Raw genomic sequence first — 55,855 nt, 5'->3', positions numbered from 1 at the left:
AGTGGCGCGGCCTCTACCGTGACAGGCGCATCCAAGGCGGCAACAACGGGGTTAACCTCTGGTTCGACTGGAGATTGCTCCTCCACGACCTCTTCGCGCCGCAACACGACGACGTTCAGTGAGGTCGGCGCCCCCGCCAGTATGTTCAACTCTTCCGCTGCATCGGATGAGACCTGCAGCAACGGGCCCGGATTTTCACGCTCACGCCGGAACAAGGCGCCAACAACCGAACGGCCATTTTCAGTGTTGCGGATAATTACACGCTCTGGGTCCTGCACGTCAGGATGCGCAACCCAGATACCGCCAAGCGATGGGCGTCCATCCCACAGACCGCGATCAGTCACCTCGAAAATGTCTGGCCGTTCAACATCGCGCCCTTCCGTATTGGTCCGGATTGACCGCGTTGGCCGTTCTGCACTCGCAGCCTCTGCCCCGCCGCCAGGGAATGCAAACTCGCCATTCTCATCACATGCCGCAAGCGAAAGCGTCGCTGCCATGGCGACACTGCCCCACAAGATACGTCGCTTCGAAATCACGTTGCCCATCATGTTTCGCCCCTCTTTTCTCCTTCTGTGCAAGACAGAAGGCCCCGCTGTTATCCAGCCTGTTTGTTGCGCGTCCCGCAGATGTGGGGATCCTGATATGCCAAAACAGCCGCCCCCCGCACAAATTTGCCAAACGATAGCGTCCGATACCACCATTTGAAAGTGTTTGCACCGGTTTGTCGGCGGATTTTCACAGAGCAGGAAGCTGCTTTTCGAATCGGAAACGACCCGCTAACAGGGGCCGGTCGGAGGAGTGGCAGAGTGGTTGAATGCACCGGTCTTGAAAACCGACGTAGGTGAAAGTCTACCGTGGGTTCGAATCCCACCTCCTCCGCCAATTATAACTTATTGTTTTTGAACGACTTTGATACGTTCCTTCCTTTCGACGATTCAAACCTAGTTTGATGCAGCTACAGCACGGAAGACCGTAGCAGCTGCGATATCCGCGCCCTTTCGCTCATCCGTCTCACTTGCACGACACACTAGGTCCGTTTTCTGACGGCGGGCAGAACGGCATTAACAGATGTTTGAGGGCCGGTTTACAGCGCATTGAACAGGGCGCTTTGCGCATCCCAATCGGCGGGAAAATCAAGGCTATTCAGCCATTCGGATGTGAAGCCAAAAGGCTGATGGCCCGGTGATTAGGGCGAACGGATCAGGTGCCAGGAAGGCCAGGCTGAGATTTCTGCTGAGCCCGCCGGGACAGCCTCCATCACGCGCTGTCAGTTGAGCGATGATGTTGCCTGCGATGATCTCGCTGACCAGACACTACCGCTTCCTGTTCAGCACAAGTCCAGTCAAAAAATGCACCGCGCAGGGCAACCGTCGTTCGCTCCGCAAAAGTCAGCGATGCGCAGAAAGCGGACACTGCCGAATTACATAGTTTCGCCGTGATCGAGGTAGAGCCCGCCCAAAGCTGCCTCCGGACAAATCCGCGGCTTTGAGTTGGCCCTTTGAACGTCAAGGTGATACCAGAACTGCGTTGCCCGCCTGCTGTCCTGACCGTAAGCGCTATGGACACAGCCACTACGAGGCCATTGTGCCGTAACAACGCCCATCACCGCCAGTGCTTTATGATTTGCGTCGTTTACGAAACGTCGCGTTGAACGCGACCGTGACACGCTCGGTATCCATTTCGTTGGGATAGACCCAATGCGTCAGGTAGGAAGGAAAAAGTACGATCTCGCCGGCTTGTGGCCTGATCTTGCGCTTGGGTCGGAACGGTTTGGCGCGGAGTATGCGCCAGTTTGGCAGGTCAGAGCGCGGGTCGAGGAATTCGATCATCCCGGAGTTGCCTGTCTCCACTTCCGGCTGGTTAACGTAGTAGACGCCTGACCAATGTGCGCCGGGATGGGTGTGTGGTGCATTGAAGCCGCCACGCGGATTGGCATTCATCCAGCCGGAGATTTTCATGTCGAGGTCGTCCGGGTCGACCCGGCTGGTCACACACCTCGTGGCGTCTTTGACTGACTGGATGGCAAGCGCACGCAGGCGCTGGATGCAGGGCGCATCAAGGTCCAGAAAACCCAGATCGGAATGCCATCCGCCGCGGTTGGATTTTTGCACGCCGTCGCTTGCACCGCGCAGACGCTCTCCTTCTGCCAGGAGTTCCGCGTTCAGCGTCTCATGATCCTGCACTTTGAAGCGCGTCAGTGGCGTTGCGAACAACATGTCGGTTTCTGCACTGGCAAACTCAGACATCCTACAGATCCTTATGAAAGTCGGCGACCAGCGATGCAACCACAGCCGCCATTGCCTCTTGTTTGGTGGCGCCGCTGGCCAAGGCGGCATCGCGCACCTGGCGTTGATGATCGGCGCTGGTGCCGTCTGTAACGATCTGGCGGGCGGCCTCAACGGCATCGACACAATCAAGCGCTGCCGCATCCTCGGCGATCAGCGCCAAAATCTCGTCAACGGCCTGTGTGAACGGGATCATCGCCTGGCGTCCAAAATCGATCTGACCCTCGGCAATCCCGTAGCGTTGTGCACGCCAACGATTTTCGCCCACCATAAAGTTTTCGACGATGGGCCACGGCTCGCTGGCGCGGGTCCGGCGCCACAACAGCCGTGTGAGGCATTGGGTCAGCGCGGCTAGGGTCAGCGTCACCTCCATCCGGGGGGCAACATCGCAAATGCGCGATTCAATCGTCGGAAACTTGGACGATGGCCGCAAATCCCACCAAATCTTTGATGCATCTTCGATCAGACCCAGCGAAACCAGCGTCTGAACGGTCGACGAAAACTCGTCCCAGTTCTCCATGCGCGGCGGCAGCCCGGTGCGCGGCAGATTGTCAAAAACCGTCAGGCGATAGCTTTTCATGCCGGTGTCATCGCCCTGCCAGAACGGCGACGACGTCGAAAGCGCATGCAGGTGCGGCAGAAAGTATTTCAACTGGTTGACCAGCTGGATGCGCATCTCTGGATCGGGAATACCCACATGGACATGCATGCCGCAGATCAGCATACGGCGCGCAACGCCTGCCAGTTCCTGTTGCAGTGTATTGTAGCGGTCTTTGTTCGTGTGCGTTTGATCTTTCCAGTCGCTGAATGGATGGCACGAGGCCGCAATCGGCGCGAGTCCGAATTCGGCCGCATGTCGCGCGACCGACCTGCGCAAATTGCCGAGATCAGCCCGCGCTTCAGCGATGGTCTTGCAGATACCTGTGCCGATTTCGATCTGGCATTGCAGAAATTCCGGGCTGACTTTTCCGGCGAGTTCGGCAGTGCAAGCAGTTATCAGCGCATCTGGCGCTTGCGCGAGACGCCCCGTCTCTTGATCGACTAGCAGATACTCTTCCTCGATCCCGATCGTGAATTCAGGCTCAGCCCCTGCCATCAAATGCTCCGCATGCTGCCCCAACGGCAAGCAAATCAGGTCTAAATGCAGCAGGCAAGCCCTGCGCCAATATTACTCAACGCAAGGTGCGTATCCATTATTGCCCCTTTAAGCACAACACTTTAGAACCGCCACCAAGACGAGTTTGTCCCTGAATCGGGACAGGCCCGATGTAGCCAATACGAGGAGAGCCATAATGGCAGACGCAGCCATCCACGGCGACACACATGAAGACGAGCGCGGGTTCTTCACGCGCTGGTTTATGTCGACAAATCATAAGGATATCGGGATCCTATACCTGTTCACCGCAGGTGTTTTAGGCTTCATATCCGTCGCCTTTACGGTCTACATGCGGCTCGAACTGATGAACCCCGGCGTCCAGTACATGTGCCTTGAGGGCGCACGTCTGTTCGCGGATTCTTCATCACCCTGCACACCAAACGGGCACCTTTGGAACGTGCTGATCACCTATCACGGCATCCTGATGATGTTCTTTGTGGTGATCCCCGCGCTGTTCGGTGGTTTTGGCAACTATTTCATGCCATTGCAGATCGGCGCGCCTGATATGGCGTTTCCGCGTTTGAATAACCTGTCCTACTGGATGTTTGTTGCAGGTGCGTCGCTTGGTGTAGCATCAATGCTGGCGCCAGGGGGCAACGGACAGGCCGGATCTGGCGTCGGCTGGGTGATGTACGCGCCGCTTTCGACAAGTGAGGCGGGCATGTCGATGGATTTGGCGATCTTCGCCGTTCACTTGTCTGGTGCTTCATCGATCCTCGGCGCGATCAACATGATTACGACCTTCCTCAACATGCGCGCACCAGGCATGACATTGCATAAGGTGCCTCTGTTCGCATGGTCGATCTTTGTGACTGCATGGCTGATCCTCTTGGCGCTGCCAGTTCTAGCCGGCGCTATCACCATGCTCCTGATGGACCGGAACTTTGGCTTTGGCTTCTTCCAGCCGGAACAGGGCGGCGACCCGGTGCTTTACCAGCACATCCTTTGGTTCTTCGGCCATCCAGAAGTGTACATCATTATCATTCCCGGCTTTGGCATCATCAGCCACGTGATCGCAACATTCAGCCGTAAACCGATCTTTGGCTACCTGCCCATGGTATACGCGATGGTGGCGATTGGTGTTCTGGGCTTCGTTGTCTGGGCGCACCACATGTACACCGTGGGCATGTCCTTGACGCAGCAGAGCTACTTTATGTTGGCGACCATGGTCATCGCGGTGCCGACAGGCGTGAAGATCTTCAGCTGGATCGCGACGATGTGGGGCGGTTCGGTTGAGTTCAAGACACCGATGCTGTGGGCCTTCGGCTTCCTGTTCCTTTTCACTGTCGGTGGCGTGACAGGCATCGTGCTCAGCCAGGCAGGCGTCGACCGGGTGTATCACGACACATACTATGTGGTCGCGCATTTCCATTATGTGATGTCTCTGGGTGCCGTCTTTGCGATCTTTGCTGGGATCTATTTCTACCTGCCCAAGATGGCGGGGAGGATGTATCCTGAATGGGCGGGCAAGCTGCACTTCTGGACGATGTTCATCGGTGCAAACCTGACGTTCTTCCCACAGCATTTCCTGGGCCGTCAGGGCATGCCGCGTCGCTACATCGACTACCCAGAGGCCTATGCGTTCTGGAATTACGTCTCAAGCTGGGGTGCATTCCTGTCCTTTGCGTCGTTCCTCTTTTTCATCGGAGTGATGGTCTGGACCCTGACCCGCGGCAAGGTTGTCACCGAGAACAACCCTTGGAACGAATATGCGGACACGCTGGAATGGACCCTGCCCTCTCCACCGCCTGAGCATACGTTTGAGACGCTGCCAAAGCGGGAAGACTGGGACAAACAGCACGCGCATTAGACGCAAGGCACATGAGGGCCCCGCTAAACGCGGGGCCTTCGTTCTTGTGTCACAACGCTTTCGCAGGGTTTTCGCGGACGGTACAGCAAACAACCCGGCAGCAGCGTCGTCTCGCGACAGTGTTGCGCATATGACTGCCTCAAGCCGCGCGCTATAACCATCCCCATGCCCTACGAATGGACGCCAGAGCCGCCACATCACAAACCGCATTGGGAGCTGAGCCTTTGGCCCTATCGGTCGCTTCTACGCCGCGATTTTGTGATCTTCATCGGTGCCACCGCACTGCTTGTGGCGCTCCCGCTGGTCACGGTGGTCGGCACTCCGGTGTTGTGGGGGCTGTTGCCATTTTTCCTGTTGATGATCGGCGGACTCTGGGCAGCTTTGCATGTCAGCTACCGCCGTGGCGAAGTGTTAGAGGAGTTGGTGGTTGACGAGAACACCGCCCATCTGACCCGCCACAACCCGAAAGGTCCGGCCCAGGAATGGCAGGCGAACCGCTATTGGGTGACTGTCCACCTGCACCCAAAGGGCGGCCCGGTGGACAACTACATCACGCTCCGCGGTGGCGACCGCGAGGTTGAGATAGGCGCGTTTCTGGATGCGGCAGAACGGTTGGCGCTTTATGACGATCTCAAGCGAGCGCTGCGCAGCTAACGACGGCGGGCCGCGAAGAACTTCTACCCAAGCCGGTCCTTGACCATGGGCCCCGCTTTACCGAAATCCATCTGTCCGGTGTATTTACCCTTGAGCACGGCCATCACCTTGCCCATGTCGCGGATGCTCTCGGCACTGACATCCGCTATCGCCGCATCGATGGCAGCTGTGGTTTCGTCTTCGCTGAGTTGCTTAGGCAGGAATTCTTCGATCACCTTGATCTCGGCCCGTTCCTTTTCCGCAAGCTCAAGCCTACCGCCCTCTTCGTAAGCGCGCGCACTTTCCTGGCGCTGCTTGACCATACGGCCCATGATCGCCAGCACATCCGCGTCGCCAACGCCGCTGTCCTCGTCGACCGCGCCGCGCAGCGCAATATCCTTGTCCTTGATCGCGGCATTGATCAATCGCAGGGTTGACAGGCGATCAGCCTCTTTTGATCGCATCGCATCCTTCAGGGCCGCATTGACCCGGTCGCGCATGTTCATGTGGTGATTTTCCGTCTTTGTCCCGTCAAACGAGGGGAGATCATATGCGCAAGGCCCTTTTTTGACAAGCGTCAGTGGCGCAACGTCAAGATCGACGTACGTTTCCGTACCATCCCTTGACCACCCGGCTTGCCCCAAATACACACCAAACAATTTGGCACATCGGAGGATCATGAAATGGCAGAGACACCTACGGCTTGTCTGGCGCTTGCAGATGGCACGATCTTCTATGGGATGGGCTTTGGCGCCACTGGTGAGACTGTCGCAGAGCTTTGTTTCAACACCGCAATGACCGGCTATCAGGAAATCATGACCGACCCTTCCTATGCCGGGCAGGTTGTCACCTTCACTTTTCCGCATATCGGCAATACCGGGGTGAATCCCGATGATGACGAGACTGCCGATCCGGTCGCGGACGGCATGGTTGTGAAATGGGACCCGACCACCCCGTCGAATTGGCGCGCCACCGAGGAGCTGACGGCCTGGCTCGCCAAACGTGATCGGATCGGCATGGGCGGCGTCGATACGCGGCGGCTGACCCGCGCGATCCGCCAGCAAGGTGCGCCGCATGTCGCACTCGCCCACAATCCCGACGGTGTCTTCGATATCGAAGCGCTGGTGAAGAAGGCGCGCGCTTTTGCGGGGCTCGAAGGGCTCGATCTGGCCAAGGATGTCACCTGCGCGCAGTCTTATCATTGGGATGAGATGCGGTGGGCCTGGCCAGATGGCTTTCCACGGCAGACCGACCCAAAGCATAAGGTTGTCGCCGTCGATTTTGGGGCCAAACGCAATATCTTGCGCTGTCTGGCCAGCGCTGGTTGCGATGTGACTGTATTGCCTGCCACGGCGACCGCCGAAGATGTGCTGGCCCTGCAGCCCGATGGTGTTTTCCTTTCCAACGGCCCCGGCGATCCGGCGGCCACCGGGCGTTATGCAGTGCCGATGATCAAAGGGGTTCTGGCCACAGAGATCCCGGTTTTCGGCATCTGCCTCGGCCACCAGATGCTGGCCCTCGCCCTGGGTGCCGAGACCATCAAGATGAACCACGGCCACCACGGCGCGAACCATCCGGTCAAGGATATGGAAACCGGCAAGGTCGAGATTACGTCGATGAATCACGGTTTCACGGTGGACAGCCAGACACTGCCCGCTGGCGTGATCGAAACCCATGTCTCGCTTTTCGACGGCAGCAATTGCGGGATCCGCGTGGCCGACAAGCCGGTCTTCAGCGTGCAATATCACCCGGAGGCTAGCCCCGGCCCACAGGACAGCTATTACCTTTTTGAACGTTTCGCCGAGGCAATGGCCCAAAACAAGCGCATGCCAGTTTCGGATGATGCTTAACGACTGATTAACCAAGTTCCCCCATGTTCGTCCCGGTTCGGGGAAGGACATGCTGCATTTTGACCAAACCAAAGGGCGAGCCGATGCGCGCCGTGTGCCACATGGCTGCAACCGTTGCCTGTCAGACGAAGTTGCCGCGCGCGGGCTGATCAGCATCGCCGACGCGCAAGCCGCCCAGCGTATGGCTGTTCAGCAAGGGGTTCATGTTGCGGATGTGTTGGGCCGCGATTATCGCATATCTGATTACACAATCGCCGCCATTCTCGCCGATGCGGCGCAAAGCCAGCTGATCAACCCGCTTGAGCAACCGCCGGACGAAAACCTGATCGCCGCATATGGCCCCGCGAATTGCCTCAAGGACGGCCTTTTGCCCTGGCGCCGCATGGGTGGGGCCTGCATCGTCCTCACCGCACGGCCCGACCATTTCACCCGTCACCGTACCCGCCTCAGCGATTGCTTTGGTCATGTTCGGATGGCCGTCACAACCGAAGAGCAGCTCCACCGCGCGGTCCAAAAGCATTGCGACCGTGATCTCGTCAAACGCGCCGAGAGCAAAGTTGCCGATCACGAAAGCTGCCGTCATTGGGATGCCGGATTTGCCCTTTGGATCGCGCTTTGTGTGGCGCTCGTCGGGATTGCGAGCCTCATCCTTGCCCCGACAACAGTATTCGCCATCTTCACGGCCTGGGCCATCCTGACACTGTGCCTGAACGCCATGCTCAAGGGGGCGGCGGCCTATCTGGGTTGGCGTGAGGCACCGCAAGAAGCCGCGCTTGTGACACCAGCGCGACTTCCAGTGATCACCGTTCTGGTCCCGCTTTACAACGAAACGGCCATTGCCGAGCATCTTTTGACGCGGCTCAAGGCGCTCGATTATCCGCGCGCCCTCCTTGATATCTGTCTTGTGCTGGAGGCGGATGACCAGACCACTCGTGACACGCTGGGCCGGACGACACTGCCAACCTGGATGCGCGCCATTGTCGTTCCGAAAGGCACGATCAAGACCAAGCCCCGCGCGTTGAATTACGCACTGGATTTTGCCCGTGGCAGCATCATCGGGATCTGGGACGCAGAAGACGGCCCCGCCCCCGATCAGCTGCATGTGGTCGCCCACAGCTTTGCCAATGCCGCACCTGATGTGGCCTGTCTGCAAGGCACGCTTGATTACTACAATGCGGGGTCAAACTGGCTCACCCGCTGCTTTACCATCGAATATGCCAGCTGGTTCCGGGTGATCCTGCCGGGCCTCGCCAAGCTGGGTCTGGTTGTGCCGCTTGGAGGGACGACACTGTTTTTCCGGCGCGAAATCCTCGAAGAACTGGGTGGCTGGGACGCTCACAATGTCACAGAAGATGCTGATCTGGGCGTGCGTCTGGCCCGGCATGGCTACCGCACGGCGCTGATTGACACCGTGACCGAGGAAGAGGCGAATGGCCGCGCGTGGCCTTGGGTCAAACAACGCTCTCGCTGGCTGAAGGGCTACGCGATCACCTATGGCGTCCACATACGTAGCCCAAGCAAGCTGTGGCGTGACCTGGGTGCGTGGCGTTTCTTTGGCTTTCAGGTGTTGTTTCTTGGCACACTCTCTCAATTCGTGCTCGCCCCGATCTTGTGGAGCTTTTGGCTGATCCCGCTGGGCCTTGACCACCCGCTGCGCCCGGTCCTGGCACCTTGGGCTTTTTGGACGCTTGCCGGTCTGTTCCTGATGTCCGAAGTGATTGGTTTTGTCGCTGCCACAATAGGGTTGCGCAAGGCGCGCAAACCATGGCTGATCAAATGGGCGCTAACCTTGCAGGCCTATTTTCCGCTTGGGGCTCTCGCCGCCTATAAGGGCCTTTGGGAATTGGCGCGCAAACCGTTTTATTGGGACAAGACGGCGCATGGCGTTCTGTTACCGAAGGGCTGGAAGGCAGGCGCTATTCAGCCGCCTCCACCGCCGCTGCATCCAGTTTCAGGCGAGTGACAAACGCCTCTGAGATATGATCGCGCAGCGCCTTGTAAGCCGCGTCCCCATCACCTTTTTCAATCGCAGCCACGATTGTGGCATGTTCCTCTAGCGTTTCCTTCGTGCGCCCTTCTGCAGCAATCGACGTGGTCGCCAACAGCGCCATTGACCGATGCACCAAGTCAAGCTGCTGCACCAGAAACCGGTTATGCGAGGCGAGATGGATCTGTTTGTGAAACCGCCGGTTCGCCCGGCTAAGCGCGTTGGGATCACCGATCAGCTTGTGATCTTCCTCCAGCATGTCGCGCAGGACCTTGACCTCTTCCGGCGTTGCATGGCGTGCAGCCAGGCGCGCGGCCAACCCCTCAAGTTCTCCTCTGACCACGTAAAGCTCGGACAATTGCGAATGATCCAGCGAGGCGACGATCAACGACCGACCGTCCCGCGTGAGCAGAGACTGTGTCTCAAGCCGCTGCAGCGCTTCGCGGATTGGGGTGCGCGAGACGCCAAAACGTTCAGCCAATTCGCTTTCGACCAGACGATCACCGGGTTTATACGTATGATTGTCGATCGCTTCGAGAATTAGAGCGTAAGCATCCTTTTGCGATGCGCGCGGGTCTTGCATATCTGTGAAACCTCCGATGATCATGAGATCATACTCCCGCCATCACCCCAAAGCAATTGCACGCACCCCGGCACGGTCTTAGATTGCAACCATGGTCGCGCAGCAGTTTTCACATGTGGATACGTGGGTCTTTGACCTCGACAACACGCTTTATCCCCCCTCGGCTGATCTTTTTGGGCTCATGGATGCCCGGTTTTCCGCATATGTGACGCGTTTGACGGGTGTCGAAAAAGAACGCGCGCTGAAACTCTGCGCAGAGTATTGGCACGATTACGGATCAACGCTTGCCGGTCTGATCGAACATCATGACGTGGACCCGTATGATTTTCTGGCGGATGTGCATGACATCGACATCTCGCATCTTGAACCGTGCGAGGCGCTGATTGCCGCCGTACGCGCTCTGCCTGGTCGTAAGGTCGTTTACACCAACGGCTCGCACAATCATGCCAAACGTGTCTTGGCTGCGCGGGGGCTTAGCCGTCAGTTTGATGCCGTCTATGGCGTGGAGCATGCCGATTTCACGCCGAAGCCCCACCACGATGCTTTTGCGAGAATTTTCGCCAAGGACGGGATCGCAGCACCATCAAGCGCGATGTTTGAGGATGAAGAGCGGAACCTGAAAGTGCCCCATGCGATGGGCATGAAGACCGTGCATGTTCATCCTGACCGGCATGAGGCCGATCACATTCAACACCACACTGATGATCTCGCGGATTTCTTGTCGCAGCTGTCGCGCTGACCCTTTCCGCCTTGCCGCGATCGGCATATGTCACCTGTCATGACGCGTGAAGAGACGGACATCCTGATTGCGGGCGGCGGTGTTGCCGGGCTGACGGCGGCTGCGGCTTTTGGCACAGCCGGGTTTCGCGTTACCCTCGTTGACCCCACTCCGCCGGTTACGCGGGCCGAGGATGATGGCGCGGACCTGCGCACAACCGCTTTCCTGCAGCCCGCGCAACAATTCCTTGAGGCCGCAGGACTTTGGACAGCACTTGCGCCACATGCTGCACCGCTGCAAATCATGCGGATTGTCGATGCGGCGGTCGAGCCGCATGTGACGCGGGATTTCAATGCCAGCGACATCTCAGACAAGCCGTTCGGATGGAACCTGCCCAACTGGCTGTTGCGGCGCGAGATGGTGGCGCGACTTGAGGACCTGCCCAATGTCGATTTTCGCCCCGGCGTGGGGTTTGCCCGGATGGTTGCCCGCACGCAAAATGCAATCGTGACGTTGAGCGACGACCGACAAATCGCCGCCCGTCTGGTGATCGGAGCGGATGGTCGGCATTCGGCAGTGCGACAGGCGCATGGCATTGGTGTGCAAACCCTGCGCTACGGCCAGAAGGCCGTGACGTTTGCGGTCACACACGCCGCACCTCACAACAATATCTCAACCGAAATCCATCGGGCGGGCGGACCGTTCACGTTTGTTCCGCTGCCCGATCATGAAGGCAAACCCTGTTCTGCCGTCGTCTGGATGGATCACGGGGCAGAGGTGCAACGGCTCGCGAACCTCACGCAGGACGCCTTCGAAAACGCAGCGAATGAAAGGTCTGCCTGGACCTATGGCCCACTGAACCTTGTCAGCAAACGCATGGTCTGGCCCATCATCAGTCAGGTGGCCGACCACCTGACGGCACCGCGCACGGCCCTTGTGGCCGAGGCTGCCCACGTTATGCCCCCCATCGGGGCGCAGGGGCTGAACATGTCGCTGCGTGATCTGGCCTGCCTTCTAGAACTGGCGCAGGCTCAACCCGGGGACTTGGGCAGTCCGGCCATGCTTGCGAATTATGCGCGTAAGCGTCATCCTGACATCAAGTTACGGGTCGCAGGCATTGACGCGCTCAACCGTGCGTCAATTGCGGGCAACCCGATGGTGCAAAACATGCGCGCGCGCGGGATTGAGGCCCTTTACGGCATCACCCCCATCCGCCGTAGCCTGATGAAGCTTGGTCTTGGTGCAAGCTAAAGAACGCGGTCCAGAACGGGTAGCAACCGGGACAAGGTCGCGTCCACATCGTAGAGCTTATCAAGGCCGAAAAGACCCAGTCTGAAAGTCCTGAAATCCGCTGGCTCGTCACATTGCAGCGGCACGCCTGCAGCGATCTGCATGCCAGCGGCAGCAAATTTTGCGCCACTCTGAATCTCCGGGTCATCGGTGTAGCTGACAACGACACCCGGCGCGCCAAAACCTTCTGCCGCGACCGACCGCACGCCCTTGTCCGCCAACGCCTGCCGCACCGCATTGCCAAGCGCCCATTGCGCCTCTTTCACCCGTTCGAAACCAAAAGCGCGGGTTTCCAGCATCGTATCGCGAAAGGCGCGCAAGCCGTCCGTTGGCATCGTCGCATGATAGGCATGGCCCCCGTTTTCATAGGCCTGCATGATACTGTGCCATTTCTTCAGGTCCATCGCAAAGGAGTTCGATTGGGTGGCATCCATCCGTTTCGCCGCGCGATCCGACATCATCACAAGTCCAGCACAGGGCGTCGACGACCACCCCTTCTGCGGGGCCGAAATCAGCACATCGACACCGGTTTCCTTCATATCGACCCACGCGCAGCCAGAAGCGATGCAATCAAGAACCAGCAACGCACCAACCTCATGGGCCACCTTCGCGAGCGCTTTGATGTAATCATCCGGCAGAATAATCCCCGCGCTCGTCTCAACATGCGGGGCAAAGACGACATCGGGCTTTGCGGTGCGGATCGCATCGGTGACATCCGTAATTGGGGCTGGTGCAAATGGCGCCTGATGGTTGTTGCCCGTAATGCGCGCCTTCATCACGGTCGTGTCGGCGGCGATGCCGCTGGCCTCAAAAATCTGGCTCCACCGATAAGAGAACCAGCCGTTGCGCACGATAAGCGCGTTGGCATCGGCGCCGAATTGCCGCGCCACAGCCTCCATCGCGAAGGTCCCACCGCCCGGAACTAACGCGACCTGATCCGCGCTGTAGACCTCTTTCAGCACGGCCGAGATATCCGTCATCACGCCTTGAAACGCCTTGCTCATGTGGTTGAGCGAGCGATCGGTGAAAACCACCGAGAACTCCATCAAACCATCAGGGTCAATTTGCGGATTTGCGCCGTCCATCGTGATCTCCCATTTGTCATCGCATTCGCTAATGCCGGGAAGAGAGAAAGGCAAAGTCTATTTCGGTATACTGACAACCGATCAGGCAGCGCTGACCGACGCGGTTTCATCAATGGCCGAGGCAAAGACGGTTTGATTGCGCCCCGCGCTCTTGGCCCGATAGAGGGCTTCATCCGCTTGCTGGATCGCGCGGGTGATGTCCGCCACCTGCTCTTTCAACGATCCACCGATTGAGACGGTCACCGAAAGGGCTTTATCGTCGAAATTCACGACCTCATCGGCGATAGCCTTCCGCATACGTTCAGCAATGTGAAAGGCCGCCTGCGGCCCCTCTTCATGCAGAAAGACGATAAACTCCTCTCCACCAAAACGGCAAACAATGTCCTTTTCCCGGGTATTCTGACGCAAGATCATCGCCACGCGACTGATGACCGCGTCCCCCGCGAGATGGCCATGGGTGTCATTGACCGACTTGAAGTGATCAATGTCGATCATCAGTGAAATGCCATAAGCCTTTGGTTCGGCGCGCATGCGCGCGAAAAAGAAATCACGGGTCGCAACGTCCGTCAGCCGGTCGCGATCAACAAGGCGCTGCAATTCTGTATTCAGATGCACGTTCTTGCGCACTTGCGCCCAGACAAACATACAGAACGGGAAGGCCGTGATGATGGTGACCAAGGGCCCAACACGCAATGCGGCCCTCAGGTCCTGCCCCGTATACAGAAGATAAACGAGGGCCTCCGACACGGCGACAGCCGCCATTGTCGTCAGGACGGCGGCAATTGTGACGCCCCACCATGTCTCTAACCCAAATCGCATCATCTCACTCATCGGTCGGTAGCTCTTGAGCATTGCGCAAGAAGATGAGGAATCCGTAAACTCTGGCCTCTAAATCGGTCCCGGCCTGCGTTCTTCACTCAAAAGCACATTTGCCTCCACGTCCCCGACACCCGGCAAAGTCATAATTCGGCGTCGCAGGACCCGTTCAAAATCAGCCAGATCGCGGGCAATGACGCGCAGCCGATAATCGTAGAGGCCGAGCACGTGATCAACGCTTTGCACTTCGGGGATCGCGCCAATGGCCCGCTCGAAATCCTCGAGGCTGACCCTGCCCTTCGCTGCGAGCTTCACGCCCAGAAAGACTGTCACGCCAAAGCCAACACGCGCCGCGTCAAGCACCAGTCGCCTACCGGCCAGCACGCCCGCGTCCTGCAGTCGTTTGATCCGCCGCCACGTAGCTGGTTGGCTTAGCCCCAGCTTACCAGCGAGCCGCGTCGTCGGTTGTGCTGCGTCCTTCTGCAATGCCGACAGGATCGTCCAATCCAGATCGTCGAGCGTCATAGCGGAATACTCCGATCCGACTTCACATTGGCGACATCCATCAATGCCTCAATATCCGCGATATGGGGCAGCGTCAGAATGCGGTCCCGATAAAGACGCTGATAATCGGCCAGATCCTTCGCGATGAGTGATAGGCGTACATCGACCCGACCCAGAAACGTCTGTATTTCGAGAACCTCCGGCACGGCTCGCGCAGCGGCAAGAAAATCGTCAAAGGCCCGTGTGACCGTCTTATCAAGCGTGATCCGGAGCGACACATGCACCGCGTAACCCAGCGCCCGCCAATCAATGATCGCCTCTTGCCCGAGGATAACACCATCGGTGCTCAACCGCTCCACCCTGCGGGTCACGCGAACGGGCGTGCTGTTTACCCTTTCGGCCAGTTCCGGCATCGAAAGTGTGGGGTCGGTCTGAAGCTGGCGCAAAATCGCGCGATCCGTATGATCAAGCATAAAAATCCGAATAATGCTATGCTTCGCGCATAGCAATTATCATCTCGCCAGAAATACTCAAAAACCCAACCTCGCCGACAATGCGTCGCCGAGGTAACAAGCCCCAAATCAACCGAAAGGACAAACCATGCGCGTTTACTATGATCGCGATTGCGATGTGAACCTGATCAAGGACAAGAAAGTCGCCATCCTCGGCTATGGCAGCCAAGGGCATGCCCATGCGCTGAACCTGCGCGATAGCGGCGCCAAGAACCTCGTCGTCGCCTTGCGTGAGGGCTCGCCCTCTGCGGCGAAGGCCGAGGGAGAAGGCCTGCAGGTCATGGGAATCGCCGAGGCGGCGGCCTGGTGTGATCTGATCATGTTCACCATGCCCGATGAGTTGCAGGCCGACACCTACAAGAAATACGTGCACGATAACCTCAAAGAAGGCTCTGCCATCGCCTTCGCCCACGGCCTGAACGTGCATTTCGGCCTGATCGAACCCAAGCCCGGCGTTGACGTGATCATGATGGCGCCCAAGGGCCCCGGCCACACCGTGCGCGGCGAATACACTAAGGGCGGCGGCGTGCCCTGCCTTGTGGCCGTCCACAACGACGCATCTGGCAAGGCGATGGAAATCGGGCTGTCCTACTGCTCCGCCATCGGCGGTGGTCGCTCCGGCATCATCGAAACCAACTTCCGTCAGGAATGCGAAACCGACCTCTTCGGCGAACAGGCGGTGCTTTGCGGTGGTCTGGTCGAACTGATCCGCATGGGGTTCGAGACCTTGGTCGAGGCCGGATACGAGCCCGAAATGGCCTATTTTGAATGCCTGCACGAGGTGAAGCTGATCGTCGACCTGATCTACGAAGGCGGCATCGCGAACATGAACTACTCGATCTCGAACACCGCCGAATACGGCGAATACGTCAGTGGGCCGCGCATCCTGCCCTATGACGAAACCAAGAAGCGGATGAAGGACGTGCTGACCGACATCCAGACCGGCAAATTCGTGCGCGACTTCATGCAGGAAAACGCCGTGGGTCAGCCCTTCTTCAAGGCCACGCGCCGGATCAATGACGAGCACCAAATCGAACAAGTCGGTGAAAAGCTGCGCGCCATGATGCCGTGGATTTCCGACGGCAAGATGGTGGATAAGGCGAAGAACTGAGCCACACCGCAAGATGGGTTGTCGCCCATCCTGCCAACAAAAGGCTCGGCGTCATGCCGGGCCTTTTCTGTTAGGGTTGCCATGACTCATCAAAAGAGGATGACCACCATGACCTTCACCCGCACAACGCTGCCCGCTCAACACTACCTCTATGTGGACCGCGAATGCGCTTACGGGCCTGAGATCGCCAAAGCAATGGAATCAGGTTTTGGTGCCGTTTTTGGACATGTCGGTGCCCATGGGATTGCCCCGCAATCCATGCCTATGTCGATCTATCTGAGCATGGACCCGAATATCCTGCGGTTTCGCGCGGCCGTCATGGTCAGCGCCGAGGATGCGGCGAAAACGAACGGCGAAATCAAGGCGGACGTGCTGCCTTCCGGGGAGGCGATGATGACCACGCATGTGGGCAGCTATGAAAAGATGAGCGAAACACATCAGTCGTTGTGGCAACACATGGAGGCAGAGGGCATGCGCGCCGCCATGCCGGTTTGGGAAATCTATGTCGATGATCCCGGCAACACACCTGCGGACGCAGTGCGCACCGAAATCTACCGAATGATCGACGGAAACGCCTGATCAAACTGGCTTTGCCCGGAAGCGCTGAAATGGATCGCCCGGCTTGTCGTATCCCGTCGCAGCCAACCGGTGTCTTCCATCCGCGCAAGCATCGCGCGTCCCAGTGACCCGGCCAAATGGGTGCGCCGTTCGCTCCAATCAAGGCAGGATCGGCAAAGCGGTGCGCGCGCGTCCTCAAGTCGTCCAAGATCCACACCGAAGCCTGTCACGAAATCCTCGCCCGCGCCCGTCAGGCCAAGCGCCTCGCCCTCTTCCCAGATCAGATCACGATCCAGCATGCTGGTAAACATCTGCACACCCATGCGCCCGGCGAGGTGATTGTAGCACACACGGGCCTGACGCATTGCAGCATCCTTCGGACCAGTGCGCGTGCGTAACGTGCCCTGCCCCGCCGCGAGCCCCATCAGCGCTTCAAGCGTTGCGGCCACGTCCGCATGGGCCAGCGCGAAATACTTGTGCCGCCCCTGTTTGCGCGCTTGCACCAGTTGCCCGTCCAGCAGTTTCGACAAATGCCCACTGGCAGTCTGCAGGGTGACGCCCGCCTCACCGGCCAGTTCCGTCGCCGTCAGGGCTTTACCGCTCATCAACGCGGTCAGCATATGCGCGCGGGCAGGATCGCCGATCAGCGCAGCGATACGGGCAATGTCAGGACCTTCGCGCATAGTTCGACCTTAGCCGAAGCATTGACGTTTACCAAGGTGCTAGACGCTCCTCAGAAGAAGGAGACACCCATGCTGACCTGTATCATCCGCTACCAAATCGACCCGACCAAAAGGGAGGCGTTCGAAACCTATGCTCGCAACTGGGGCCAGGCCATTCCCCGCAACGGGGCCGACCTGATCGGTTATTTCGCCCCGCATGAAGGTTCAACGACCCTCGCCTATGGCATCTACAACATCCCGTCACTTGCCGCCTATGAGAGCTATCGCGCGAAACTGGCAGCCGATCCGCTGGGGCAAGAGAATTACGCATTCGCGCAACGCGAGAAATTCATCCTGCGCGAGGATCGAACCTTTCTCCGTCTTGCCTCCGCACCACATGGCAGAGCGACATGATCGCCGTGATCTTTGAGGCGACGCCGACCGAGGGCCAGATGGACACATATCTGGAGCATGCTAGACGCCTGCGCCCCTTGCTGGACGCGCATCCTGGCTTTCTTTCGGTCGAACGGTTTCGCAGCCTGACGGACCAGAACAAATTGCTGTCGCTGTCGTTCTTCACCGACGAAGCGGCGATTGCCCGCTGGCGTAAGGCCCACGAACACCGCAATACACAATCCGCTGGACGATCGGGCATCTTCGCCGATTATCGCCTTCGGATTGCTGATGTTTCACGCGACTACGGCTTGCATGATCGCGCCCAAGCGCCCAAAGACAGCAGGCTGCATCACGGTTAAGCAACGGATAACATGCCCGCTCCACCAACGCTGACAAACTGGCTTTCCATCGCGCTGCTTGGCCTGATCTGGGGCGCGACCTTCATGGTTGTCGCAATCGCGTTGAAGGGGTACGGGCCTTTCACCGTTGCCTGCGCGCGAACGACTTTGGGGGCGGTTGCCTTGCTGGCATTAATGCGGCTTTTGCGCCGCCCCCTGCCCGTCTTCACCGCCCAGATGTCCCGTTACCTGATCGCCATTGGCCTATTGAACACCGCCGTGCCCTTTGCCTTGCTCAGTTGGGGCCAGCAATTTGTGCCATCGGCCTTTGCGGGCATCTCGATGGCGGCACTCCCGCTGTTCATTCTGCCATTGGCGCATATCTTTACGGATGAGAAGTTGAGCCTAAGCAACAGCTTAGGCGTCATTCTTGGATTCATCGGCGCCATCGTCCTGATCGGTCCGGGCGTATTGCGCATTGGCACAGGGATGGAACCACTGGGGCAGCTTGCTTGCATCGGCGCGGCCATTTCCTATGCGATCTCCAGCATCATGACCCGCCGCTGCCCGCCGATTGACCCGATCACGATGGCCGCTTTGTTGCTGACGGTTGGTTCGCTGGCCCTGATCCCTGCCATGCTGCTGATTGAAGGGGTGCCGACGCTTGAAGCGCCTCGCCCCACCATCGCGATCATCGCGCTTGGCCTAATCCCGACTGCTCTCGCGGCGTGGATCAGGGTCGCCACGATCCGCACGGCGGGGTCCGTCTTCATGACGCTGGTGAACTATCAGGTCCCGCTCTGGTCGATGCTCTTTGGCGCGTGGATCCTGAACGAAGTATTGCCGTTTCGGTTTTTCGCAGCACTCGCCCTGATCCTGGTGGGTCTTGCGATCAGCCAATGGGCAACGCTCAGGCGGCTTCTGATCCGTTAGACCGCCGCTTCAACCTCGGCCACAATCCCGTCAACAACCTGAGTCAACAGGCCGTCATCCTCGCATTCGGCCATCACGCGGATCAGCGGTTCGGTCCCGGACTTCCGGATCAGCAAACGGCCCTTGCCCTGCAGCATCGCCTCGGCATCGGCGATGATCTTACGCACGGGATCAGTGCTGAGCGGGTCCTGACCCGCCGCGAAACGCACATTCTTCAGAAGTTGCGGAACGGTTTCAAACGTCTTGGTCAGTGCGCTCGCCTTCTGCCCAGTCTCAATCATAGCGGCGAGGAATTGCAGGCCGGCAAGCAGCCCGTCACCGGTCGTGGCAAAATCGGTCATGACGATATGGCCCGATTGCTCACCGCCGAGGTTCCAACCACCCGCGCGCATCGCCTCAACCACATAGCGGTCACCAACGGCGGTGCGTTCCAGGTGCAGACCGCGCCCATCAAGAAAGCGTTCGAGCCCAAGGTTCGACATGACCGTCGCAACCAGGGTGCCGCCCTTCAGGCGATCCTGATCGGCCCAGCGCCCAGCCATCAGCGCCATGATCTGATCGCCATCGGCGACCTGACCTTTTTCATCGAGGATCATCACGCGGTCCGCATCACCATCCAGACAAATACCCACATCAGCGCCATGAGAAATGATCGTCTCAGCAGCGGCGGTCAGGCTCGTTGAGCCACAGCCTTCGTTGATATTGGTGCCATTCGGAGCGACACCAACCGGGATGACGGTGGCACCCAATTCCCACAAGACCTCGGGCGCGACACGGTAGGCCGCACCGTTGGCACAATCGATCACGACCTTCAGCCCATCAAGACGCATGCCCGCGGGGAAGGTGGATTTCACCCGCTCCGCATAGCGGAAGCGACCGTCGTCAATCCGTCTGGCACGCCCAATATTCTGCGACTGCGCCGGGGCGATGTCACCCGCGATCAGCGTCTCAATCTCAGCTTCTGCCGCGTCCGAGAGTTTAAAGCCATCAGGGCCAAAAAACTTGATCCCATTATCATGATGCGGGTTGTGGCTGGCGGAGATCATGATGCCGAGATCTGCGCGCATCGAAGTGGTCAGAAGCCCGACTGCGGGCGTCGGAACTGGCCCGAGAAGCAAGACGTTCATGCCAGTGCTGGTCAGCCCCGCCGTCAGCGCGCTTTCGAACATATAGCCCGACAGCCGCGTATCCTTGCCAATAACAACGCGATGACCGTTTGAGCCATCATTGCGAAAATACCGCCCCGCCGCCGCACCGATCTTCAGCGCCATGTCGGCGGTCATCGGATAAGTATTGGCGGTGCCACGCACACCGTCGGTGCCGAAGAGTTTTCGAGTCATCTTTTCGCTGCCCCGTTGATTGCCCATTCCAAGTCTAACGCCTGTTTTGTGGCAAAGATATCGTGCACACGCAGGAATTGCACCCCCTGACGGGCCGCATGGAGCGCCACGGCAATTGAGCCGTTGACGCGATCCGTGGCGGCCTCACCCCCGCCGATCACACCGATGAAGCGCTTTCGCGAGGCACCCAGCAGGATTGGGCACCCCAAGGAATGAAAGAGCGCGATGCCTCTGAGCAGCGCGAGGTTATGCTCCACCGTTTTGCCAAAGCCGATGCCGGGATCGACGATAATCTGGTCGCGGGGAATGCCTGCGGCCTCTGCCGCAGCAACACGTGCAGCCAGGAAATCATACACATCCAACAGCACATCATGGTAGCGCGGATCATCCTGCATCGTCTGGGGGTCACCTTGCGCATGCATGAGGCAAACGGGCAGACCCGCATCAGCCGTCACCCGCGCCAGATCGGGATCAAAAGTGAAGGCCGCAACGTCATTGATCAGCCCTGCCCCCGCTTCAATCGCCGCCTGCGCGACCGACGCCTTGCGGGTGTCGATGGAGATCGGCACGTCGCTTTGCGCCCGGATCGCACTGATCACGGGGGCGGTGCGGGCGATTTCCTCGTCGACGGGCACTTCAGATGCGCCGGGCCGCGTGCTTTCGCCGCCCACATCGATGATATTGGCGCCATCCGCCCGCATCTTTTGGGCCTGTGCGATGGCGGCGTCGCGGTCATTGAACCGCCCGCCATCGGAAAAACTGTCAGGTGTGACGTTCAAAATGCCCATCAGGCGGGGCCGGTCCAAGCTGAGGCCAGCGATATCGGCCCGCCTTGCGGTGAGACGATCAAGGACGTCGGGCGGCGCAGAGACGGCTGGAATGACATCCTCAACTGCGTCGCGGCGATGAACACGTATCTCCCTAAACCAGAACGGACCACCTGCAAGCGGCAGGGCGACTTCGGGTTTCGGACCCGCGCCGACGATGGGGCAGTAGTAGACGTTCATGCAATCTGTGCGGTAGCCAGATCGTGGATACGGACGGGCACGTCCGTTACAGGTGCGGCGGCGTCAATCAGCAACAGTTCCTTGGCCTCGATCTCTGCCGCGAACCAAGCGACCAACGCGACCGCATCGCGCGGACTGGCCGAAGGGCCATCGACCGCATCGAGCACAATCTTCGACGGCGCCCATATACAGATCTGGCCATTCTTCATGGCCCAATCGAGTTCGGTTCGAGTGCCGACAACAATGCAGCGCCGATCGCGGGCGGCCAGTGTCCAGGCGTTTTGCTCTATCGCCAAAAGATCGATCCGCCGTTGCGCGAGGGCATGACCCGCCTGCGGCGCGGCCACATCTGAGGGACCGACACAGATGATCAACGGCGCATCCATCGCCGCCAATTGATCGATCCAGCCAGACAAAGCCGGTGCATCAATAGCTGCGTTTGAGAGATACGTGACACGAGGATGCGGCACCTCGACATGGTCCTGTCCTGCCAGATCCATGCCATCCCGTGACCGGACAATCTCAACCCCCAAGGCGAACGGTCCGCGATCCAGCTTTTCGATCCGCACAAAGACGCGCTCGGGTTGCGGTTCCAGCAGAATCCGCTCGGCGACACGTGCCGCGAGGGTCTCCAACAGGTTCAGACGCTCCGCCTCAAGCTCGATCCCAATCGCCTCCGTCACCTTGTCATAAGACAGGATGCGGTCCACATCGTCGTCAATCGGGCCGGTCATCGGCAGGACCTCGACCACCACGTTGAAACGCACACGCTGAAGCTTGCCCCGTTCCTGCTGGAACGCGCCAATCTCCACTTCGACCACGTAGTCGCGCAGTGAGATCCGGTCACAAGGCGTGGTACTGCTCGCCTCGGCCCGTTCGCTGGGATGCGCAAAAGCGAGGCGAATATCGTCAGTCATGCCGCTCTCCGATCAAAGAGATATCCTGTGACGCAAGGCAATACGCGGCCCTGACCCGCAGAACAAGCACGGGCCGCGACAACGGGCGCGTCACATGCGACTTACTTTGAGGCAGTCCGGATCGGCTGGCGATAAAAGTAGTGCGAGCCGATAGCCGCCGTGCGCGGGAAGCGCTGTGCCCAAGACGGGTTCACCGCCTTGGTGTGGTAGTGCGTTGCACCGCCCGTCAATGCACGGGGCGTGCCTTCCATCAAGAGCTGCGCAACCTTGCCGACACGTTCCCATGAGCGGGGCTCACCAATCGTTTCGGCCAGACCGTCACAGGTATAGGTGAACTGGCATGCATATTTGCGGCCCGTGCCCTGATTGATCACAGCGCAGAGCGTGTTTGGATAGGCGCTGCTATCCACACGGTTCAGGATCACCTCACCAACCGCGAACATGCCGCGCACTGTCTCACCGCGCGCCTCAAAGTAAAGCGCCTCGGCCAAACAGGCCCACTCATCATCTCCGTCAGCAACAGGCAGCGATGCGAGATAGGCGCGGTCATAAACCACGCCCGACTGAGTCGCGACACCGCGTTCGCTGGCAGGCGGCAGCGATGTCAGCATGGTCATCCGTGTATCTGGCACAACGGCCAGCGCCTGCCGTTCCTGGCCCAGAATGGCCCCCAGACGGCTGGCCAAAAGATCATCAGCAAAGGTGGCAGAGCCACTCAAAGTCAGTGTTGCCGCAGCAATTGCGGCGCAAAACGCCTTAAAAATCGTCATAATATTCCCACCCAGGAATCCACGCGAACTTGCCCCGCGCTAGCGACGGCGGAGATAAGACATCGCGCGCTTTACGTCTAGTCCCCGGGATAGACTGTCGCAGTTAGCGAAACATCAACTCGCGCACCACCGCCACTATTTCGCAATATCACGGGATTTGCGGCATTTTCGCCACAATATCTGGATCTTGCTCAGGCGTTCATCCGCTCTTGCAACGCCAATTGGGCGGCAGTGAGTCGCGCAACCGGCACCCGGAAGGGCGAGCAGGAGACGTAATCGAACTTGTGTTCGCGGCAAAAGGCGATTGCCGAGCGGCTGCCGCCGTGCTCGCCACAGATTGCCAGAACAACATCCGGACGCCCGGCCCGGCCCCGTTCCGCGCCAAGCGATACAAGTTCACCGACCCCTTCGATATCGAGCGTATGGAACGGATCTTCGGCATAAACACCCTGCTGAACATAGGCCGACATGAAACGCCCCGCATCGTCACGGGACAGGCCGTATGTCATCTGCGTCAGGTCATTTGTGCCGAAGGACAGGAACTCCGCATGCTCGACAATGTCTTGCGCGCGCAGAGCACCGCGGGGTGTTTCGACCATGACACCAAGCCGATAACTAAAGACCGCCCGGTTCTTGGCGCGCACCGCATTGGCCACCCCGTCAATGCGGGCGCGCATCAACTCAACCTCGCGCATCGCACTGACAAGCGGGATCATGATTTCCACGTCAATCGTGACACCCTGGGACTGGACGGCAGCCAGGGCCTCAAAAATCGCGCGCGCCTGCATGTCGTAGATCTCGGGGATCGCGATGCCCAGCCGCACACCGCGCATGCCCAGCATCGGGTTGTACTCGCGCAAGGCATTCACCCGCTCTGTCACGGCGGCAAGCGGCAGCGCCATCTGCTCAGCCAAGTCCCGCAGCCCCGCTTTGTCGGCAGGCAGAAACTCATGCAGGGGCGGGTCAAACAGACGGACGCAGACATTCTTGCCCGCCATGATCGCAAACAGCGCCTGAAAATCAGCGCGCTGCATCGGCAGCAAACGGTCGAGTACTGCCCGACGATCATCGCTGCTTTCCGCAAAGATCATCTCGCGCATGACACCGAGTCGTTCATCATCAAAGAACATATGCTCGGTCCGACAAAGGCCGATGCCCTCAGCGGCAAAGTTCTGGGCCGTGTGTGCGTCAGCAGGCGTATCGGCATTGGCGCGCACACCGATATCCCGGAAATCGTCAGCCCAGGTGAGCAGGGTCTGAAAGGCGCCATCAAGAGCAGCCTCCAGCATAGGCGGTGAGCCAGCCAGCACTTGCCCGGTCGTGCCATCAACGGTGATCAGGTCTCCCGCAGCGAAACGGCGGCCGTCCCTGCCAATGATCCCGCCACGCTTGCGGTCAATCACAAGGTCCGACGCGCCCACGATACACGGTACACCAAGACCACGCCCGATCACGGCGGCATGGCTTGTCACCCCGCCGCGCATCGTTAGAACCGCCTGGGCGGCATGCATACCGCGAATATCTTCGGGAGTCGTCTCACGCCGGACGAGCACGCATGGCTCGCCGCGCGCCGCACTCGCCTGCGCCTCATTCGCGGTCAGCACGATCCGACCGGTCGCCGCACCGGGACTCGCGGGAATGCCGGAGACGATCATATCACGGGTCGCGCTCGGATCGATCTGGCGGTGTAGAAGTTCAGACAACGCCGATGGTTCAACACGCAAAACGGCCTCTTCGCGCGGGATGATGCTGTCTTCGGCCAAAGCCACCGCTATCGCGACCGAGGCGCGGGACGAGCGTTGGACGCGCACCGCATCCAGCACATGCAATGTGCCATCATCGATGGTGAATTCCACCTGCATCTCTTCCCGCAATTTGCGACGGCAGAGATCGCCGTATTCCTTGAGCTGCGCAAAAGGTTCCGGGCAGCGTTCCTCCAGCGACGGCCCGCGTGGGTCCTTCGTCAGGTAAAGCGCACTGTCGGTATCGCCTAGCGCCTCGCGCCCCTGGCTTTGGCCCAGATAACGCCCGGTGATCTGCGGCTGGCCGGTGGCGCTGTCCACATACTGGATCACGCCTGACCCGCATTCGCCCTGCCCCACGCCCAGCGCCATTTTCTGCACGACAAGGCCCAGCCCCGCATCCACCGGCGCGCCTTTGGCCTGCCGCAACAGCCGGGCGGTGGTGCCATCCCAGGCCCGCGCCATAGACCGCAGCACCTCACCCAGTTGCGTCGCCGGGTCCTGCGGGAATGGCTCATCGGTTTCCAGCTCATATGTGTCCAGCATCGCGCGCAGGCTGACCGCATCGGGCACATCGGGCAGATAGAATTCTTCCGGGTCGAGCCGCGCCACATGAATGGCATAGGATTGCACAAAGCGCAGATAGACCGCAGTGGCCGCCCATTCCCCGATCACCGGGATCATCTCGGCCAGACGCGCATCGTTCATCCCGATATTCAGGATCGCGCCAGGCCCACCCCAATCCGGATCCTGACTTGACGGACGGACAGACACGAGCGGGTTTTCCCCAAAGGGCGCCAGCAGCGCCTCCATATCCGGCAGATGTCCTTGCGCGATCCGGTGCACAACATCAAACGACAGCGCCATCGTGCGCGGCACGGGCATGCCCATGCGGATCAGCCGCTGCAGGCATTTCGCACGGCCACCATGCACCTCTGCCGACATTTTGGCGGTTGGTGTGATCAGCGTCAGGGCCTGATATGTCGTCTGTTGCTGCAATGCGGCAAAACCTCATGTTCACCTGCAGCATAAGTCATAAATCGGTTACGTGTAGGAAAATCTTTATGGACTTTTGTCTAGCCTTCGATTTTGGTCAGATCAGCGACGCTGAGGCATATTTTCCTGATCCGTGACAAGAGGTTAAGCCGGTTGCGGCGCAATACCGCACTTTCGGCGTTCACTTGCACATCGGTGAAAAATTGGTCAATCGGCCCGCGAAGTGCCGCCATAGCAGTCATCGCGGTGCTGAAATCCTCGGCTTCCATGGCCGGTGCGATCTTCGCATCTGCAGCATCGAGAGCAGCAAAAAGCGCCTTCTCGGCGGGGTCTTCGGCGAATTTCGGATCGGCCCCATAGGAGTATTCGACCCCATCCGCCTCTTCCGCTTGGGTGAGGATATTGTTGGCGCGCTTGAACCCCTGGATCAGGTTTTCGCCGTCATCGGTGGCGAGGGTTGCGGCCAGCGCCTGAGCCCGTTTGACGAGCAAGGTCAAATCATCATTCCCCGGCATCGCGATGCAAGCATCGATGATGTCATGGCGGATACCTTTGTCTTTCAGGAAGACTTTGAGGCGATCGTGGAAGAAGGAGAGGAGGTCGCGTGAGACCTCAAACCTGTTTCGACTGATCTCATTCATCTGATCGCGCGCACTTGAGGCAGCCAAAGTCTGCTCAAGATGATCAGCATGCCAGTTCTCTACGTCTTTCTGCTCTTCCGGCGTTTCGCGGCCAAGCAACTCTGATTGCCTCTCAGCAAGCTTTCGACGTTGGCGTGTCTCAGCAACATCGCTGACAAATACTGGTGCGTTCCCGGTGATGGCATTCATGGAAATTCGTACTTCATTCTCCAATACCAACCGAATAACCCCAAGCGCCGCCCTTCGCAGTGCAAACGGGTCCTTACTGCCGGTCGGTTTCTCATCAATCGCCCAGAACCCGGTCAGCGTGTCGATCTTGTCGGCCAGTGCCACGGCGACCGATACCGGCGCGGTTGGCACGTCATCCGACGGCCCTAACGGCGAATAGTGTTCCTCGCAGGCTTCTGGCACGCCATCATCGTGGCCCGCAGCTTCTGCGTAGTAGCGGCCCATCAACCCCTGCAGTTCAGGGAACTCATAGACCATTTCGGATGCCAGGTCGGATTTGCAAATCCGTGCGGCTTCTGCCGCCAGATCGGGTTTGACCCCGACGCTTGGCGCAATCTCGCGCGCCAGCGCCTCGATCCGTTTGATCCGGTCGGCCTGTGAGCCCAGCTTGTTGTGGAAGGTGACATCCGCCAAAGGCGCGCCCATGCCTTCCAGCCCCTTGGTCTTGACCGTGCGCAGATCATTCTCCCAAAAGAACTTCGCATCCGCCAGCCGCGCCGACAGCACCTTTTGGTTGCCCGCGAGGATCGTCGCGCCGTTATCCGCCGTTTCCATATTGGCAACGGTAACAAAGCGTTCGATCCGGCCCGTTTTGGGGTTCTTGACGGAAAAGAACTTCTGATGCTCTTTCATTGAAGTCTGCAGCACCTCTGGCGGCAGGTCCAGAAAGGCGTCGTCGATTTTGCCCAGCAGCACGACGGGCCATTCGACCAGCCCCGCAACCTCGGCCAAAAGCCCGCGATCTTCGACCACTTCGAGGCCCAGCGCGAAGGCCTGATTTGTGGCCTCGGCCCAGATCGCCTCGGCCCGTTCATCGGCGCGAAGAATAACATGCGCGCGCTTGAGCTTCGCCTCGTAATCATCGAAAGACGAAACAGAAATCGCGCTTTTTGACATGAACCGGTGCCCTTGCGTCGTATTGCCCGACGCGATGCCATCCACCTTTAGCGGGACGACTTCAGCGCCAGCCTCATCGACCAGAATGGAAAGAATGGAATGCAGCGGGCGCACCCATTTCAGCGGACCTGCACCCCAGCGCATGGATTTGGGCCAGGGGAAGTTGCGGATGGTGGTCTCAAGCACTTCGGCGATGATCTCCGCCGCCTTGCGCCCCGGCTTTTCGATCACCGCGAAATAGACCTGCCCCTTCTTGTCATCACGCACTTCAAGGTCTTCGCGCGCCACCCCGGCCCCGCGCAAAAAACCCTCAACCGCCTTGTCCGGCGCGCCGACCTTCGGGCCCCGCCTTTCTTCGCGCACCGGCTTGCTTTCCGCCGTCAGACCATCAATCGCCAGCGTTAACCGACGGGGTGTTGAGAACGCCGCGGCACCGGCATAGGTCAGGCCAGCCTCGACCAACCCATCCGTCACCAGCTTTTGCAGATCCTCCGCCGCACGCTTTTGCATGCGCGCGGGGATTTCCTCGGAAAAGAGTTCGATCAGAAGGTCAGGCATTATTGCAGGCTTTCGGGGGCTGGGGGGCAGTCTTCGGGGACAGGTTCGCGGTTGAACACAACCTCGCCGCAGGGATTGATCTGGTGCCAGGCAAAGGCGCGGCCATCGGGGTAGATCGCGACCAGACGGTCGATGCCATAGGTGATGTTTTCGACACCAAGAAACGGGATCGCCTCACCACTTGCGATATCGGCCCCGATCTGGGCCGCGTCGAAGCAGTCAAACCAAGGTGGAGCAACCAGCGGTTCCGCATCATCGCGGATGATGAAGGTTTCGGTCAGCATCGCCTGGCTCAGTGGTGTGGTGAAACAGGCGCGATAGCGGATGGGGCTGCTGTCTGAATCAATGGCCTCGAAATCCTCAAAAAGGATCGGTTCCGCTTCGCCGGTGACGAGATTGGTCAGGCGCACATCCGCCGCCTCGGCCTGCACCTCTTCATAAAAGGCGTAGACCTGATTGTAGTACAAAAGCGCCCCGGCGATCGCTGCAAGCACAAGCATCCCCACAATGATTATCCGTGCCATCAGGCGGCCTGCCCCCCGGCCCCGGTCTGGACAAAGGCATCGGCGCACATCTTGGCCAGCGCGCGGACACGCCCGATATAGGCCTGCCGTTCCGTGACCGAGATCACGCCGCGTGCGTCGAGCAGGTTGAAGACGTGAGAGGCCTTGATGCATTGGTCATAGGCTGGATGCGCCATGATGATGCGCAGGCCGGTTTTGTGGTCCTCATGCGGTTCGTTCAGGATGCGCTGACACTCTGCTTCGGCATCCTTGAAGTGCTGTAAAAGGACCTCCGTATCGGCCACGTCAAAGTTCCAGCGGGCATATTCCTGCTCTGTCTGTTTGAAGATGTCGCCATAGGTCAGCGGGATCGGCGTCTGCGGGTCGTTGAAGGGCATGTCCATCACATGGTCGACGCCCAGCACATACATCGCCAGACGCTCCAACCCATAGGTCAATTCACCCGAAACCGGCTTGCAATCATGCCCGCCGACCTGCTGGAAATAGGTGAACTGGCTGACTTCCATACCGTCGCACCAGACCTCCCAGCCCAGCCCCCAGGCACCCAGCGTGGGGCTTTCCCAGTCATCTTCGACAAAACGGATATCGTGCATCGCCGCGTCGATGCCGATGGCGGCGAGCGAGCCCAAGTAGAGCTCCTGCAGATCAGGCGGCGATGGCTTCATGATCACCTGAAACTGATAGTAATGCTGCAAGCGGTTGGGGTTTTCGCCATAGCGCCCATCGGTCGGGCGGCGTGAGGGCTGGACGTAGGCCGCCGCCCACGGCTGATCGCCTAGCGCGCGCAAGGTTGTGGCGGGGTGGAACGTGCCTGCGCCGACCTCCATATCATAGGGCTGCAGAATGGCGCAGCCCTTGCCCGCCCAGTAGGCCTGAAGCGCCAGGATAATCCCTTGAAAACTGCGGGGCGTGTCCACCATATCTCAACCCTTGTCTGCGATCAGGGGTTCAATAGGGTGCCGCGCGCACAGGGTCAATTGGGCAACGGGCTGTGACTTTCTGTCAGCATTTGATCAAATTTTGTGCCGCCACCCTTGCGTCGCCCTGCAGACACGGCCAGTGAATGCAGGACCACTCAAAGGACTTCGGGGATCCAAGATGAAAGCCGTCGCAGCACTGATACTTTTCTTGCTGTCAACACTGCCTGCCGCCGCCCAAGACAACTTTTGGGTGCAGATTGAGGCGCGCCAGACGCTCACGGGTGCGCAGGACCGCGCGCGTGAATATGCAAGACGCCTTGATGACATCAACGGCTTCTATCTGGGCGATGGGTTTTACGGGATTTTCATAGGACCGTTTAGCGAGGCGCAGGCGGAAACGGCGTTGCAACGCCTGCTCGCGCGTGGGGCCATTCCTGGCGACAGTTTTGTCAAGAATGGTCAGTTCTTTAAGCAGCAATTCTGGCCCATCGGGGGCGGCAACGGGCGCGCTGCGGCCGTACCGGACGCACCTGAAGACGCTAGCCGGGCCCAGACGATTGCGTCCGCCGACCCGATCGTGCCGGCCGATGAGACACCGCAAGAGGCACGTGCATCCGAAGCGGAACTCAGCCGCGATGAGAAGGAAGAGTTGCAGCGCGCTTTGCAATGGGGCGGCTTCTACACTGCGGCGATTGACGGCTCATTCGGGCGCGGCACACGGGCCGCGATGCAAGCCTGGCAGGAAGCCAACAATCGCGAACCCACCGGCATCCTCACAACGCGCGAGCGGGTCTTGCTGTTGGAGCAATACAACAGCGTGCTTGACGGGCTGAACTTGCGCCTTGTGCGCGACAGCGCCTCGGGTATCCAAATGCAGATTCCCACCGATATGGTGTCATTCACCGAATACCAGCCGCCATTCGTGCGGTTTGAGGCCAGCGGAGACGTGCCAGAGGCGCTGGTGCTCTTTATCTCGCAGGAAGGCGATGCTGGCAAACTTGTCGGGCTCTATGAGGTGCTGCAAATCCTCGACATCGTCCCGACCGATGGGCCACGCAACATCTCGGAAAGCGGGTTTGAGATTGAAGGGATTGGCGGCGGCATCCACTCCTACACCACCGTGACCCTACAAGATGGTGAGATCAAAGGCTTCATGCTGGTCTGGCCTGAGGGCGATGATGAACGCCGCACGCGGATGCTGGAAGTGATGAGGGACAGTTTTGAACGGCTCTCTGGCGCGCTTGACCCGAACATTGTTCCGGCCAGCGAAGATCAGGCGATTGACATGGTGGCGGGACTCGCTGTGCGGCAGCCGAAACTGTCGCGCTCCGGCTTTTATGTGTCGGGCGACGGGACGGTGGTGACCACGCCAGAGGTGATTGCCGGATGCTCCCGGATCACGTTTGACCGTGAAGACGACGCCGAAGTTGTTTTCCAGGATGATGAACGTGGTCTGGCCATTCTGCGCCCGGTTGAGGCGCTGAGCCCGATCGGGACAGCTACGTTCCAGACAGGCGTGCCGCGTCTGCAGGACCAGATCGCTGTCGCGGGCTACCCTTTCAACGGCGTGCTGAGCGCACCGACGCTGACCTTTGGCCAGATCGTCGATATCCGAGGTCTGAATGGCGACGATACGATCAAGCGGTTATCCATCCTGCCGCAGCCCAGCGATGCGGGCGGGCCTGTTTTTGACGACACAGGCGCGGTACTAGGCATGCTCCTGCCCCGAAAGGACGGCAACACGCGTGTGCTGCCGCCAGAGGTGAATTTCTCGCTTGATGCGGCAGAGATCACCGCCGCACTCACTGAACTGGATATCGCAGTGGAGACAAGCAACGGCGCCCGCCCGATTTCACCTGTCGCCTTGACTCGCCGCGCTGCAGACATCGCTGTGTTGGTCAGTTGCTGGTAGGTGCTGGCGCTACCGCGATGCCTACAGAGCCAAGGCCCTGGGCTGATTAAGCGTGCAACGCGATATCCGATTTGACGTGAATGATCGTGGGTCCCTTGGCTTTCAAAGCATCCTTAATCGCGTGCTGAAACGCAGCGAGATCTTGTGGAGCTGCGGCGGCGGCACCATACGCCTCCGCCAGTTTGCAGAAATCGGGATTGCGCTGAACAACCGCATTCGGCGCGATCTGTGCGCGCACCATTGAATCCTCGATCTCACCCAGCTTGCCGTTGTCCCAGATGATGATCGGCAGGGTCAGTTCCAGTTCGACAGCCACCGCAAGCTCCTGAACCGTATATTGAAATCCGTAATCGCCAAGGATGGCGATGCAGGGTTGGTCACCGATTCCGACTTTGCCGCCGATAGCTGCGGGCAAGGCATAACCGAGCGTCCCAAAGCCGTAGGGATGATGCCAATGGCCAGGGCGATCCATTGGATAGACCTCCTTGGCTGCATAGGCAAATTGGGTCATGTCGGAATAGATCATGGTGTTTGCAGGCAGCGCCTCTTTCAGAGCATCAGCGACAGGCACGATACCGGGGCGCTCGGCGTTGATTTCAGCGCGCCATTTATCCTTATACCCGGCTACAATTTCTTCTGACCAAGTCGCTTTTGGCTCTCCGTCGAGCTTGAGTTCGAGCGTTGAAATGAATTCGGTCGCGTCTCGTTGCAGGCAGTAGTCTTTAGGATGCGCGCGGGCCAGAACTTCGGGGTCAGTATTTACCCAAATAGCACCAGGACGCTGGCCAGCTTCTGCCCTCCATAGATCAACCTCTGCCAAGTCAGTTCCGACAAGAATGACACAATCGCTGGCATCGATGATCTTTTGGCTTTCCGGGCGCGCGAGCGACGCGCCAAAGGCGAGCGAATTACTCGGATCAACTAGGCCCCGCCCCGCATATGTGGTGAATGATGCCGCTCTACATTTTTCAAGCATAGAGGTGATCGGCCTTTGCATCCCCCCTACCCCTGCTGCGCCACCGCCAAATACGAATAAAGGACGTTCGGCCATCATGAGCCGCATTTTGATCATATCTACGACGTCTAGCGGAATAATCGATTGAATCGCGCCAGGTGACCGCTTGACCTGATAGTAACCTTCAGGCGCGGGGGCTTCTGTACCCCATCGCAGGAAGTCGCTTGCAGCTCCTTCTAGCGTAGCAATAGGCACCTGAATGTGCTTTGGACGTGATCGCTTTGCCTGAAATTCCATCATTGCCCGATCAATGAGCGCATAGCCTGCCTCCGCCGTACGGGCTGTCTCCGACCAGTCACAGACCGTCCGCGCAGCGCCTTCCTGATCTTTCATCTGATGCAGCTGCCCCCGGGTTGCTGCGGTCTCATCCAGACATGACGAAATCACCAACATCGGCACGCTGTCGGAATAGGCTTGCCCCATCGGCGTCATGATGTTGCAGAGGCCCGGGCCGGTGATCACGTAAGCCACTCCGGGCTTGCCCGTCGCCCGGGCATAGCCGTCTGCCATGAAGCCGGCCCCCTGCTCATGCCGGGCCAGCACATGGGTGATCCCTGCCTCTTCGATGCCGCGATACATTTCTTGGTTATGCACGCCGGGAATGCCAAAGATTACGTCAACGCCGCGATCTTTCAGCATGTGGCTGATCTGCGCACCCAAAGGCCGTGTTGTCATTAATTTCTCCAGAACTTGATCGACAGAATGGTCAGCACGACCATGATTTCGAGGCGCCCGACGAACATCGCCATCGCCAGAATCCATTTGGCCACGTCATTGATATTCGCGTAGTTACCCGCCGGGCCAATCTCCAAACCTAGGCCGGGCCCGATATTGGCCAGGGCGGCTGCGGCGCCTGAGACCGAAGTGATAAAATCCAGCCCCGTCAGCCCGAGCAACACTGAGGTCGCGCCCAGCGACAAGATGAAAGCCACCAGAAAGGCAATAACGGAGTTCAGCACATCCTCACTGATCGGACGGCCATCATAACGCGGCGTGAACACGCCATGGGGGGAGTGGATCTGTCGGATCTGGCTCTTGATGGCCGCAAAAAGGAGTTGATAGCGGAACACCTTAACCGAGCAAGAGGTTGAGCCAGCGCAGCCACCGATCAACCCGATGAGAAAGAACATCACCACCGGGAACGTCCCCCAACCCATGTAATCGGCACTGGCATAGCCTGTCCCGGTCATGATGGAGGTCACGTTGAACAAGGCCTCCCGAAAGGCGCGTTCAGTCATCTCACCGCCGCGGCCCCAGAGCCATGATGTGACGAGCAACACGCTCAGCCCGATGATCAACAGGAAGGTGTGGATCTGTTTGTCGTTCACCAGCGGTTGAGCGGAGCCCGCCAGCATCTGCACAAACCGCACGAAAGGTAGTGCCGCGAGGATCATGAAGACAACGGCGACATAATGCACGCCCGCGCCCCAGGTCGCGAATGATCTGTCGTAGTTCGCCATGCCGCCGGTCGATACCGTTGTCATCGCATGCACGATGGCATCAAACCCGCCCATCCCCGTCGCCGTATAGGCGAGCATACAGGCGACGGTGAGCGCGACATAGATGCCAGAGATCTGCGTCGCGATCTCGCCTGCGCGGGGCAGGATTTTACCGGATGTCTCAAACCCTTCGGACCGGAAGATCTGCATGCCACCTACGCGAAGTTCAGGAAGAAACACCATGGCCACGACGATAATGCCAACGCCGCCCAGCCATTGCAGAACGCCGCGCCAGAGCTTCAGGCCGTCCGGCAGGTCCTGAAGATTGCCGAATGCCGTCGCGCCAGTTGTGGTGAGGCCAGACATCGCCTCAAAAAACGCATCCGTAAATGTTGCTTCGGTTTCCCCCAGCACGAAGGGGATCGCACCAAACACCGGCAAGGTAAGCCAAACCAGCGAGGTAAGCAGGAAAGTCTGCCGCAGCGACAATCCGGCGGTCACACCGTTTGCGCAGGCCAGTGCCATAAGCCCGCCGGTCAGAGTTGTGATCACAGCGCTTTCGAAGAAGACAAACCAATGCCCGTTGCCAGCCAGCAGGTCTGCCACCAGCGGGCCCAGCATCGTCAACCCCAATGACGCCACAAGCAGACCGATCACATATCCCACGGGGCGCAAATCAAGCATGGCGCAGCGTTGGCCTGCCCAAAGCACGGTGTCAAGAACCGACGCGACGGTTGAAACGCCCCTGCCCTGCCTTAGCTGCCTTCTCATGTTCACGCCCACATACACCGCGGCATTGGAGCGCCTGCACGCATTCGTGCCCCTTGCCGGGCGCGACTATGCGGCCAAACGCAATTTTGATGACACGGCCCATGTGTCAAACCTGTCGCCCTTTCTCCGGCACCGGATCATCACCGAAGAAGAGGTTCTGCGCGCCGTTTTGGGCCGTCACAGCGCGCAGGCGGTCGAGAAATTCGTTCAGGAGGTCTATTGGCGGACTTATTGGAAGGGTTGGCTGGAAATGCGGCCCAGTCTCTGGACGGCCTACAAGGCCGAACTGGGTGCCGCGCTGAACCGGATACAGACCGAAAGCGGCCTTCGTCAGGACTGGGAGGCCGCGTGCACCGGCACAACCGGCATCGATTGCTTTGACCATTGGGCTAAGGAACTTGCCGAGACGGGGTACCTGCACAATCACGCGCGGATGTGGTTCGCCTCGATCTGGATTTTCACCCTGCGGCTCCCTTGGACGCTTGGTGCGGATTTCTTTCTGCGGCACCTCTACGATGGCGATCCAGCCTCAAACACGCTGTCCTGGCGCTGGGTTGCCGGTTTGCAGACCATCGGAAAGACCTATCTCGCGCGACCCGACAACATCGAAAAATACACGAATGGGCGGTTTCGACCCTCGGGGCTTGCACCACATGCCGCACCGCTTGACGGTGCGCCGCATCCGTCACGCGGGCCGCTGCCCGTCAGCGACGGCTTTGATCCCGGCGCACGCACCGGGCTCTTGCTGACCGAAGAAGATCTCTCGCCCGGTTGGCTGCTCGACCAGATCACCCCGGTGGCCACTGCCACAATCCAGACGACGCGCGACCGCAGCCCCCTGATCACGGCACCCGGAGTCTCCCGCTTTGTCGCTGACGCGATGGCCGATTGTGTTTCGCGCTTTGGTGACCGGCTCGGACCCGTGACAAGTGAAACACCCGATACATTGGCTGACTGGGCCAATGCACATGATCTTGAGCAGATTATCACCAGCTACATGCCCGTTGGTCCGCCCGCAGATGCACTTGTCGGACAACCTCTTCGCCAGATTGTGCGCCCCTATGACAGCACCGCCTGGCCCTACGCGACCCATGGTTTTTTCCGGTTCAAAGAGAAGATTCCCGCGCTGATTGGCCAGATCAAAGGGCTCAGCCTTGCATGATCCTCCGGTGAAGCGCGGAGGAAAATCAGAGTATCATGCGATGAAAACCGATTGTCCTGGTTTCCGTCCTGCGGTAGGGTAAACTGAACCGTTTACTCTCCCGCCGCTAGCCAGAGGTGCCCCATGCCCACCACACTGACAATCAATGGCCAATCCCATGACGTTGATCTTCCCGATGAGGTGCCCCTTCTCTGGGTTCTGCGTGATGAGGTCGGGCTGACAGGCACGAAATTCGGCTGCGGCGTCTCCGCCTGCGGGGCCTGCACGGTGCATATCGATGGCGAAGCGGTGCGGTCCTGTCAGGTGGCTCTAGCCGATGTCTGGGGCGAGGTCACCACAATCGAAGGGCTTGGAACGCCCGACAATATGGCCACGATCCAGCAGGCTTGGGTTGATCATCAGGTCGCCCAATGCGGCTACTGCCAGTCGGGCCAGATCATGAACGCCGCAGCATTGCTCGCGCAGACACCCGACCCAACGGATCAGGACATTGATGACGCCATGCAGGGCAATCTTTGCCGCTGCGGCACCTATCCCCGCATCCGGGCCGCGATCAAGGATGCAGCCCAGCGCATTCAGGAGGCTTGATCCATGGCCAGCATCGGTAAAATCGCCCGCCGCACCTTCCTGATCGGGACCGCCGCCATCGCGGGCGGGGTTGCTTTTGGCGTCTATCAAGTCCGCAGAGACGCGCCCAACCCGCTGGTGGCGGGTGAGGGCGAGGCGACGCTCAACCCCTACATCCTGATCAATCAGGACGGCATCACGATCATCGCGCCACGCGCAGAAATGGGGCAAGGGGTGCAGACCACACTGGCCGCTCTAGTGACTGAGGAACTGGATGTCGCCTGGGACGACATTACCGTGCTGCACGGCCCTCCGGCGCAGGCCTATTATAATCAGGCCCTGCTCGGCCTCGCCCTACCCTTCCACCACTACGCCGACAGCGATTTCCAGCATAACCTGCGCCAAAGCGTTGGCATGGTTGGCAAACTTCTGAACCTGCAGGTCACCGGTGGCTCCACCTCGACCAAGGACGCTTATGAAAAGATGCGCTATGCAGGGGCCTCGGCCCGCGAAGCGCTGAAACTGGCCGCCGCCAATCAGCTGGGCGTCGATGCCAGCACCTTGCGCACGGAAAACAGCAAGGTCATCGCACCTGACGGAACCGAGCTTGCCTATACCGCGCTTGCGGAGGCGGTGCGCGATATCGACCCACCCGACGTTGCCTTACGCGCGAAATCCGAGTGGAAATATCTTGGCAAATCCATGCCGCGCACGGATGTCGTCGCGAAGTCGACGGGCACCGCGCAATATGGCGCTGACACGAAGCTTGACGGTCTGAAATTCGCAACGGTCCGCATGAACCCCAAGCGGGCCGGCATGGTCTCTTACGATGACAGTGCCGCGCGTGATATGCCCGGTGTTGAGGCGATTGTGGATCTTGGCGACGGGATCGGTGTGATTGCGTCCAACACATGGCTTGCCTTTCAGGCAGCCGAAGCGGTTGAGATCGAATGGGAGCCATCCAGCTACCCCGCAGACAGCGACAGCCTGCGCGCAGCGATCATGGCCTCGCTCGACGATGCGCCCAACAGCACCACACGTGATGATGGTGACGTGACCTCCGCCGTCGAAGGCACTGAAATCACGGCAGAGTATCACGTGCCATGGCTCGCCCATGCGACGATGGAGCCGATGAATGCAACGGCGCTTTACACGGAAGCGGGGCTTGAAGTCTGGTCGGGCAACCAAGCGCCTGTCATCACGCGTGACAAATGCGCGGCGGCTGTGGGGCTCGAGCCAGAACAGGTGACCGTCAACACGACAATGCTTGGCGGTGGCTTTGGACGGCGGGCGGAGTTTGATTTCTCTGTCCATGCCGCAAAAGTTGCGCAAGCCATGCCCGGCACTCCAATCCGCATGACGTGGAGCCGTGAAGAGGATATGCGTCATGACTTCTATCGACCCTATGGCGTGGCACAGTTCCGAGGGGTTGTGAAAGACGGCAAACCGCAGCTTGTCGACGGGAAAATCGCCGCGCCATCGGTGATGCACAATACTGGCATCCGCGTGATCGGCAGCCCGCCCCCCGGCCCTGACCGCGCACATGTGGAAGGTGCAGCGGACCAGCCGTATTCAATCCCGAATTACCGCGTGACAGGACATCTGACGCCCATTGATCTGCCCATCGGATCGTGGCGGTCCGTAGGCAACTCGCATAACGGTTTCTTCTTTGACACCTTCATTGACGAGATGGCGCATGCGGCAGGCACCGACCCGCTGCAATTCCGGCTGGAAATGGCGCAGGCCGAGCATTCACCCTCAGCCGGTGTGATCGCTGCGGTCGGTGTGATGTCGGGCTGGACCGGAGAGACACCCGCGAATATCGGACGCGGCATCGGCTTCACCTATTCCTTTGGCACACCGGTCGCCGAGGTCGTGGAGGTCGAAGATACGGGCAATGGGATCCGCATCAACAAATGCTGGATCGCCTGCGATGTGGGCACAGCACTTGACCCAAGCATCATCGAGGCGCAGATGATCTCTGGCGCGATCTACGGGTTCTCAGCCGCGATGCAGGAAGAGATCACGTTCAGCGATGGCGAGGCCGAACAGTATAATTTCTACGATTATGACGCGTTGCGCATGCATAACACCCCGCAATTCGAAGTGCGCATCTTGGAGACCAACCCGCATATGGGGGGCGTGGGTGAACCAGGCACGCCCCCCGCGGCTTCAGCTTTGGGGAATGCGCTCTTTGATCTGACCGGCACACGTGCGCGGGAATTGCCGCTGATCAAGACCTTTGATCTCATTCTTTAGGACTACAATCGGGCGCAAATTTATTCGAACGAAATTGCGCCGGTCACGTCAACCAGGTCTTGTAATCACTGACAAGAAGATGCGTCGGCGTCGCATCTTCATCAACATCCGCAAACCGTCCAATCGGTTCGCGAAAGATGTTGTCGGTCTCATCGTCATTCACTGTTGAGACCTCACCAATCAGCACATCACCGCCCTCCCCCCAGAAGGCATGCCAATCGCCGGGCATGAGCGTGACGCTTTCACCAGGCGCGAAGCGGAGTTTCTCGCCGGGCTCGAATTCCCGCCGGATGCCGTCGCACATGACAACACCACCAGCCGTTTCATCGAAACGGCCCTCCGGGTCAGAGCCATAAAGCTCCACCACCAGCGTCGCCCCGCCGCGGTTGATGATGTCCTCGGCCTTGATCACATGAGTATGCATCGGGGAAAGCTGATCCTGCTTAGATATCAACAACTTCTCGGCATAACACATCCCCCCTCCACGCTGCAGATCGGCGAGACGCCCGTTACGCAACGTGAATAGGAACAAACCCATCTCGTCATAACGACCGGCACCATAATCGGTGATGTCCCAGCCGCATCGCGCCTCAATCACCGCGCGGGCGTCATGGGCGCGCGCCTTGAATTCGGCAGCTGTCCAGTAAGCCCAAGGTGGCAGCGCAAAGCCGTAAGACCGGATCGTCGCATCCGCCTCTGCCATGATCTCATTAATTCGGGACCGTTTCATCGTCCTCTCCGTAATCGTTTACGGCAGCATGAAACACTACGGCGATCTTGCCAAGCGGCTATTCAGCCTAGCTCAATCCTCATGACGAAAACCGAAAATTTCGAAAAAGTCACCGTGACCTCGACCGAGGAATTGCGGGATTGGCTTATGGCACATTACGCACGGACCGATAGCTTCTGGCTCGTAACCTACAAGAAGCACATGGGTGACAAATATCTGGACCGGTTTGCAGTCCTTGATCAACTCTTATGTTTCGGTTGGATCGATGGGATCAGGCGGGTTCTCGATGATGACCGGACCATGCAATTGATCAGTCCGCGAAAGACCCAGCATTGGGCGCAAAGCTACAAGGATCGGGTGGCACGGCTTGAAGGCGAGGGACTGATGCACACATCGGGCCGCGCTGCGGTTGCCGCATCGAAAGCGAACGGTCTTTGGGATTTCATGAACGATGTAGACGCACTGATCGTCCCCAAAGATCTGGCTGCTGCATTAAACGCAGTCCCGCCTGCCAAAGCGCATTGGGAGGCGTTTTCGCCATCCAGCCGCCGCAACATGCTCCGGCGGATCAAGCTGGCCAGATCTCCCGCAACCCGCGCCAAACGCATCGCGGAAACGGCCACCCTGGCTGCACAAAACCAGAAAGTGCCCCAAACTTGAGTGGGCTAGCCCGCCTTGCGCAAAGCACCCGCAGCCCAGGCGCTGCAAGCCTCTCCAAACGCCTCAAAAAGCGGGCGAGAGACCTGATCATCGGCCGCGTTCCATTCTGGATGCCATTGAACAGACAGTGTGAAGCCCGGCGCGTCCTTGATATAGATCGCCTCTGGCGTGCCGTCCGGTGCATGGCCATCAATCACGATCCGCGCACCCGGCACTTTGATACCTTGCCCGTGCAGCGTGTTGGTCATCACTTCAGGCGCCCCCATCAGACGATGGAACACGCCACCTTCTGAAAAGGTCACTTTGTGGCGCAGCGCGAATTTCTCTTCCAGCGTGCCGTCAGGCGGCATCCGGTGATTGTCCCGGCCCGGCAAATCGCGAATCTCGGGGTGGAGCGAGCCACCCATGGCCACATTCACCTCTTGAAAACCACGACAAATGCCAAAGATGGGCTGACCCTGCGCGACACAAGCCCGGATCAGCGGCAACGCAACGCGGTCACGTGCGCGGTCAAAAGCGCCGTGCGCCTCCGTTGGTTCTTCACCATACTCTTCGGGATGCACATTCGGGCGCCCCCCGGTGAAGAGGAAACCATCACAAGTCGCCATCAGCGCGTCGAGACAGACCATGTCCGGATCTGATGGCACGATCAGCGGCAGCGCATTGCTGACCTCCGCGACCGCCTGTGCATTCATCTCACCCGCCGCATGGGCGGGGTACTGGTCATTGATCAGATAGCTATTGCCGATAATGCCGATCACCGGACGGCGCATGGATGTCCCTTTCACATTTGCACCTTGTTAACGTCTCGCGGGCGGCGATGAAAGCCGTGACGCGCGCAACGCTCTGTTGACACATGCACAGATGCTGCCCAATTCAACCTTATGGCCTATGATTTAAGCAGCGCTGAATTTCTTGCAAATGCCGCTCCAATGCTGGCGGCAATGCAGGCCGAGGGGCCACTTGTGCAGATCAAAATGCCAATTATCGGCGATATCTGGATGACAACGACCGATATTGCTGCACGCCAGTTGCTAAAATCACCGGCGCTTTTCGGTCGGGACTCACTGCAAGGAACGGGCAAGACGCTGGCGCAACGATATTGGTATTTTCCATCCTTTCTGAAAGTCCTTTTTCAAAACATGCTTGGGGCGGACGGGCCCGCCCATGCGCGGTTGCGCGGCCTTGTTGAGCCTGCCTTCAACAAGACATCCATTGACGACATGCGTCCGCGGCTGACTGCAATCGCCGATGATCTTTTGGACAGGATCGACGCGAAGCAACCTGTTGATATCGTACAGGCCTATACCCGCCCACTGCCGCTCAAGGCGATGTGCGATCTCTTGGGCATCCCGCCAGAGGATCGAGCCATGGTGGCCAACTAGATCAGCCCACTTTCGGGGCCGACAAATGCGTGGAGCATGCTCCGTGGCCTGCCGGGGTTACGCAAGACCGTCCGCTATTTCTGCGCCGATTTTGCGCGTGTGCGGCGAGATCCCCGGCCCGGCATGATCACCGATCTGGTCAACGCAGAAGCCGAGGGCGACCGTCTGAGCGATGATGAATTGCTCGCGATGGTCGTGACGCTCTTTATCGCGGGGCACGAGACGACGGTGCATCTGATCACGATGGGCATCTACGGGTTGCTAACGCTTGACGGGGCACGCGATGCGTTGCGTGACCGACCTGACGAAGTCCCGCTGCTGGTCGAGGAATTCATGCGGTTCTGGTCGCCAGTGATGATGACCAAGCCCCACTTCGTCCGGGAAGATACTGTTTTTGAGGGGGTTTCTCTCAAGAAAGGTGACCAGATCGCGGCGCTGCTGATTGCCGCGAACCACGATCAGGCACGATTTGCGGAACCGGAAAGCTTCATTCCCAATCGCCGCCCGAACGCCCATCTGGGGTTTGGCCACGGGCCGCATGTCTGTCTGGGCATGCAACTTGCCCGGGCCGAGGCGCAGGTGGCGATCTCCCGGCTTTTCAACCGCTTTCCCGATCTGCGCCTTGCCGCTCCGAATGAGAAGCCCCGCTACCTGCAACGCGCTGGCATGCGGGGCCTGAAGGATTTGCGGTTGCGCCTCTCTTAGGCCTCGCCGGTCAGACCGGCGGCCTCAATGCCCGCCATGGCGGCGATGACGTCATTGTCGGATGTGTCCCCTGTCACACCAACCGCACCTATCAAATTGCCCCGCTTGTCACGCACCAGAACGCCACCCGGTACCGGCACGACCTGCCCGCCATAGACGCCGTTTACTGCCGCCATGAAATAGGCTTGCTGTTCTGCACGGGCCATTTGCGCCGTACCGGCCATACCCAGCATCACGGCACCATAGGCCTTGCCATGCGCGATCCCGAACCGACCTGGTGAAGCGCCATCAGCGCGTTCAAACGCCTTCACATGGCCGCCCGCATCGAGAATGACAACCGAGAGCGGCTTGAACCCCATCTCATCGCCTTTGGCCATGGCTTTGCGGATGATGCTCCGCGCCTTACTTGCTGATATTTCTGCCATTTTGATGTCCCCGTCTTAGTGATTGCGCTGCGCTTTCAGTTCCAACCGGCGCTGATGCAGAATTGGCTCCGTGTAGCCCGATGGCTGGATACGGCCCTTGAACACAAGGTCACAAGCAGCTTGAAACGCGATGCCGTCAAAGTTGGGTGCCATTGGCAGGTAGGACGGATCGTCCGCATTCTGCCCGTCCACCACAACGGCCATCTTGCGCAACGCCTCCATCACGTCGGTCTCAGAGACGACGCCATGATGCAGCCAATTGGCCAGCGCCTGGCTAGAGATGCGGCAGGTCGCCCGATCTTCCATCAGGCCCACATCATTGATGTCGGGCACTTTGGAGCAGCCGACGCCCTGATCGATCCAGCGCACGACATAGCCAAGGATGCCCTGGGCATTGTTTTCGATCTCGCGCGTCTTCTGGGCGTCCGTCCAGCGCTGGTATTGCGCCAGCGGGATATCCAGAATGGACGACACATAGGCGCGCCGCCCGCCCTTCCGCAGCTTGTCCTGAACCGCCATCACATCGATCTTGTGATAGTGCAGCGCGTGCAATGTCGCCGCTGTCGGGCTGGGAACCCAGGCACAGTTCGCGCCCGATTGCGGATGCCCGATCTTTTGCTCCAGCATCGCCGCCATCATGTCGGGCATGGCCCACATGCCCTTGCCAATCTGCGCCTTGCCGGAAAAGCCGCATTCCAGACCGATATCGACATTCTGGTCTTCATAGGCGCCAATCCATTGTTTGCGCTTGATAAAGTCCTTACGGCTGAACGGCCCCGCCTCCATCGACGTGTGGATTTCGTCGCCCGTCCGGTCGAGGAAGCCGGTATTGATAAAGGCCACGCGATGCTTGGCCGCGCGGATGCATTCCTTGAGGTTCACGCTGGTGCGCCGCTCCTCATCCATGATGCCGATCTTGACCGTGTGGCGCGGCAGGCCCAGCACATCTTCGACCTTGGCGAAGATGTCGTCGGTCAGCGTGACCTCTTCCGGCCCGTGCATCTTGGGCTTGACCACATAGACGGACCCATGGGCCGAATTGCCGCCCTCATGTTTCAGGTCATGCATCGCGATCAGGACCGTGAACATCGCGTCCATTAGCCCCTCGAAAATCTCGTTGCCATCTGCATCGAGAATTGCGGGGTTGGTCATCAAGTGCCCCACATTACGCACCCACAAGAGTGCACGGCCTTTCAGCGTGAACGGATTGCCATCGGGCGCCGTGTAGCTCAGATCATCCGCCAGGCGGCGTGTCATCGTTTTGCCGCCCTTCTCAAATTCCGATGTCAGGTCACCCTTCATCAGCCCCAGCCAGTTGCTGTAGGCGAGCACCTTGTCCTCGGCATCCACGCAGGCGACGCTATCTTCACAATCCATGATGGCTGTGACCGCACTTTCAAGCCGCACATCGGCGAGCAAGGCCTGGTCGCGGCTGCCAATCGGATGCGCGCGATCAAAGATAAGTTCGACATGCAAACCATTGTTTTTCAACAGAACTGCATCAGGCGCTTTCGGGTTACCGCGATAACCAACAAACTTCTCGGGCTGGCGCAGCGGCTGATCATCGATCATGAGCGCGCCGTCATGTACGTAGTAGCGTGAGACATCGGCGTGGCTGGTTCCTTCGATGGGAAACGCCTCATCAAGGAACACACGCGACCGAGCGACAACCCGCGCGCCATGGCCCCGATCATAGGCGCCCTTGGGTGGCTGCACACCCATCGCATCGGTGCCGTAGAATGCATCGTAAAGGCTGCCCCAGCGAGCATTCGCCGCGTTCAGCGCAAAGCGGGCATTCGTGATGGGAACAACCAGCTGCGGGCCGGGGATTGTCGCGATTTCAGGATCGACATTAGTGGTCTCAACCTCAAAATCATCGCTCTCTTCGACAAGATAATCGATTTCGCGCAGGAAGGCCTCATACGCCGTGCGATCATGTGATTTGCCGCGATTTTTGACATGCCAGTCGTCAATCACCGCCTGCAGATCCTCGCGCCGCTGCAGCATCGCCTGGTTGCGCGGTGTCATCTCGGCCACAAGTGCTGCGAAACCTTGCCAGAAGGTATCAGTCTCTAAACCCGTCTCGGGTAACGCCTTGTTATCAATGAAATCAGCCAGTTCGGCGGCAACTTGCAGCCCGTGTTTCGTGACGCGGTCAGTCATGAATTCCCCTTCGAATTGCGCGGCATACAGCGGCACACCGCGCCGTGATCGCAGCTAGAGCTAGTGCAGTTGTTTCCGATAGGCAACAAAGCGGATGTGGATTATTTTGACCGATCCTTTCGGCACCGTTCCGAACAGTAGCGGACCTCGTCCCAGACCTTTTCCCATTTCTTGCGCCAAGCGAAAGGTCGCCCACATGTGGCGCAGGTTTTCTGGGGGAGATTGGCTTTCCGGCGCATCTTGGGCATAATCAGAAAACTATGGTGACCATGGGATTTTTCAAAATGTCCGCAATCCTTAGCGCCAAAGGCAATGATAATAAGCCAGTTGGCCGATCCTTGCCGATCTTGTTGCCAGAGAGCAGCGCGCCTCTGCCGTCGTGTGATGATTACAAATCTGTCGTGGAACCTTTACATTTCACTGCGCATTGAAGGCCCCATGGAACACCGCATCGACCCGCTGATCGCTGAACGCGCCCCGTGGCTTTACAGTGATCGACCCGGAACGCGTATCGCAAGACGCGCACTGCACAAGGTGCTGGGATACGACACGACGGTCGCAATTGCGAAAACGCTGAAGGATGCGAGCTCCCCCGACATCATGGGCAATATGGCCAAACGGCTGGCCAAAGTCGTCTCGGCCCGTGGTCTGGGCCATATTCCGGCGCATGGCCCTGCCTTGATCGTGGCCAATCATCCTACTGGAATCGCCGATGGGATCATCCTGCATCACCTGATCGTGCAAACGCGGCCCGATGCCTATTTCTTTGCGAACCGCGATATCTTGCGTGTCTTCCCGCAAATGGAAAGCATGATCGCACCTGTTGAATGGCGCAAAGAACTGCGCAGCCATGCCAAGACGCGCGAGACAATGGGTTATGTGCGCGAAGCCACCGATGCCGGGCGCCTTGGCGTGATCTTTCCGTCAGGCCGGTTGGCCAAGAGGCGCGGATTGCGCCTTTATGAGCGTCCATGGATGGCCTCCGCCGCGATGCTGGCGCGCAAGTTCGATCTGCCAGTGATCCCGGTGAATATTCAGGCGCGCAACTCAGCCCTGTTTTACCTCTTCGACATCATTCACCCGACATTGCGGGACATCACCCTGTTTCACGAGACGCTGAACAAGGAAAAGCAGCCTTTCCGCGTGACGGTTGGCGAACCGATTTCGGCTGCATCGATGCCTAAGAACTCGGAAGAAGGGATCGCGATGCTGCGCAAGGCCACCTTGTCGCTTGGCGGGAAGGACGCTCCGACCGTTAATCTTGTGGCCACGTCCCGATCCTGGGTGAAGCGTCCGCAAGCGGACTAGGCCGAACCGACGGACGCGGCAAGCTGAGTGGTGCACAATAACTCTGCGCGCGCGTCCAGGCCGCCATCTCTATGATTTTCGCGCTGTTCGTCATTGGCCCCCAATCCGCCGCAACGCCGCGCCAACGGCCATCGTGGATAGCAACAGCCTGATCCCTTTCGACGGTGACAGCCATGATGCGTGCTGCACAACTCAGATTGTCAGCCGCATTGGTCAGCTCGGTGCCACTTTGCGCCCGGCATCCATAACGGCGGGCCGTGTCGGGATAAATCTGCAGAAGGCCATACCAGAGATCACCCCCGCCCACCGCACGCGGGTTGTAGGTGCTTTCATGTTTTGAAAGGGCCGACATCATGCCCACCCAAAATGCGCGCCGTTGGCCGGGCGGGGCCGCTGCATAAGCCGGGCACCAAGTCTCGATATCCCGTGGAACGATTGTGGTCAGCACTTCGGCATGGGTGGCAATCGCCGACATGGCCGCGCGGGTCCACAAATGCCCGCCGTCCTGAAAATCCCAGCGGGCGCGTGGCAGATATGAGGTGCGGGCAATCGGTCGCATGACTGGCGCGTCGGTCTCAACCGCAATCGGATAGCGGAGCATATGTGGGGGCCGCGCCTCTGGCCGTACGGCAAAGGTCTCGGCCATTGCAGGGCCAAGGCCGATCATGCAGACAAAGAGAACAAGCAGCAGTCGCATCTTTTGGACGGTGCCAGTACCGCGCGGATGGCTCAAGCAGATGGCATGGGGCACGGCAAGTTTCAGCCAAAGCCGGAGTTCTCTTGAAGCCTGCAGGCGCATCTTCTAAACCCGGCGCAACGCTTGCCAAAGGATGTGCACATGCTCGACCTGACCTATGACGCCCCCGCCCCCAAAGTGATTGCTGGCGCCCAGAATGATTGGGAGCTCGTCATCGGCCTTGAGGTGCACGCGCAGGTCTCATCCAACGCCAAGCTGTTCTCGGGCGCATCGACCGAATTTGGTACGGAACCCAACAGCAACGTGGCTTTTGTGGATGCGGGCATGCCGGGGATGCTGCCCGTCATCAATGAAGGCTGCGTGGCGCTCGCCGTCAAAACCGGGCTGGGCCTGAACGCGCAGATCAATCTGACCTCGGCGTTTGACCGCAAGAACTACTTCTATCCTGACCTGCCGCAGGGCTACCAGATTTCGCAGCTGTACCACCCAATCGTTGGCGAAGGGGAAGTACTGGTTGAGATGGGCAACGGCACTGCGCGCAAGGTGAGGATTGAGCGTATTCACCTTGAGCAGGACGCAGGCAAATCCATCCACGACATGGACCCGCATATGTCCTTTGTGGATCTCAATCGGACTGGCGTCGCGTTGATGGAGATTGTCAGCCGCCCCGATATCCGCGGGCCTGAAGAGGCGGCGGCCTATGTGCAGAAACTCCGCCAGATCCTACGTTATCTTGGCACCTGCGACGGCAACATGCAGAACGGGAACCTGCGCGCGGATGTGAACGTGTCAATCTGCAAACCCGGAGATTACGAGAAATATCAAGAGACGCAGGATTTCAGCCATCTCGGCACGCGTTGCGAGATCAAGAATATGAACTCCATGCGGTTCATCCAGATGGCGATTGATTACGAGGCACGCCGCCAAATCGCACTCATCGAGGATGGGCAAGAGGTTGTGCAGGAAACCCGGCTTTACGACCCGGACAAGAACGAAACGCGGTCGATGCGGTCCAAGGAGGAGGCGCATGATTACCGCTATTTCCCTGACCCTGACCTCTTGCCATTGGAGATTGAGCGGGCGTGGGTCGACGATATCAAAGCGTCCCTGCCGGAACTGCCTGACCAGAAGAAAGCACGGTTTATCGGGGATTTCGGCCTGTCGGACTACGACGCCTCCGTCTTGACTGCAGAGGCCGAGAACGCTGCCTATTTCGAGAAAGTCGCTGAAGGGCGCGATGGCAAGCTCGCCGCGAACTGGGTCATCAACGAGCTTTTTGGCCGCTTGAAGAAAGAAGACCATACGATCGACGAAAGCCCTGTCTCGGCCGCGCAATTGGGTGAGTTGATCAGGCTCATCAAAGCGGGCGACATCTCGGGCAAAATCGCCAAAGAGGTGTTTGAGATCTGCTACACCTCTGGCCGCAACCCGGCCGAGATTGTCGAAACCGAAGGCATGAAGCAGGTCACCGATACTGGCGCGATTGAAGCAGCGGTGGACGAGATCATCGCCGCAAACCCTGCACAGGTCGAGAAGGCCAAAGAGAACCCCAAACTCGTGGGCTGGTTCGTGGGTCAGGTGATGAAGGCCACCGGCGGCAAGGCCAATCCGGCGGCGGTGAACCAGATCGTCTCGGCCAAACTGGGGCTTTAGGCTGCGGCCAGTATTTGCCTTGTGATGCGCGTATCCTTGGATTCGCGCTGACAATTTGCTAGGGAAGCGTGGTGGAAAAGGGGTGACGTCATGTCATATGAATACAAAGTCGTGCCAGCACCGACGCGCGGTTTGAAAGCGAAAGGGGTCAAGACGGCAGAAGACCGCTTTGCCCATGCGCTCGCGACCGAGATGAACACGCTCGCCGCTGATGGGTGGGAATATCTGCGGGCCGATACCTTGCCAAGCGAACAGCGTGAGGGCTTGATGGGCAAGACGACCGTCTATCAGAACATGCTCGTCTTTCGCCGTGTCAAAGAAGTGACGGCGGCTCCGGCCCCTAAACCCGTTCTAAAAGCGGAGCCGCCGGTCGCGAAGCCGAAACCTGTTCCGGCACAGGCTGAGGATACCGAGGAAGAGGCGGTTCCAACGCCGATCAAAACGGCAAAGCCACCTGCATCTGAAGTCGCCGCCGAATAGCTACTTGATTTCAATCGCCAAGGCGTGGATGCGCCCAATGATTGTCGGGCCAAGCGCGTCGTGGATAGCGCGATGGCGCGCAATCCGCGTCAAATCATTCAGGCTTGCCGCCGCGATCTTGATGCGCCAATGGCTCTCGCCGGAGCCGTCATCACCCGCATGTCCGGCATGCTGCGCGCTTTCATTGATGACCTCCAGCGCCTCCGGTGAAAGCGCCTCCAACGCAGTGCGAATTTCTGCCGCGAGTGTCATTATTTTGGCCCTACCCTCTTCAATCTCTCGCCCGAGGGTTTAAAGTCTATCGGCCTGAACGGAAAGATGAGTCGCGTCATGAAGAAAGATGATCCCTTTGGTTTCGACATGTCGGTGTCGAGTTCCAAGAAAAAGAACCCGCGCGGCCGGCGCGGCATGTCAGGCGCGTCTGAGACATCGAAGCGGATCTGCGATTATGAAGGGTGCAACAAACCGGGCCTTTATCGCGCCCCAAAGTCGCCTGACACGCTGGATGACTACTACTGGTTCTGTCAGGAGCATGTCCGCGAATACAATCTGAAGTGGAACTTCTTCGACAGCACGTCCGAGGCCGAGCTGGCCGCGCAGATGGATCAGGACCGCGTCTGGGAACGCCCGACCAAGCCGTTCAAACGGACCGTCGAAGAACGCGCCTGGGCCCGGTTGGGCGTGGATGACCCGCATCAGGTACTTGGTGCGAATGCGACGCAGAATCCGGGGCGCGGTGCGGCATCAGGCCGGAAGCTGCCCCCAACGGAGCGGCGCGCAATTGAGATCCTTGAGGCAAAGGACAATTGGTCCAAACCGGAGATCCGCAAAGCGTATAAGGCGCTCATCAAGGTGCTGCACCCGGATATGAATGGCGGCGATCGCAGTCAGGAAGAGCAGCTTTCTGAAGTCGTCTGGGCCTGGGACCAGATCAAGATCAGCCGGAACTTCCGGGAAAAAGATTAGATTCAAAGCCGCTGCGGCAAACGAAAATGGCGCAGCCTCGCGGCTACGCCATTTTGTTGGACTGGGTTGTAAAACGCCCTGATGAATTAGCTGCGGCGGTACAGATTTTCCTGTGACAGACGGCTGAGTTGCGCGACTGCGCGCTGTTTGGCGCGTGGCGGTGCAAGCAACTCACGCTCCCGCCGGGCTTCGAGCAGCAAGCCATGCACGGCCATTGACCCAACGAACCAGGCGATGGCCAACCATGGCCGTGCGAGGAACTCGGTCACCAAAAGCACCGGTCCATAGACAACGCCCAGCAGTGGGTCGATCAGGATACCGGCAATCATAGCCGCCATGATTGCAATCGCCATACCGCCGATCACGGCGCGTGCCAGGCCAAGCATGCCTTCCAGCCCCATCCACCCGCGGGCCAGGGCGAGGCTGATACCACCGCTGAGCGCACCCGCGAAGATGACCCATTGGCTGAACCAAGACTTGTCTGCCCAGATCAGGCCTTCGCCATTCACGCCTGACATGATCAGGATCGTTATTCCGGCCGTCATCGCGATGACGGCCCCATATGCCAAGACGGTTGATTTCTCGCCACGGCTCAATGCTAGTTTCTCAATAATGTGCGCCGACATTGCGCCCCCCATACCAACAGTTAATAACGCTTATGTCGCAGTATTTTCGCGACACTTCAGTGCGAAAACTCACAAGTCTTCGTTTAAATTCTGTCAAATTTGTGCCATAATTCGCCTAGTCTCACAATATAAAAACGGCAAGAAACCGCCTATGGTGATCTAAGGCTCAGATTATATTGACAATTTTCTCATACAACCAATGGGCGATTGGCGCACACATTGTTAATGAATTTTCAACAATAGGACAAAGCGTCGCTCAAACGCGTTTTCCTGCCCCATTGCGATTCACCCATGCCGCTGCCCTTCGCGATGTATCAACGCCAACACGGGACCCCTGAAGGCCCCTTGGTTGAGAGCAGGACGTGCATGCCTCAACATGAACGCCGGACCGCTTAACCTTCCTCACCCAACACTTCGTCGCACATCCTGCAGTAGGGCAATGCTGGTAAAGCAAAGGACGAGCGGGAAACCACACCCTCTTGGGCTTAGCGCTCAAGCGCCCAAATGATCAGCAGGCATTCACAATTCCAGCCCATGCGCCGCCCTTCCCCTTGCAGCGTCCAGCGTTATGATGCATGCCCACAGACGACAATACGATATGAGAGCAAAGGCAAAGATCATGGCCGACGGAACCACCGAGATGCAGGCGAAACCGACGGAAGAGCTTTCGGTCCGCGAAGTGTTCGGTATCGACAGCGACATGAAGATCAAAGGGTTTGCCGAGCGCTCGGACCGGGTTCCTGAAATTGACAGCACCTACAAGTTCGACCCCGACACGACCTTGGCCATTCTTGCTGGCTTTGGATACAACCGTCGGGTGATGATCCAGGGCTATCACGGGACCGGCAAGTCGACCCATATCGAACAGGTTGCCGCGCGTCTGAACTGGCCTGCTGTGCGTGTAAACCTCGACAGCCATATCAGCCGGATCGACCTGATCGGTAAAGACGCGATCAAGCTGCGCGACGGCGTTCAGGTGACCGAGTTTCACGAAGGCATCCTGCCCTGGGCCCTGCGCAATCCTGTGGCCATTGTATTTGACGAATATGATGCGGGCCGTGCGGATGTGATGTTTGTGATCCAGCGTGTGCTGGAGGCAGATGGCAAGCTGACCCTGATGGATCAGAACGAGATCATCACGCCGAACCCGTATTTCCGGCTGTTTGCGACGGCGAACACCGTCGGCCTCGGCGACACGACGGGCCTTTATCACGGCACCCAGCAGATCAACCAAGCCCAGATGGACCGGTGGTCACTGGTGGCGACGCTCAATTATCTCAGCCATGACGCAGAAGCCGCCATCATCCTGTCGAAGTCGCCACATTTCAATACGGAGCGCGGGCGCAAGACGATCAGCCAGATGGTGACCGTTGCCGACCTGACGCGAACGGCCTTCATGAATGGTGATCTGAGCACTGTGATGTCACCCAGGACCGTGCTGGCGTGGGCCGAGAATACGCGAATTTTCAACGATGTGGGCTACGCATTCCGCCTGTCTTTCCTCAACAAATGTGATGAACTTGAGCGCCAAACCGTCGCAGAATTCTATCAGCGCTGCTTTGACGAGGAACTGCCGGAAAGCGCGGCGAGCCTGACTTTGGGGTGATCCGAGGCGTCACAAACAAGGTTGACGCAACGTAAAAATGTTCCGGAATAGGCCCGATCCGGCCATAAAATGGACGGAATACATACGCATACAAAAGGCGTTATGTATCGAGTATGTGTGTTATCAGTCTATTTATTGTCGGCGTGCATTACAGCACCGGCGCAGGCCCAAGGACATGATCCCGAAGCACAGCTTCGGACCTTTGCCGCCTGCGTCGGGCGCCTTACAGCGATCGTCGAATATGAATGGAACATGTCCGGAACCGTCTCTGCGGAAACGGCCAGAAGGCGGGATGCGGCAACCGACATTGTTGCGGCTATTGTTCCTGCCGAAAAATCACGTGATGTTCTGGGTTGGCGAAATGCAGCAAAGCAGGCGCAGTCGAACCTGCTGAGCCGCGCGACATCCTCGGGCGATACGTCCGATGCCAGATGGGCCATGCAGCAGGCAAGACAGTTTGAGACAGCCTGCACGGCCCTGCTAACGCTTTAGCACTGAACACACTGTTTTCAGACTGCCTTATTGATTAGCGATTTTTTAGGCTGCATGCTTTATTAATGAGCAGTATGAAAACTATCGGGTTCTTCCGTGCACTCTGCGCCGCGCTCCTGATCGGTAACAGCGCTGATGCAACGGTTTCCGACAACGCGCAGTTGATTGAGTTTGCTACCTGCGCAGGGCGGTTGTCGGCACAGATGGAATACCAGTGGATGTTTGATGGCCCTCTGTCTGAGCAGACAGAGATTGATCGCGCCGCGATGATTGATCTGGTGAACGCTATCATGCAGCCGGGCGAAGGCCGCTCGGTTCTGAATTGGCGCATCAGTGCCAAACAGGCGCAGTCTGCACTCCTCACAAGGGCCACGTTCAACGATGACGCTGCAGACGCAGCCTGGGCTGCGCGCATGGCGGCCCAACTGGCCAGGGAATGCACGGCGCTGATCCTGTACTAGCGCTTGATGCGGTTGCCCGCTGATTTTGACATTTGCCATAATCTCGTCTGTTTTGTTTGTAGGTTACCGTCAAAACCAAAAAGGAACGGAGCTGCCGATGAAAATGACAATTGGGACCGAGCTGCCTGCGGATTACGAAGTCACACATGAAGACCTCGCCGAATCGGTCGCAGCGCTGATTGGCCAGGCCTTGTTGCCCCTTTTTGCAGAGAACATGCCTGAAGATGCGGCCAAGGCGAATGTTGAGGGGATCCTGACCGAGCTTGGATATCTTTTTGATGAGGGCGAGATCACCCTGGGCGGCAAGACCTACCGGCCCCGGATCGCCTTTGTTGACGAGGCCGGAAACACGCTGCCGGGTGTGGCAGCACTCAACAACTTTCACGAATTGGTCGTCGATCCGTTCGATATCGCGCCCGAAGCGAACATCACCTTCGTCGCCCCTGAATTCGCGGAAGAGTAGCCGCGCGGCCTCTGGCCTTTGGCGCCCCTCGGTTCTAATCTGTGGGGCAGCAAAGGACCGCAGGTGATGAACAAACCCTCTGACAATCCCGCCGACCCGTTCAAGAAAGCCTTGGCCGAAGCGACCAAGGTCATGGCGGATGACCCGGAACTGGCGGTGACCTACTCCGTCGATCCGGCAGGGCAGACCGCGGACACGATCCGGCTGCCGCAGGTCAGCCGCCGCATGACCCGCGATGAGGTGTTGCTGGCCCGCGGCACCGCCGATGCCTTTGCCTTGCGCCACAAGTTCCACGACCCCAAAGTCGCTGCCCGCTACATGCCACAAGGGCAGATGGCGCAGGACCTCTATGAGGCGATGGAAACCGCCCGGATTGAAGCGGTGGGTGCCGAATACATGCCCGGCACTGCTGGCAACATTGACGCCAAAATCGGCAATGAGGCGCAGCGCAAGGGCTATGATCAGATCACCCAGGCCGCTGACGCGCCCTTGTCCGTCGCTGCAGGCTATCTGATCCGGCACCTCGCCACCGGACGCGACCTGCCAAAAGGGGCCGAAAATGTCATGGAGCTGTGGCGCGGTTTCATCGAGGATCATTGCGGCGGCACGCTCGAAAGCCTGAGCGATACTTTGAAGGATCAGCAGGCCTTTGCCAAACTCGCCCGGCAATTGATCAGCGATATGGGTTACGGCGACCAGCTTGGCGACGACCCCGACAGTCTTGACGATGATCAGGAAGAAGAGGCCGAAGACAGCCAAGACGACAATCAGGACGAACCTGACAGCACCGGCGAGGACGAAAGCGAGGGCGAAGAGGCGGACGCCGCCCCGGAGCAATCGCAGGAGGAGCAACAGGATGCGAGCCAGGCTCAGGTGAGCATGGATGATCAGGCCGATGCGGAAATGGGTGAAGAGGCGGAAATGCCTGAAGGCGAGGCCCCGCTGGAGCCGCCTGCCCCGCAACCGATCTCGGACGCTGATCCCGACTACAAGGTGTTCACAACCGAATATGACGAAGAGATTGCCGCCGAAGACCTTGCCGAAGCCGTCGAGTTGGAACGGCTCCGCGCCTATCTCGACCAGCAGTTGGAACCCTTAAAAGGAGCCGTGTCCCGGCTGGCCAACAAGTTGCAGCGGCGCCTGCAGGCGCAGCAGAACCGGTCATGGGAGTTTGACCGCGAAGAAGGGATTCTGGATGCCGGGCGGCTGGCGCGGATCGTGGCCTCACCCACCACTCCGCTGTCTTTCAAGGTCGAGAAAGACACTGATTTTCGCGACACGGTCGTCACGCTTCTGTTGGACAATTCAGGCTCGATGCGCGGGCGCCCGATTTCGATTGCCGCGATCTGTGCGGACGTCATGGCCCGGACGCTGGAACGCTGCGATGTGAAGGTCGAGATCCTCGGTTTCACCACCAAGGCCTGGAAAGGTGGCCAATCGCGCGAGCAATGGCTGGCGGAGGGGCGTGCGGCGACGCCCGGTCGCCTGAACGACCTGCGCCACATCATCTACAAATCTGCCGACGCCCCGTGGCGGCGGACGCGGCCAAATCTGGGCCTGATGATGAAAGAGGGGCTTTTGAAAGAAAACATCGACGGTGAAGCGCTGGAATGGGCGCATCGCCGCCTCACGGTCCGGCAAGAACAGCGCAAGGTGCTGATGGTGATTTCGGACGGCGCACCAGTCGACGATTCAACTTTGTCCGTTAACCCCGCAAACTATCTGGAAAAACACCTGCGCGATGTGATCGAAATGGTGGAGAAACGTAAAGCCGTTGAGCTGGTCGCCATCGGCATCGGTCATGACGTCACCCGGTACTACGAGCGTGCAGTGACGATCACGGATGTGGAGCAATTGGCAGGTGCCATGACCGAACAACTGGCGAGCCTCTTTGACAGTGACCCCCGCAAACGCGCCCGTGTCCTCGGCATGCGCAAGGCAAGTTAGTTAAGCGGCACACGGCCAGTGCCATTGCAGACCCCGCATGCGCGATTTGCATTTGGCGACTGCAATGTGCCTGCAGGTGTCGAACCACTGCCATTGCAGCTATGGCATATACCTTCGTCGAACGGCAGCTTTGCAAATGCTGTCGGTTTGCGAAACACCAGATAGGCCAGATAGATATTGAAACCTATCAGCCACA

General features: G+C 59.0%; 56 protein-coding genes and 1 tRNA gene (2 of these 57 running past the window's edge). 28 read left to right on the top strand and 29 right to left on the bottom strand.

The annotated features are described in order from the left end of the window. A protein-coding gene (locus SLH49_RS10555; protein ID WP_320269115.1) for an SPOR domain-containing protein crosses the window boundary here: on the bottom strand, positions 1–548 show its 5' portion. 412 nt of this gene lie to the left of the window's left edge; only the first 548 of its 960 coding nucleotides appear in the window; the start codon lies at positions 546–548; its stop codon lies off the left edge, out of view. Positions 549–792: 244 nt separating this feature from the next. Here SLH49_RS10555 and SLH49_RS10550 point away from each other — a divergent pair. After that, positions 793–882 (top strand) — tRNA-Ser (locus SLH49_RS10550). 734 nt (positions 883–1,616) lie between these two features. Here SLH49_RS10550 and SLH49_RS10545 read toward each other — a convergent pair. Continuing rightward, positions 1,617–2,246, bottom strand: a complete 630-nt coding sequence (locus SLH49_RS10545) for a TIGR02466 family protein (protein WP_320269114.1) — start codon at positions 2,244–2,246, stop codon at positions 1,617–1,619. 1 nt (position 2,247) lies between these two features. Beyond that, positions 2,248–3,381 (bottom strand): carboxylate-amine ligase, encoded by a 1,134-nt coding sequence (locus SLH49_RS10540; RefSeq protein ID WP_320269113.1) that lies wholly within the window; start codon positions 3,379–3,381, stop codon positions 2,248–2,250. Positions 3,382–3,577: 196 nt separating this feature from the next. Between SLH49_RS10540 and ctaD the strand changes: the two genes are divergently transcribed. Both ctaD and SLH49_RS10530 read left to right on the top strand, forming a co-directional pair. After that, a complete protein-coding gene (gene ctaD, locus SLH49_RS10535) occupies positions 3,578–5,251 on the top strand; it encodes a cytochrome c oxidase subunit I (RefSeq protein WP_320269112.1) in 1,674 nt (557 codons plus the stop codon). A 165-nt stretch (positions 5,252–5,416) separates the two neighbouring features. Continuing rightward, complete coding sequence (locus tag SLH49_RS10530; protein ID WP_320269111.1) at positions 5,417–5,905, top strand: DUF2244 domain-containing protein; 489 nt, start codon at positions 5,417–5,419, stop codon at positions 5,903–5,905. Positions 5,906–5,928: 23 nt separating this feature from the next. Here the strand turns inward: SLH49_RS10530 and SLH49_RS10525 are convergent, their stop codons facing one another. After that, a complete protein-coding gene (locus SLH49_RS10525) occupies positions 5,929–6,390 on the bottom strand; it encodes a GatB/YqeY domain-containing protein (protein ID WP_320269110.1) in 462 nt (153 codons plus the stop codon). A 177-nt stretch (positions 6,391–6,567) separates the two neighbouring features. Between SLH49_RS10525 and carA the strand changes: the two genes are divergently transcribed. Next, the gene (gene carA, locus SLH49_RS10520) at positions 6,568–7,734 is read left to right on the top strand and encodes a glutamine-hydrolyzing carbamoyl-phosphate synthase small subunit (protein WP_320269109.1); all 1,167 of its coding nucleotides are present in this window, start codon (positions 6,568–6,570) and stop codon (positions 7,732–7,734) included. Positions 7,735–7,783: 49 nt separating this feature from the next. Further along, positions 7,784–9,697 (top strand): glycosyltransferase family 2 protein, encoded by a 1,914-nt coding sequence (locus SLH49_RS10515; RefSeq protein WP_320269108.1) that lies wholly within the window; start codon positions 7,784–7,786, stop codon positions 9,695–9,697. Here the strand turns inward: SLH49_RS10515 and SLH49_RS10510 are convergent. Beyond that, the gene (locus SLH49_RS10510; RefSeq protein ID WP_320269789.1) at positions 9,651–10,304 is read right to left on the bottom strand and encodes a GntR family transcriptional regulator; all 654 of its coding nucleotides are present in this window, start codon (positions 10,302–10,304) and stop codon (positions 9,651–9,653) included. The genes SLH49_RS10515 and SLH49_RS10510 overlap by 47 nt on opposite strands. Before the next feature lie 91 nt (positions 10,305–10,395). Here SLH49_RS10510 and SLH49_RS10505 point away from each other — a divergent pair, with 91 nt between their 5' ends. Both SLH49_RS10505 and SLH49_RS10500 read left to right on the top strand, forming a co-directional pair. Beyond that, positions 10,396–11,043: a pyrimidine 5'-nucleotidase gene (locus tag SLH49_RS10505; protein ID WP_320269107.1), complete on the top strand. Its 648-nt coding sequence runs from the start codon at positions 10,396–10,398 to the stop codon at positions 11,041–11,043. 39 nt (positions 11,044–11,082) lie between these two features. Further along, positions 11,083–12,273, top strand: coding sequence for a UbiH/UbiF family hydroxylase (locus SLH49_RS10500; protein ID WP_320269106.1), 1,191 nt, complete (start codon positions 11,083–11,085; stop codon positions 12,271–12,273). Here the strand turns inward: SLH49_RS10500 and SLH49_RS10495 are convergent. From SLH49_RS10495 to SLH49_RS10480, 4 genes are all read right to left on the bottom strand, one after another. Continuing rightward, on the bottom strand, positions 12,270–13,397 hold the full coding sequence (locus SLH49_RS10495; protein WP_320269105.1) for an aminotransferase class V-fold PLP-dependent enzyme: 1,128 nt from the start codon (positions 13,395–13,397) through the stop codon (positions 12,270–12,272). The genes SLH49_RS10500 and SLH49_RS10495 overlap by 4 nt on opposite strands. 81 nt (positions 13,398–13,478) lie before the next feature. Continuing rightward, the gene (locus SLH49_RS10490; protein WP_320269104.1) at positions 13,479–14,228 is read right to left on the bottom strand and encodes a GGDEF domain-containing protein; all 750 of its coding nucleotides are present in this window, start codon (positions 14,226–14,228) and stop codon (positions 13,479–13,481) included. A gap of 57 nt (positions 14,229–14,285) precedes the next feature. Next, complete coding sequence (locus tag SLH49_RS10485; protein ID WP_320237908.1) at positions 14,286–14,738, bottom strand: Lrp/AsnC family transcriptional regulator; 453 nt, start codon at positions 14,736–14,738, stop codon at positions 14,286–14,288. Next, a complete protein-coding gene (locus tag SLH49_RS10480) occupies positions 14,735–15,190 on the bottom strand; it encodes an Lrp/AsnC family transcriptional regulator (RefSeq protein WP_320269103.1) in 456 nt (151 codons plus the stop codon). The genes SLH49_RS10485 and SLH49_RS10480 overlap by 4 nt, the downstream gene beginning before the upstream one ends. A gap of 127 nt (positions 15,191–15,317) precedes the next feature. On the opposite strand from SLH49_RS10480, the gene ilvC reads away from it, so the two are divergent. After that, the gene (gene ilvC / locus SLH49_RS10475; RefSeq protein ID WP_320269102.1) at positions 15,318–16,340 is read left to right on the top strand and encodes a ketol-acid reductoisomerase; all 1,023 of its coding nucleotides are present in this window, start codon (positions 15,318–15,320) and stop codon (positions 16,338–16,340) included. Positions 16,341–16,448: 108 nt separating this feature from the next. Next, positions 16,449–16,919: a GyrI-like domain-containing protein gene (locus SLH49_RS10470; RefSeq protein WP_320269101.1), complete on the top strand. Its 471-nt coding sequence runs from the start codon at positions 16,449–16,451 to the stop codon at positions 16,917–16,919. On the opposite strand, the gene SLH49_RS10465 is transcribed toward SLH49_RS10470, so the two are convergent. Continuing rightward, a complete protein-coding gene (locus tag SLH49_RS10465; RefSeq protein ID WP_320269100.1) occupies positions 16,892–17,581 on the bottom strand; it encodes a winged helix-turn-helix domain-containing protein in 690 nt (229 codons plus the stop codon). The genes SLH49_RS10470 and SLH49_RS10465 overlap by 28 nt on opposite strands. Before the next feature lie 69 nt (positions 17,582–17,650). On the opposite strand from SLH49_RS10465, the gene SLH49_RS10460 reads away from it, so the two are divergent. Genes SLH49_RS10460 through SLH49_RS10450 form a run of 3 tightly spaced genes read left to right on the top strand, consistent with a single transcriptional unit; the run spans position 17,651 to position 19,227 of the window. Next, entirely contained in the window at positions 17,651–17,974 is a 324-nt protein-coding gene (locus SLH49_RS10460) for an NIPSNAP family protein (protein WP_320269099.1), read from the top strand. Further along, positions 17,971–18,315 (top strand): antibiotic biosynthesis monooxygenase, encoded by a 345-nt coding sequence (locus tag SLH49_RS10455; RefSeq protein ID WP_320269098.1) that lies wholly within the window; start codon positions 17,971–17,973, stop codon positions 18,313–18,315. The genes SLH49_RS10460 and SLH49_RS10455 overlap by 4 nt, the downstream gene beginning before the upstream one ends. A 12-nt stretch (positions 18,316–18,327) precedes the next feature. Further along, on the top strand, positions 18,328–19,227 hold the full coding sequence (locus SLH49_RS10450) for a DMT family transporter (RefSeq protein WP_320269097.1): 900 nt from the start codon (positions 18,328–18,330) through the stop codon (positions 19,225–19,227). Here the strand turns inward: SLH49_RS10450 and glmM are convergent. The 8 genes from glmM to SLH49_RS10410 form a co-directional block, all read right to left on the bottom strand. Further along, positions 19,224–20,567: a phosphoglucosamine mutase gene (gene glmM / locus SLH49_RS10445; protein ID WP_320269096.1), complete on the bottom strand. Its 1,344-nt coding sequence runs from the start codon at positions 20,565–20,567 to the stop codon at positions 19,224–19,226. The two genes, SLH49_RS10450 and glmM, sit on opposite strands and share 4 nt — an antisense overlap. After that, positions 20,564–21,574 (bottom strand): dihydropteroate synthase, encoded by a 1,011-nt coding sequence (folP, locus tag SLH49_RS10440; RefSeq protein WP_320269095.1) that lies wholly within the window; start codon positions 21,572–21,574, stop codon positions 20,564–20,566. Before folP ends, glmM begins: the two co-directional genes overlap by 4 nt. Continuing rightward, positions 21,571–22,491, bottom strand: coding sequence for a dihydroneopterin aldolase (locus tag SLH49_RS10435; RefSeq protein WP_320269094.1), 921 nt, complete (start codon positions 22,489–22,491; stop codon positions 21,571–21,573). Before SLH49_RS10435 ends, folP begins: the two co-directional genes overlap by 4 nt. A gap of 101 nt (positions 22,492–22,592) precedes the next feature. Further along, positions 22,593–23,261 carry a cell wall hydrolase gene (locus SLH49_RS10430; protein WP_320269093.1) on the bottom strand — a complete coding sequence of 223 codons (669 nt, stop codon included), beginning with the start codon at positions 23,259–23,261 and terminating at the stop codon, positions 22,593–22,595. A 191-nt stretch (positions 23,262–23,452) separates the two neighbouring features. Beyond that, the gene (locus tag SLH49_RS10425; protein WP_320269788.1) at positions 23,453–25,948 is read right to left on the bottom strand and encodes a putative PEP-binding protein; all 2,496 of its coding nucleotides are present in this window, start codon (positions 25,946–25,948) and stop codon (positions 23,453–23,455) included. 131 nt (positions 25,949–26,079) lie between these two features. Next, complete coding sequence (glyS, locus tag SLH49_RS10420; RefSeq protein WP_320269092.1) at positions 26,080–28,323, bottom strand: glycine--tRNA ligase subunit beta; 2,244 nt, start codon at positions 28,321–28,323, stop codon at positions 26,080–26,082. Further along, positions 28,323–28,847, bottom strand: coding sequence for a DUF6446 family protein (locus SLH49_RS10415; protein WP_320269091.1), 525 nt, complete (start codon positions 28,845–28,847; stop codon positions 28,323–28,325). Before SLH49_RS10415 ends, glyS begins: the two co-directional genes overlap by 1 nt. Beyond that, the gene (locus tag SLH49_RS10410; protein ID WP_320269090.1) at positions 28,847–29,767 is read right to left on the bottom strand and encodes a glycine--tRNA ligase subunit alpha; all 921 of its coding nucleotides are present in this window, start codon (positions 29,765–29,767) and stop codon (positions 28,847–28,849) included. The genes SLH49_RS10415 and SLH49_RS10410 overlap by 1 nt, the downstream gene beginning before the upstream one ends. 178 nt (positions 29,768–29,945) lie before the next feature. On the opposite strand from SLH49_RS10410, the gene SLH49_RS10405 reads away from it, so the two are divergent. Next, positions 29,946–31,679: a trypsin-like peptidase domain-containing protein gene (locus SLH49_RS10405; protein WP_320269089.1), complete on the top strand. Its 1,734-nt coding sequence runs from the start codon at positions 29,946–29,948 to the stop codon at positions 31,677–31,679. Positions 31,680–31,725: 46 nt separating this feature from the next. Here the strand turns inward: SLH49_RS10405 and SLH49_RS10400 are convergent, their stop codons facing one another. Beyond that, positions 31,726–33,369, bottom strand: a complete 1,644-nt coding sequence (locus SLH49_RS10400; RefSeq protein ID WP_320269088.1) for a thiamine pyrophosphate-binding protein — start codon at positions 33,367–33,369, stop codon at positions 31,726–31,728. Further along, positions 33,369–34,817: a TrkH family potassium uptake protein gene (locus SLH49_RS10395; RefSeq protein ID WP_320269087.1), complete on the bottom strand. Its 1,449-nt coding sequence runs from the start codon at positions 34,815–34,817 to the stop codon at positions 33,369–33,371. Before SLH49_RS10395 ends, SLH49_RS10400 begins: the two co-directional genes overlap by 1 nt. Before the next feature lie 85 nt (positions 34,818–34,902). Here SLH49_RS10395 and SLH49_RS10390 point away from each other — a divergent pair, with 85 nt between their 5' ends. From SLH49_RS10390 to SLH49_RS10380, 3 genes are all read left to right on the top strand, one after another. Beyond that, complete coding sequence (locus SLH49_RS10390) at positions 34,903–36,066, top strand: FAD-binding domain-containing protein (RefSeq protein ID WP_320269086.1); 1,164 nt, start codon at positions 34,903–34,905, stop codon at positions 36,064–36,066. A 123-nt stretch (positions 36,067–36,189) separates the two neighbouring features. Further along, positions 36,190–36,654 carry a (2Fe-2S)-binding protein gene (locus tag SLH49_RS10385; protein ID WP_320269085.1) on the top strand — a complete coding sequence of 155 codons (465 nt, stop codon included), beginning with the start codon at positions 36,190–36,192 and terminating at the stop codon, positions 36,652–36,654. Between the two features lie 3 nt (positions 36,655–36,657). Further along, positions 36,658–38,892 (top strand): xanthine dehydrogenase family protein molybdopterin-binding subunit, encoded by a 2,235-nt coding sequence (locus SLH49_RS10380; RefSeq protein ID WP_320269084.1) that lies wholly within the window; start codon positions 36,658–36,660, stop codon positions 38,890–38,892. 43 nt (positions 38,893–38,935) lie between these two features. Here SLH49_RS10380 and SLH49_RS10375 read toward each other — a convergent pair whose 3' ends face one another. Further along, the gene (locus SLH49_RS10375) at positions 38,936–39,622 is read right to left on the bottom strand and encodes a D-lyxose/D-mannose family sugar isomerase (protein WP_320269083.1); all 687 of its coding nucleotides are present in this window, start codon (positions 39,620–39,622) and stop codon (positions 38,936–38,938) included. Positions 39,623–39,703: 81 nt separating this feature from the next. Here SLH49_RS10375 and SLH49_RS10370 point away from each other — a divergent pair, with 81 nt between their 5' ends. Beyond that, positions 39,704–40,282, top strand: coding sequence for a YdeI/OmpD-associated family protein (locus SLH49_RS10370; protein WP_320269082.1), 579 nt, complete (start codon positions 39,704–39,706; stop codon positions 40,280–40,282). Positions 40,283–40,287: 5 nt separating this feature from the next. Here the strand turns inward: SLH49_RS10370 and SLH49_RS10365 are convergent, their stop codons facing one another. Next, a complete protein-coding gene (locus tag SLH49_RS10365) occupies positions 40,288–41,055 on the bottom strand; it encodes a gamma-glutamyl-gamma-aminobutyrate hydrolase family protein (protein WP_320269787.1) in 768 nt (255 codons plus the stop codon). Positions 41,056–41,214: 159 nt separating this feature from the next. On the opposite strand from SLH49_RS10365, the gene SLH49_RS10360 reads away from it, so the two are divergent. Together SLH49_RS10360 and SLH49_RS10355 are read left to right on the top strand one after the other, a co-directional pair. Further along, the gene (locus SLH49_RS10360) at positions 41,215–41,667 is read left to right on the top strand and encodes a hypothetical protein (RefSeq protein ID WP_320269081.1); all 453 of its coding nucleotides are present in this window, start codon (positions 41,215–41,217) and stop codon (positions 41,665–41,667) included. Positions 41,668–41,703: 36 nt separating this feature from the next. Beyond that, the gene (locus SLH49_RS10355) at positions 41,704–42,372 is read left to right on the top strand and encodes a cytochrome P450 (protein WP_320269080.1); all 669 of its coding nucleotides are present in this window, start codon (positions 41,704–41,706) and stop codon (positions 42,370–42,372) included. Here SLH49_RS10355 and SLH49_RS10350 read toward each other — a convergent pair. From SLH49_RS10350 to SLH49_RS10340, 3 genes are all read right to left on the bottom strand, one after another. Beyond that, positions 42,369–42,797 carry a GlcG/HbpS family heme-binding protein gene (locus tag SLH49_RS10350; protein WP_320269079.1) on the bottom strand — a complete coding sequence of 143 codons (429 nt, stop codon included), beginning with the start codon at positions 42,795–42,797 and terminating at the stop codon, positions 42,369–42,371. The genes SLH49_RS10355 and SLH49_RS10350 overlap by 4 nt on opposite strands. Before the next feature lie 15 nt (positions 42,798–42,812). Continuing rightward, entirely contained in the window at positions 42,813–44,960 is a 2,148-nt protein-coding gene (locus SLH49_RS10345; protein WP_320269078.1) for a malate synthase G, read from the bottom strand. A gap of 101 nt (positions 44,961–45,061) precedes the next feature. Further along, a complete protein-coding gene (locus SLH49_RS10340) occupies positions 45,062–45,199 on the bottom strand; it encodes a DUF2256 domain-containing protein (RefSeq protein WP_413785293.1) in 138 nt (45 codons plus the stop codon). A 199-nt stretch (positions 45,200–45,398) separates the two neighbouring features. On the opposite strand from SLH49_RS10340, the gene SLH49_RS10335 reads away from it, so the two are divergent. Then, on the top strand, positions 45,399–46,268 hold the full coding sequence (locus tag SLH49_RS10335; protein ID WP_320269077.1) for a lysophospholipid acyltransferase family protein: 870 nt from the start codon (positions 45,399–45,401) through the stop codon (positions 46,266–46,268). Here the strand turns inward: SLH49_RS10335 and SLH49_RS10330 are convergent. Then, entirely contained in the window at positions 46,216–47,067 is an 852-nt protein-coding gene (locus SLH49_RS10330; RefSeq protein ID WP_320269076.1) for a transglycosylase SLT domain-containing protein, read from the bottom strand. The genes SLH49_RS10335 and SLH49_RS10330 overlap by 53 nt on opposite strands. 39 nt (positions 47,068–47,106) lie before the next feature. On the opposite strand from SLH49_RS10330, the gene gatB reads away from it, so the two are divergent. Further along, positions 47,107–48,618: an Asp-tRNA(Asn)/Glu-tRNA(Gln) amidotransferase subunit GatB gene (gene gatB, locus SLH49_RS10325; protein WP_320269075.1), complete on the top strand. Its 1,512-nt coding sequence runs from the start codon at positions 47,107–47,109 to the stop codon at positions 48,616–48,618. A 90-nt stretch (positions 48,619–48,708) separates the two neighbouring features. Continuing rightward, positions 48,709–49,098, top strand: coding sequence for a DUF4177 domain-containing protein (locus tag SLH49_RS10320; RefSeq protein WP_320269074.1), 390 nt, complete (start codon positions 48,709–48,711; stop codon positions 49,096–49,098). On the opposite strand, the gene SLH49_RS10315 is transcribed toward SLH49_RS10320, so the two are convergent. Beyond that, positions 49,099–49,350 (bottom strand): BolA family protein, encoded by a 252-nt coding sequence (locus tag SLH49_RS10315; protein ID WP_320269073.1) that lies wholly within the window; start codon positions 49,348–49,350, stop codon positions 49,099–49,101. Positions 49,351–49,428: 78 nt separating this feature from the next. On the opposite strand from SLH49_RS10315, the gene SLH49_RS10310 reads away from it, so the two are divergent. Next, entirely contained in the window at positions 49,429–50,064 is a 636-nt protein-coding gene (locus SLH49_RS10310) for a J domain-containing protein (RefSeq protein ID WP_320269072.1), read from the top strand. A gap of 86 nt (positions 50,065–50,150) precedes the next feature. Here the strand turns inward: SLH49_RS10310 and SLH49_RS10305 are convergent, their stop codons facing one another. Beyond that, positions 50,151–50,690, bottom strand: a complete 540-nt coding sequence (locus SLH49_RS10305) for a hypothetical protein (protein WP_320269071.1) — start codon at positions 50,688–50,690, stop codon at positions 50,151–50,153. Between the two features lie 619 nt (positions 50,691–51,309). Here SLH49_RS10305 and cobS point away from each other — a divergent pair. The 5 genes from cobS (at position 51,310) to cobT (ending at position 55,659) form a co-directional block, all read left to right on the top strand. Then, complete coding sequence (cobS, locus tag SLH49_RS10300) at positions 51,310–52,296, top strand: cobaltochelatase subunit CobS (protein ID WP_320237871.1); 987 nt, start codon at positions 51,310–51,312, stop codon at positions 52,294–52,296. 252 nt (positions 52,297–52,548) lie between these two features. Beyond that, complete coding sequence (locus SLH49_RS10295; RefSeq protein WP_320269070.1) at positions 52,549–52,788, top strand: hypothetical protein; 240 nt, start codon at positions 52,549–52,551, stop codon at positions 52,786–52,788. Between the two features lie 65 nt (positions 52,789–52,853). Next, on the top strand, positions 52,854–53,249 hold the full coding sequence (locus SLH49_RS10290; protein ID WP_320269069.1) for a hypothetical protein: 396 nt from the start codon (positions 52,854–52,856) through the stop codon (positions 53,247–53,249). A 97-nt stretch (positions 53,250–53,346) separates the two neighbouring features. Next, a complete protein-coding gene (locus SLH49_RS10285) occupies positions 53,347–53,712 on the top strand; it encodes a hypothetical protein (protein ID WP_320269068.1) in 366 nt (121 codons plus the stop codon). A gap of 66 nt (positions 53,713–53,778) precedes the next feature. Continuing rightward, a complete protein-coding gene (gene cobT, locus SLH49_RS10280; protein WP_320269067.1) occupies positions 53,779–55,659 on the top strand; it encodes a cobaltochelatase subunit CobT in 1,881 nt (626 codons plus the stop codon). On the opposite strand, the gene SLH49_RS10275 is transcribed toward cobT, so the two are convergent. Continuing rightward, positions 55,656–55,855 carry the 3' end of a hypothetical protein gene (locus SLH49_RS10275; RefSeq protein WP_320269066.1) on the bottom strand. The gene runs 235 nt beyond the window's last position, so the window shows 200 of its 435 coding nt (coding positions 236–435); its start codon lies beyond the right edge, outside the window — the gene reads right to left on this strand; its stop codon occupies positions 55,656–55,658. The two genes, cobT and SLH49_RS10275, sit on opposite strands and share 4 nt — an antisense overlap.

This window comes from Cognatiyoonia sp. IB215446, from assembly GCF_033963825.1.
Lineage (GTDB): Bacteria > Pseudomonadota > Alphaproteobacteria > Rhodobacterales > Rhodobacteraceae > Yoonia.
Note: the sequence above shows the minus strand (reverse complement) of the source record. Positions and strands in the feature narration are given on the sequence as shown.

Excerpts from the sequence above, each read along its gene's own strand:
- SLH49_RS10380 (WP_320269084.1), top strand. The coding sequence starts at position 36,658 with ATGGCCAGCATCGGTAAAATCGCCCGCCGCACCTTCCTGATCGGGACC.
- SLH49_RS10390 (WP_320269086.1), top strand. The coding sequence starts at position 34,903 with ATGTTCACGCCCACATACACCGCGGCATTGGAGCGCCTGCACGCATTC.
- SLH49_RS10330 (WP_320269076.1), bottom strand. The coding sequence starts at position 47,067 with ATGCGCCTGCAGGCTTCAAGAGAACTCCGGCTTTGGCTGAAACTTGCC.
- SLH49_RS10415 (WP_320269091.1), bottom strand. The coding sequence starts at position 28,847 with ATGGCACGGATAATCATTGTGGGGATGCTTGTGCTTGCAGCGATCGCC.
- SLH49_RS10405 (WP_320269089.1), top strand. The coding sequence starts at position 29,946 with ATGAAAGCCGTCGCAGCACTGATACTTTTCTTGCTGTCAACACTGCCT.
- folP (WP_320269095.1), bottom strand. The coding sequence starts at position 21,574 with ATGAACGTCTACTACTGCCCCATCGTCGGCGCGGGTCCGAAACCCGAA.
- SLH49_RS10460 (WP_320269099.1), top strand. The coding sequence starts at position 17,651 with ATGCTGACCTGTATCATCCGCTACCAAATCGACCCGACCAAAAGGGAG.
- SLH49_RS10495 (WP_320269105.1), bottom strand. The coding sequence starts at position 13,397 with ATGGACGGCGCAAATCCGCAAATTGACCCTGATGGTTTGATGGAGTTC.
- SLH49_RS10385 (WP_320269085.1), top strand. The coding sequence starts at position 36,190 with ATGCCCACCACACTGACAATCAATGGCCAATCCCATGACGTTGATCTT.
- SLH49_RS10400 (WP_320269088.1), bottom strand. The coding sequence starts at position 33,369 with ATGACAACACGGCCTTTGGGTGCGCAGATCAGCCACATGCTGAAAGAT.
- SLH49_RS10370 (WP_320269082.1), top strand. The coding sequence starts at position 39,704 with ATGACGAAAACCGAAAATTTCGAAAAAGTCACCGTGACCTCGACCGAG.
- cobS (WP_320237871.1), top strand. The coding sequence starts at position 51,310 with ATGGCCGACGGAACCACCGAGATGCAGGCGAAACCGACGGAAGAGCTT.
- SLH49_RS10430 (WP_320269093.1), bottom strand. The coding sequence starts at position 23,261 with ATGACGATTTTTAAGGCGTTTTGCGCCGCAATTGCTGCGGCAACACTG.
- SLH49_RS10515 (WP_320269108.1), top strand. The coding sequence starts at position 7,784 with ATGCTGCATTTTGACCAAACCAAAGGGCGAGCCGATGCGCGCCGTGTG.
- SLH49_RS10510 (WP_320269789.1), bottom strand. The coding sequence starts at position 10,304 with ATGCAAGACCCGCGCGCATCGCAAAAGGATGCTTACGCTCTAATTCTC.
- SLH49_RS10345 (WP_320269078.1), bottom strand. The coding sequence starts at position 44,960 with ATGACTGACCGCGTCACGAAACACGGGCTGCAAGTTGCCGCCGAACTG.
- SLH49_RS10450 (WP_320269097.1), top strand. The coding sequence starts at position 18,328 with ATGCCCGCTCCACCAACGCTGACAAACTGGCTTTCCATCGCGCTGCTT.
- SLH49_RS10425 (WP_320269788.1), bottom strand. The coding sequence starts at position 25,948 with ATGTCGGCAGAGGTGCATGGTGGCCGTGCGAAATGCCTGCAGCGGCTG.
- cobT (WP_320269067.1), top strand. The coding sequence starts at position 53,779 with ATGAACAAACCCTCTGACAATCCCGCCGACCCGTTCAAGAAAGCCTTG.
- SLH49_RS10340 (WP_413785293.1), bottom strand. The coding sequence starts at position 45,199 with ATGCGCCGGAAAGCCAATCTCCCCCAGAAAACCTGCGCCACATGTGGG.
- SLH49_RS10525 (WP_320269110.1), bottom strand. The coding sequence starts at position 6,390 with ATGAACATGCGCGACCGGGTCAATGCGGCCCTGAAGGATGCGATGCGA.
- ilvC (WP_320269102.1), top strand. The coding sequence starts at position 15,318 with ATGCGCGTTTACTATGATCGCGATTGCGATGTGAACCTGATCAAGGAC.
- SLH49_RS10310 (WP_320269072.1), top strand. The coding sequence starts at position 49,429 with ATGAAGAAAGATGATCCCTTTGGTTTCGACATGTCGGTGTCGAGTTCC.
- SLH49_RS10285 (WP_320269068.1), top strand. The coding sequence starts at position 53,347 with ATGAAAATGACAATTGGGACCGAGCTGCCTGCGGATTACGAAGTCACA.
- glmM (WP_320269096.1), bottom strand. The coding sequence starts at position 20,567 with ATGACTCGAAAACTCTTCGGCACCGACGGTGTGCGTGGCACCGCCAAT.
- SLH49_RS10320 (WP_320269074.1), top strand. The coding sequence starts at position 48,709 with ATGTCATATGAATACAAAGTCGTGCCAGCACCGACGCGCGGTTTGAAA.
- SLH49_RS10530 (WP_320269111.1), top strand. The coding sequence starts at position 5,417 with ATGCCCTACGAATGGACGCCAGAGCCGCCACATCACAAACCGCATTGG.
- SLH49_RS10435 (WP_320269094.1), bottom strand. The coding sequence starts at position 22,491 with ATGACTGACGATATTCGCCTCGCTTTTGCGCATCCCAGCGAACGGGCC.
- SLH49_RS10355 (WP_320269080.1), top strand. The coding sequence starts at position 41,704 with ATGCTCCGTGGCCTGCCGGGGTTACGCAAGACCGTCCGCTATTTCTGC.
- carA (WP_320269109.1), top strand. The coding sequence starts at position 6,568 with ATGGCAGAGACACCTACGGCTTGTCTGGCGCTTGCAGATGGCACGATC.
- SLH49_RS10545 (WP_320269114.1), bottom strand. The coding sequence starts at position 2,246 with ATGTCTGAGTTTGCCAGTGCAGAAACCGACATGTTGTTCGCAACGCCA.
- SLH49_RS10485 (WP_320237908.1), bottom strand. The coding sequence starts at position 14,738 with ATGACGCTCGACGATCTGGATTGGACGATCCTGTCGGCATTGCAGAAG.
- SLH49_RS10295 (WP_320269070.1), top strand. The coding sequence starts at position 52,549 with ATGTCCGGAACCGTCTCTGCGGAAACGGCCAGAAGGCGGGATGCGGCA.
- SLH49_RS10360 (WP_320269081.1), top strand. The coding sequence starts at position 41,215 with ATGCTGGCGGCAATGCAGGCCGAGGGGCCACTTGTGCAGATCAAAATG.
- SLH49_RS10410 (WP_320269090.1), bottom strand. The coding sequence starts at position 29,767 with ATGGTGGACACGCCCCGCAGTTTTCAAGGGATTATCCTGGCGCTTCAG.
- SLH49_RS10470 (WP_320269101.1), top strand. The coding sequence starts at position 16,449 with ATGACCTTCACCCGCACAACGCTGCCCGCTCAACACTACCTCTATGTG.
- ctaD (WP_320269112.1), top strand. The coding sequence starts at position 3,578 with ATGGCAGACGCAGCCATCCACGGCGACACACATGAAGACGAGCGCGGG.
- SLH49_RS10455 (WP_320269098.1), top strand. The coding sequence starts at position 17,971 with ATGATCGCCGTGATCTTTGAGGCGACGCCGACCGAGGGCCAGATGGAC.
- SLH49_RS10315 (WP_320269073.1), bottom strand. The coding sequence starts at position 49,350 with ATGACACTCGCGGCAGAAATTCGCACTGCGTTGGAGGCGCTTTCACCG.
- glyS (WP_320269092.1), bottom strand. The coding sequence starts at position 28,323 with ATGCCTGACCTTCTGATCGAACTCTTTTCCGAGGAAATCCCCGCGCGC.
- SLH49_RS10335 (WP_320269077.1), top strand. The coding sequence starts at position 45,399 with ATGGAACACCGCATCGACCCGCTGATCGCTGAACGCGCCCCGTGGCTT.
- SLH49_RS10540 (WP_320269113.1), bottom strand. The coding sequence starts at position 3,381 with ATGGCAGGGGCTGAGCCTGAATTCACGATCGGGATCGAGGAAGAGTAT.
- SLH49_RS10500 (WP_320269106.1), top strand. The coding sequence starts at position 11,083 with ATGACGCGTGAAGAGACGGACATCCTGATTGCGGGCGGCGGTGTTGCC.
- SLH49_RS10290 (WP_320269069.1), top strand. The coding sequence starts at position 52,854 with ATGAGCAGTATGAAAACTATCGGGTTCTTCCGTGCACTCTGCGCCGCG.
- SLH49_RS10375 (WP_320269083.1), bottom strand. The coding sequence starts at position 39,622 with ATGAAACGGTCCCGAATTAATGAGATCATGGCAGAGGCGGATGCGACG.
- SLH49_RS10505 (WP_320269107.1), top strand. The coding sequence starts at position 10,396 with ATGGTCGCGCAGCAGTTTTCACATGTGGATACGTGGGTCTTTGACCTC.
- SLH49_RS10395 (WP_320269087.1), bottom strand. The coding sequence starts at position 34,817 with ATGCTTGATTTGCGCCCCGTGGGATATGTGATCGGTCTGCTTGTGGCG.
- SLH49_RS10490 (WP_320269104.1), bottom strand. The coding sequence starts at position 14,228 with ATGAGTGAGATGATGCGATTTGGGTTAGAGACATGGTGGGGCGTCACA.
- SLH49_RS10480 (WP_320269103.1), bottom strand. The coding sequence starts at position 15,190 with ATGCTTGATCATACGGATCGCGCGATTTTGCGCCAGCTTCAGACCGAC.
- SLH49_RS10365 (WP_320269787.1), bottom strand. The coding sequence starts at position 41,055 with ATGCGCCGTCCGGTGATCGGCATTATCGGCAATAGCTATCTGATCAAT.
- SLH49_RS10305 (WP_320269071.1), bottom strand. The coding sequence starts at position 50,690 with ATGTCGGCGCACATTATTGAGAAACTAGCATTGAGCCGTGGCGAGAAA.
- SLH49_RS10465 (WP_320269100.1), bottom strand. The coding sequence starts at position 17,581 with ATGCGCGAAGGTCCTGACATTGCCCGTATCGCTGCGCTGATCGGCGAT.
- gatB (WP_320269075.1), top strand. The coding sequence starts at position 47,107 with ATGCTCGACCTGACCTATGACGCCCCCGCCCCCAAAGTGATTGCTGGC.
- SLH49_RS10350 (WP_320269079.1), bottom strand. The coding sequence starts at position 42,797 with ATGGCAGAAATATCAGCAAGTAAGGCGCGGAGCATCATCCGCAAAGCC.